The sequence below is a fragment of the Mycoavidus sp. HKI genome, assembly GCF_020023735.2.
Taxonomy (GTDB): Bacteria; Pseudomonadota; Gammaproteobacteria; order Burkholderiales; family Burkholderiaceae; genus Mycoavidus.
In genome coordinates, this window is record NZ_CP076444.2 from 1,308,556 (window position 1) to 1,366,226 (window position 57,671).

General features: G+C 47.2%; 57 protein-coding genes, 1 tRNA gene and 4 pseudogenes (2 of these 62 only partly in view). 45 read left to right on the forward strand and 17 right to left on the reverse strand.

Annotated elements, in window-relative coordinates:
* The 23 genes and pseudogenes from KMZ15_RS05090 to KMZ15_RS05200 form a co-directional block, all read left to right on the forward strand.
* Positions 1-647, forward strand: partial view of a TerL protein gene (locus KMZ15_RS05090; RefSeq protein ID WP_223691230.1) — the end only. The gene continues 949 nt to the left of window position 1, outside the view; 647 of the gene's 1,596 nt are visible here — the last part of the coding sequence; its start codon lies beyond the left edge, outside the window; it ends in the stop codon at positions 645-647.
* 7 nt (positions 648-654) lie between these two features.
* Complete coding sequence (locus KMZ15_RS05095) at positions 655-2,142, forward strand: DUF1073 domain-containing protein (protein ID WP_223691232.1); 1,488 nt, start codon at positions 655-657, stop codon at positions 2,140-2,142.
* Positions 2,126-2,992 (forward strand): phage minor head protein, encoded by an 867-nt coding sequence (locus tag KMZ15_RS05100; protein WP_223691234.1) that lies wholly within the window; start codon positions 2,126-2,128, stop codon positions 2,990-2,992. Before KMZ15_RS05095 ends, KMZ15_RS05100 begins: the two co-directional genes overlap by 17 nt.
* A complete protein-coding gene (locus KMZ15_RS05105) occupies positions 2,989-4,251 on the forward strand; it encodes a DUF2213 domain-containing protein (protein WP_223691236.1) in 1,263 nt (420 codons plus the stop codon). The genes KMZ15_RS05100 and KMZ15_RS05105 overlap by 4 nt, the downstream gene beginning before the upstream one ends.
* Positions 4,252-4,254: 3 nt before the next feature.
* Complete coding sequence (locus KMZ15_RS05110; protein ID WP_223691239.1) at positions 4,255-4,755, forward strand: hypothetical protein; 501 nt, start codon at positions 4,255-4,257, stop codon at positions 4,753-4,755.
* A 10-nt stretch (positions 4,756-4,765) separates the two neighbouring features.
* Positions 4,766-5,863 (forward strand): major capsid family protein, encoded by a 1,098-nt coding sequence (locus KMZ15_RS05115; protein WP_223691241.1) that lies wholly within the window; start codon positions 4,766-4,768, stop codon positions 5,861-5,863.
* An 11-nt stretch (positions 5,864-5,874) separates the two neighbouring features.
* The gene (locus tag KMZ15_RS05120; RefSeq protein WP_223691243.1) at positions 5,875-6,258 is read left to right on the forward strand and encodes a hypothetical protein; all 384 of its coding nucleotides are present in this window, start codon (positions 5,875-5,877) and stop codon (positions 6,256-6,258) included.
* The gene (locus KMZ15_RS05125) at positions 6,258-6,701 is read left to right on the forward strand and encodes a DUF4054 domain-containing protein (protein ID WP_223691245.1); all 444 of its coding nucleotides are present in this window, start codon (positions 6,258-6,260) and stop codon (positions 6,699-6,701) included. The genes KMZ15_RS05120 and KMZ15_RS05125 overlap by 1 nt, the downstream gene beginning before the upstream one ends.
* 44 nt (positions 6,702-6,745) lie before the next feature.
* Positions 6,746-7,243: a hypothetical protein gene (locus KMZ15_RS05130; RefSeq protein WP_223691247.1), complete on the forward strand. Its 498-nt coding sequence runs from the start codon at positions 6,746-6,748 to the stop codon at positions 7,241-7,243.
* Positions 7,240-7,602 carry a hypothetical protein gene (locus tag KMZ15_RS05135; RefSeq protein WP_223691249.1) on the forward strand — a complete coding sequence of 121 codons (363 nt, stop codon included), beginning with the start codon at positions 7,240-7,242 and terminating at the stop codon, positions 7,600-7,602. The genes KMZ15_RS05130 and KMZ15_RS05135 overlap by 4 nt, the downstream gene beginning before the upstream one ends.
* Positions 7,603-7,763: 161 nt before the next feature.
* A complete protein-coding gene (locus tag KMZ15_RS05140) occupies positions 7,764-8,930 on the forward strand; it encodes a hypothetical protein (RefSeq protein ID WP_223691251.1) in 1,167 nt (388 codons plus the stop codon).
* Between the two features lie 101 nt (positions 8,931-9,031).
* Positions 9,032-9,292: a hypothetical protein gene (locus tag KMZ15_RS05145; protein ID WP_223691253.1), complete on the forward strand. Its 261-nt coding sequence runs from the start codon at positions 9,032-9,034 to the stop codon at positions 9,290-9,292.
* 250 nt (positions 9,293-9,542) lie between these two features.
* Positions 9,543-10,867, forward strand: a pseudogene (locus KMZ15_RS05150) (IS4 family transposase).
* A 143-nt stretch (positions 10,868-11,010) separates the two neighbouring features.
* Positions 11,011-11,421 carry a hypothetical protein gene (locus KMZ15_RS05155; RefSeq protein ID WP_223691256.1) on the forward strand — a complete coding sequence of 137 codons (411 nt, stop codon included), beginning with the start codon at positions 11,011-11,013 and terminating at the stop codon, positions 11,419-11,421.
* Positions 11,422-11,431: 10 nt separating this feature from the next.
* A complete protein-coding gene (locus KMZ15_RS05160) occupies positions 11,432-12,934 on the forward strand; it encodes a DUF3383 domain-containing protein (protein WP_223691258.1) in 1,503 nt (500 codons plus the stop codon).
* A gap of 14 nt (positions 12,935-12,948) precedes the next feature.
* Positions 12,949-13,395 carry a hypothetical protein gene (locus tag KMZ15_RS05165; protein WP_223691260.1) on the forward strand — a complete coding sequence of 149 codons (447 nt, stop codon included), beginning with the start codon at positions 12,949-12,951 and terminating at the stop codon, positions 13,393-13,395.
* On the forward strand, positions 13,392-13,853 hold the full coding sequence (locus tag KMZ15_RS05170; RefSeq protein WP_223691262.1) for a hypothetical protein: 462 nt from the start codon (positions 13,392-13,394) through the stop codon (positions 13,851-13,853). Before KMZ15_RS05165 ends, KMZ15_RS05170 begins: the two co-directional genes overlap by 4 nt.
* Positions 13,854-13,938: 85 nt before the next feature.
* Positions 13,939-15,606: a hypothetical protein gene (locus KMZ15_RS05175; protein ID WP_223691264.1), complete on the forward strand. Its 1,668-nt coding sequence runs from the start codon at positions 13,939-13,941 to the stop codon at positions 15,604-15,606.
* Positions 15,603-16,127 (forward strand): phage baseplate protein, encoded by a 525-nt coding sequence (locus KMZ15_RS05180; protein ID WP_223691266.1) that lies wholly within the window; start codon positions 15,603-15,605, stop codon positions 16,125-16,127. The genes KMZ15_RS05175 and KMZ15_RS05180 overlap by 4 nt, the downstream gene beginning before the upstream one ends.
* A gap of 98 nt (positions 16,128-16,225) precedes the next feature.
* Positions 16,226-18,256, forward strand: coding sequence for a class I SAM-dependent DNA methyltransferase (locus tag KMZ15_RS05185; protein ID WP_223691267.1), 2,031 nt, complete (start codon positions 16,226-16,228; stop codon positions 18,254-18,256).
* Entirely contained in the window at positions 18,253-18,909 is a 657-nt protein-coding gene (locus tag KMZ15_RS05190) for a hypothetical protein (RefSeq protein WP_223691268.1), read from the forward strand. Before KMZ15_RS05185 ends, KMZ15_RS05190 begins: the two co-directional genes overlap by 4 nt.
* A gap of 55 nt (positions 18,910-18,964) precedes the next feature.
* On the forward strand, positions 18,965-19,276 hold the full coding sequence (locus KMZ15_RS05195; protein WP_223691269.1) for a hypothetical protein: 312 nt from the start codon (positions 18,965-18,967) through the stop codon (positions 19,274-19,276).
* Entirely contained in the window at positions 19,269-20,099 is an 831-nt protein-coding gene (locus KMZ15_RS05200) for a hypothetical protein (RefSeq protein ID WP_223691275.1), read from the forward strand. Before KMZ15_RS05195 ends, KMZ15_RS05200 begins: the two co-directional genes overlap by 8 nt.
* A gap of 22 nt (positions 20,100-20,121) precedes the next feature.
* Here KMZ15_RS05200 and KMZ15_RS05205 read toward each other — a convergent pair whose 3' ends face one another.
* Both KMZ15_RS05205 and KMZ15_RS05210 read right to left on the reverse strand, forming a co-directional pair.
* The gene (locus KMZ15_RS05205; protein ID WP_223691277.1) at positions 20,122-20,406 is read right to left on the reverse strand and encodes a type II toxin-antitoxin system RelE/ParE family toxin; all 285 of its coding nucleotides are present in this window, start codon (positions 20,404-20,406) and stop codon (positions 20,122-20,124) included.
* A 2-nt stretch (positions 20,407-20,408) separates the two neighbouring features.
* Positions 20,409-20,681 (reverse strand): antitoxin of toxin-antitoxin stability system, encoded by a 273-nt coding sequence (locus tag KMZ15_RS05210; RefSeq protein ID WP_223691279.1) that lies wholly within the window; start codon positions 20,679-20,681, stop codon positions 20,409-20,411.
* Positions 20,682-20,860: 179 nt separating this feature from the next.
* On the opposite strand from KMZ15_RS05210, the gene KMZ15_RS05215 reads away from it, so the two are divergent.
* The 11 genes from KMZ15_RS05215 to KMZ15_RS05265 all read left to right on the forward strand — a co-directional run bounded on the left by KMZ15_RS05215 (position 20,861) and on the right by KMZ15_RS05265 (position 29,238).
* Positions 20,861-21,535, forward strand: a complete 675-nt coding sequence (locus KMZ15_RS05215) for a Gp138 family membrane-puncturing spike protein (RefSeq protein WP_223691281.1) — start codon at positions 20,861-20,863, stop codon at positions 21,533-21,535.
* Positions 21,532-21,879, forward strand: a complete 348-nt coding sequence (locus tag KMZ15_RS05220) for a hypothetical protein (RefSeq protein WP_223691282.1) — start codon at positions 21,532-21,534, stop codon at positions 21,877-21,879. Before KMZ15_RS05215 ends, KMZ15_RS05220 begins: the two co-directional genes overlap by 4 nt.
* Positions 21,872-23,071: a baseplate J/gp47 family protein gene (locus KMZ15_RS05225; RefSeq protein WP_223691283.1), complete on the forward strand. Its 1,200-nt coding sequence runs from the start codon at positions 21,872-21,874 to the stop codon at positions 23,069-23,071. Before KMZ15_RS05220 ends, KMZ15_RS05225 begins: the two co-directional genes overlap by 8 nt.
* Positions 23,068-23,724 carry a DUF2612 domain-containing protein gene (locus tag KMZ15_RS05230; RefSeq protein WP_223691285.1) on the forward strand — a complete coding sequence of 219 codons (657 nt, stop codon included), beginning with the start codon at positions 23,068-23,070 and terminating at the stop codon, positions 23,722-23,724. Before KMZ15_RS05225 ends, KMZ15_RS05230 begins: the two co-directional genes overlap by 4 nt.
* Positions 23,725-23,880: 156 nt before the next feature.
* Positions 23,881-25,407, forward strand: a complete 1,527-nt coding sequence (locus tag KMZ15_RS05235; protein WP_223691287.1) for a hypothetical protein — start codon at positions 23,881-23,883, stop codon at positions 25,405-25,407.
* A gap of 89 nt (positions 25,408-25,496) precedes the next feature.
* Positions 25,497-26,390, forward strand: a complete 894-nt coding sequence (locus KMZ15_RS05240; RefSeq protein ID WP_223691289.1) for a hypothetical protein — start codon at positions 25,497-25,499, stop codon at positions 26,388-26,390.
* A 21-nt stretch (positions 26,391-26,411) separates the two neighbouring features.
* Complete coding sequence (locus KMZ15_RS05245; protein WP_223691291.1) at positions 26,412-26,606, forward strand: hypothetical protein; 195 nt, start codon at positions 26,412-26,414, stop codon at positions 26,604-26,606.
* A gap of 157 nt (positions 26,607-26,763) precedes the next feature.
* On the forward strand, positions 26,764-27,843 hold the full coding sequence (locus KMZ15_RS05250) for a phage tail protein (RefSeq protein ID WP_223691293.1): 1,080 nt from the start codon (positions 26,764-26,766) through the stop codon (positions 27,841-27,843).
* A gap of 65 nt (positions 27,844-27,908) precedes the next feature.
* Complete coding sequence (locus tag KMZ15_RS05255) at positions 27,909-28,334, forward strand: glycoside hydrolase family protein (protein WP_223691298.1); 426 nt, start codon at positions 27,909-27,911, stop codon at positions 28,332-28,334.
* Positions 28,335-28,409: 75 nt separating this feature from the next.
* Positions 28,410-28,706, forward strand: a complete 297-nt coding sequence (locus KMZ15_RS05260; protein WP_223691300.1) for a phage holin family protein — start codon at positions 28,410-28,412, stop codon at positions 28,704-28,706.
* A gap of 37 nt (positions 28,707-28,743) precedes the next feature.
* Positions 28,744-29,238, forward strand: a complete 495-nt coding sequence (locus KMZ15_RS05265; RefSeq protein WP_223691302.1) for a hypothetical protein — start codon at positions 28,744-28,746, stop codon at positions 29,236-29,238.
* Positions 29,239-29,417: 179 nt separating this feature from the next.
* Here KMZ15_RS05265 and KMZ15_RS05270 read toward each other — a convergent pair whose 3' ends face one another.
* The 4 genes from KMZ15_RS05270 to KMZ15_RS05285 form a co-directional block, all read right to left on the reverse strand.
* The gene (locus KMZ15_RS05270; protein WP_223691312.1) at positions 29,418-30,446 is read right to left on the reverse strand and encodes a WD40 repeat domain-containing protein; all 1,029 of its coding nucleotides are present in this window, start codon (positions 30,444-30,446) and stop codon (positions 29,418-29,420) included.
* A 66-nt stretch (positions 30,447-30,512) separates the two neighbouring features.
* Positions 30,513-31,472, reverse strand: a complete 960-nt coding sequence (locus tag KMZ15_RS05275) for a LysR family transcriptional regulator (protein ID WP_223691314.1) — start codon at positions 31,470-31,472, stop codon at positions 30,513-30,515.
* A 364-nt stretch (positions 31,473-31,836) separates the two neighbouring features.
* Positions 31,837-32,964 carry an ABC transporter substrate-binding protein gene (locus KMZ15_RS05280; protein ID WP_223691317.1) on the reverse strand — a complete coding sequence of 376 codons (1,128 nt, stop codon included), beginning with the start codon at positions 32,962-32,964 and terminating at the stop codon, positions 31,837-31,839.
* Complete coding sequence (locus tag KMZ15_RS05285) at positions 32,954-33,913, reverse strand: LysR family transcriptional regulator (protein WP_223691319.1); 960 nt, start codon at positions 33,911-33,913, stop codon at positions 32,954-32,956. Before KMZ15_RS05285 ends, KMZ15_RS05280 begins: the two co-directional genes overlap by 11 nt.
* Positions 33,914-34,649: 736 nt before the next feature.
* On the opposite strand from KMZ15_RS05285, the gene KMZ15_RS05290 reads away from it, so the two are divergent.
* The 5 genes and pseudogenes from KMZ15_RS05290 (at position 34,650) to KMZ15_RS05310 (ending at position 39,639) form a co-directional block, all read left to right on the forward strand.
* Complete coding sequence (locus KMZ15_RS05290; RefSeq protein WP_258134735.1) at positions 34,650-35,867, forward strand: 2-hydroxycarboxylate transporter family protein; 1,218 nt, start codon at positions 34,650-34,652, stop codon at positions 35,865-35,867.
* 22 nt (positions 35,868-35,889) lie between these two features.
* A pseudogene (locus tag KMZ15_RS05295) lies at positions 35,890-37,216 on the forward strand (IS4 family transposase).
* 73 nt (positions 37,217-37,289) lie between these two features.
* Positions 37,290-37,706 carry a hypothetical protein gene (locus tag KMZ15_RS05300; RefSeq protein ID WP_223691324.1) on the forward strand — a complete coding sequence of 139 codons (417 nt, stop codon included), beginning with the start codon at positions 37,290-37,292 and terminating at the stop codon, positions 37,704-37,706.
* Between the two features lie 448 nt (positions 37,707-38,154).
* Entirely contained in the window at positions 38,155-38,940 is a 786-nt protein-coding gene (locus tag KMZ15_RS05305; protein WP_223691326.1) for a hypothetical protein, read from the forward strand.
* A 60-nt stretch (positions 38,941-39,000) separates the two neighbouring features.
* Positions 39,001-39,639, forward strand: coding sequence for a hypothetical protein (locus KMZ15_RS05310; RefSeq protein ID WP_223691328.1), 639 nt, complete (start codon positions 39,001-39,003; stop codon positions 39,637-39,639).
* 882 nt (positions 39,640-40,521) lie between these two features.
* Here KMZ15_RS05310 and KMZ15_RS05315 read toward each other — a convergent pair.
* The 3 genes from KMZ15_RS05315 to KMZ15_RS05325 all read right to left on the reverse strand — a co-directional run bounded on the left by KMZ15_RS05315 (position 40,522) and on the right by KMZ15_RS05325 (position 42,282).
* A complete protein-coding gene (locus tag KMZ15_RS05315) occupies positions 40,522-41,514 on the reverse strand; it encodes a WD40 repeat domain-containing protein (RefSeq protein ID WP_223691337.1) in 993 nt (330 codons plus the stop codon).
* A 44-nt stretch (positions 41,515-41,558) separates the two neighbouring features.
* Positions 41,559-41,984 carry a hypothetical protein gene (locus KMZ15_RS05320; RefSeq protein WP_223691340.1) on the reverse strand — a complete coding sequence of 142 codons (426 nt, stop codon included), beginning with the start codon at positions 41,982-41,984 and terminating at the stop codon, positions 41,559-41,561.
* A 118-nt stretch (positions 41,985-42,102) separates the two neighbouring features.
* Positions 42,103-42,282: a hypothetical protein gene (locus tag KMZ15_RS05325; protein ID WP_223691343.1), complete on the reverse strand. Its 180-nt coding sequence runs from the start codon at positions 42,280-42,282 to the stop codon at positions 42,103-42,105.
* 328 nt (positions 42,283-42,610) lie between these two features.
* On the opposite strand from KMZ15_RS05325, the gene KMZ15_RS05330 reads away from it, so the two are divergent.
* The gene (locus tag KMZ15_RS05330) at positions 42,611-42,904 is read left to right on the forward strand and encodes a hypothetical protein (protein ID WP_223691346.1); all 294 of its coding nucleotides are present in this window, start codon (positions 42,611-42,613) and stop codon (positions 42,902-42,904) included.
* A 48-nt stretch (positions 42,905-42,952) separates the two neighbouring features.
* A complete protein-coding gene (locus KMZ15_RS05335; RefSeq protein ID WP_223691348.1) occupies positions 42,953-43,663 on the forward strand; it encodes a hypothetical protein in 711 nt (236 codons plus the stop codon).
* 252 nt (positions 43,664-43,915) lie between these two features.
* On the opposite strand, the pseudogene KMZ15_RS05340 reads toward KMZ15_RS05335, so the two are convergent.
* Positions 43,916-44,044 (reverse strand): annotated as a pseudogene (locus KMZ15_RS05340) (ATP-binding protein); the annotation flags it as partial.
* 932 nt (positions 44,045-44,976) lie between these two features.
* Complete coding sequence (locus tag KMZ15_RS05345) at positions 44,977-46,650, reverse strand: WD40 repeat domain-containing protein (protein WP_223691356.1); 1,674 nt, start codon at positions 46,648-46,650, stop codon at positions 44,977-44,979.
* 607 nt (positions 46,651-47,257) lie between these two features.
* On the opposite strand from KMZ15_RS05345, the gene KMZ15_RS05350 reads away from it, so the two are divergent.
* On the forward strand, positions 47,258-48,613 hold the full coding sequence (locus KMZ15_RS05350) for an IS4 family transposase (RefSeq protein WP_223691358.1): 1,356 nt from the start codon (positions 47,258-47,260) through the stop codon (positions 48,611-48,613).
* A 550-nt stretch (positions 48,614-49,163) separates the two neighbouring features.
* On the opposite strand, the gene KMZ15_RS05355 is transcribed toward KMZ15_RS05350, so the two are convergent.
* Positions 49,164-50,189, reverse strand: a complete 1,026-nt coding sequence (locus KMZ15_RS05355; RefSeq protein ID WP_223691360.1) for a glycerophosphodiester phosphodiesterase family protein — start codon at positions 50,187-50,189, stop codon at positions 49,164-49,166.
* Between the two features lie 104 nt (positions 50,190-50,293).
* Here KMZ15_RS05355 and KMZ15_RS05360 point away from each other — a divergent pair.
* Positions 50,294-50,563 (forward strand): annotated as a pseudogene (locus KMZ15_RS05360) (hypothetical protein); the annotation flags it as partial.
* A gap of 188 nt (positions 50,564-50,751) precedes the next feature.
* On the opposite strand, the gene acpP reads toward KMZ15_RS05360, so the two are convergent.
* On the reverse strand, positions 50,752-51,000 hold the full coding sequence (acpP, locus tag KMZ15_RS05365; protein ID WP_223691362.1) for an acyl carrier protein: 249 nt from the start codon (positions 50,998-51,000) through the stop codon (positions 50,752-50,754).
* Between the two features lie 726 nt (positions 51,001-51,726).
* A tRNA-Ser gene (locus KMZ15_RS05370) sits at positions 51,727-51,819 on the reverse strand.
* A gap of 256 nt (positions 51,820-52,075) precedes the next feature.
* Here KMZ15_RS05370 and KMZ15_RS05375 point away from each other — a divergent pair.
* Positions 52,076-52,630 (forward strand): hypothetical protein, encoded by a 555-nt coding sequence (locus KMZ15_RS05375; RefSeq protein WP_223691364.1) that lies wholly within the window; start codon positions 52,076-52,078, stop codon positions 52,628-52,630.
* Positions 52,631-52,773: 143 nt separating this feature from the next.
* Here the strand turns inward: KMZ15_RS05375 and KMZ15_RS05380 are convergent, their stop codons facing one another.
* Positions 52,774-54,036 carry an aspartate kinase gene (locus tag KMZ15_RS05380; RefSeq protein WP_223691366.1) on the reverse strand — a complete coding sequence of 421 codons (1,263 nt, stop codon included), beginning with the start codon at positions 54,034-54,036 and terminating at the stop codon, positions 52,774-52,776.
* A gap of 306 nt (positions 54,037-54,342) precedes the next feature.
* Between KMZ15_RS05380 and KMZ15_RS05385 the strand changes: the two genes are divergently transcribed.
* Entirely contained in the window at positions 54,343-55,275 is a 933-nt protein-coding gene (locus KMZ15_RS05385; protein WP_223691368.1) for a DMT family transporter, read from the forward strand.
* Here KMZ15_RS05385 and tilS read toward each other — a convergent pair.
* Both tilS and KMZ15_RS05395 read right to left on the reverse strand, forming a co-directional pair.
* Entirely contained in the window at positions 55,247-56,830 is a 1,584-nt protein-coding gene (gene tilS / locus KMZ15_RS05390) for a tRNA lysidine(34) synthetase TilS (RefSeq protein WP_223691371.1), read from the reverse strand. The genes KMZ15_RS05385 and tilS overlap by 29 nt on opposite strands.
* Positions 56,784-57,671, reverse strand: the 3' portion of a protein-coding gene (locus KMZ15_RS05395) for an acetyl-CoA carboxylase carboxyltransferase subunit alpha (RefSeq protein WP_223691379.1). It continues 96 nt past the right edge of the window; the window shows 888 of its 984 coding nt (coding positions 97-984); its start codon lies beyond the right edge, outside the window; the stop codon is at positions 56,784-56,786. The genes tilS and KMZ15_RS05395 overlap by 47 nt, the downstream gene beginning before the upstream one ends.

Sequence of the window (57,671 nt, forward strand, 5' to 3'; positions counted from 1 at the left end):
GCCGTCGCGGCGCGCTGGATATCGCCGATGAAGGTATAGATTTAAACGCATTTTGCGGCGCACAAGGGATATGGGTTGACTATCTCGAAGCCTGGTCCGGTGAAGGTTCCGATATTTATAAAACGGTCGAAAAGGCTTTTGCACTATGCGATACACAGGGCTACGGCTCCTTTTATTACGATGCAGACGGCTTAGGAGCTGGTGTACGCGGTGATGCACGTGTACTCAATGAGCGGCGCAAGCAAAGCGGAGCACGTGAAATTGAAGTCTTATCGTTTCGCGGTTCAGGCGGTGTCGTGAACCCCGATAAAGAAATGGTGCATGGCCGCACGAATCAGGATTTTTTTGCTAATCGCAAAGCCCAAGCTTGGTGGGCCTTACGTACTCGGTTTCAAAAAACGCATCGAGCCATCACGGATCACCTTCCCTTTGAAGCAGACGAAATTATTTCATTGTCGAGCGCATTGCCGGTATTGGCGCGCCTTACCAGCGAGCTTTCGCAACCCACTTATACGATTAACACGGTAGGCAAAATTCTTATTGATAAAACACCAGAAGGCACCCGCTCTCCCAATCTGGCAGATGCCCTGATGATGTGCTTTGCCCCACCCGAAAGAAAATCCCGCGGTTTTTTCGATTTGAATTAAGGTTGCTATGTTTGATTGGCTGCGCCGCAAAACGACATTACTTCAAGCCCCCGAGATCAAGAAATCCGGGGGCTTTTTTACGACTGACCACGATCTACGCATACGCCAAAGCGTGCTGTGGTCGCATGTACAGGCCTCAGTATTTCAGCGCACCGCGGTTGATTTTGCCGCGTCTGGCGTGGGGATGGATGCAAACGATATGGCTGACAGCGTCAAGCAGGTGTACGCGCTGCGACAGCAGAATATGCCTGCGGCGCAGGTTGGCTGGTATGCCTCGCAAAGCTTTATTGGTTATCAACTTTGTGCACTGATTGCGCAGCATTGGCTGGTAGATAAAGCGTGCGGGATGCCCGCTAAAGATGCCATTCGTAACGGTTACACGGTCACTGTCAATAACGGAACAGGCATCGATACGGAAGTAATGGATGCGATCCGTAAGGAAGATAAACGGTTTCGCATGAATCATCATATGCGTGAATTGGTGCGTATGGGCCGGGTATTTGGGATTCGCATTGCGATGTTCATTGTTCAATCAACGGACCCTGAGTATTACGCCAAACCGTTCAACCCTGATGGCGTGACGCCTGGTAGCTACAAGGGTATTCGGCAGATTGACCCCTATTGGGTGATGCCAGAGTTGAATTCGGCAGCCGTCACAGACCCAACGAGCCTCCATTTTTACGAACCTACGTATTGGCGCATAAATGGTAAGCCCATTCACCATTCGCATTTAATTATTTTCCGTACAGGGGAAGTCCCCGACGTGCTAAAGCCTACGTATCACTACGGTGGCGTGTCGGTGCCGCAAAAGATTTTTGAACGCGTGTATGCATCCGAGCGCACCGCCAATGAAGCCCCCCTGCTTGCCCTCTCTAAGCGTAGCACCGTGGTCCATACGGATGTCGAGCAAGCGATTGCTAACCCGGCGAAATTTGAGCAGCGCATAGCGAACTGGGCGCACTACCGCGATAACCACGGAGTCAAAGTTGCGGGTAAGGAAGAGCAAATTGAACAGTTTGATACGGCTTTGGCAGATTTAGACGCAGTCATCATGACGCAGTATCAGCTGGTAGCCGCGGCGGCAAACGTTCCTGCAACTAAGCTATTTGGCACGTCTCCGAAAGGGTTTAATGCTACAGGCGAGTTTGAGGAATCGAGTTATCACGAAGAGTTAGAAAGCATTCAAGCGCATGATTTAACCCCGCTTTTAGATCGCCATCATTTACTCGTTATTCGCTCTGAGATTGCGCCCCGATTTGCGATCAAACCTTTTGAGACGGCGGTCTCATGGAATCCACTCGATTCTATGACGACCAAAGAACACGCCGAAGTCAATAAGCTTAAAGCAGAAACCGGCGCGGTTTTGGTGCAATCCGGTGCCATTGATGGGATCGACGAGCGCCGCCGTATTACACAAGACCCGGATAGCGGATATACGGGCATCGAAGAAGCCATGCCCGACGAGCTAGACAACCCAGATGATGATGGCGCGTAAATTACTCCCCCGCAAAAAATCAGTACGGGCAAACCCTTTTCAGCCCATCTTGCTACGTGGTCAGCCTCTACGGGTAAGCGCCGGTCTACAAGCGCGTTATCAGCAAGAATTGGATGCACTGGTGACCACCATGACGGCTAGCACCTACAAAGAATTGGTCGCATTATTCCTAAGCCCATCTGCGCAGGAATTTTTTGCGCAAGATGCCGGTATATCGAGCCAAGCACGCCTTCTAACGAAGGCATTAACACGCCATATACGTAAGCATTTCACGCTACGCGCTAAACAACTGGTTAAGCACATGATGACTGAAGCCGATAAGGTCAGTAGCGCCAGTGTAAGCAATAGTTTACGGGAGTTATCGGGCGGTGTATCGCTGAAAACAAACGCCATCCCGCCAAGCTATCAAGCAATCCTTGAAAGTTCGGTAACAGAAAACGTAAATCTCATCAAATCGATAGCAACACGCTATCTCGATAAGGTGAAAGAGGCCGCCATGCGCTCCATCACAAGCGGCAACGGACTAGAAGATTTGATTCCGTTTTTGCAGGCGCAAGAAGGCACCACACGGCGGCGCGCACGAAATATTGCGCTGGATCAAACCCGCAAAGCCTACAACGGATTTAACCGAGCTCGTTGCGTAGGCGCTGGCGTGACGCATGGCGAATGGATCCATAGCGGCGGCGGTTTGCACCCGCGAGAAAAACATCAAGACTTTTCCGGCCACGTATTCGATTTAACACAAGGCGCGCCGATTGGCCCAAATGACACCTATGTACAGCCAGGAGAGGAACCCAATTGCAAATGTGCTTTTGCTCCAATCCTTCAATTTACCGGGGGTAGCGCATGACACACCGCGCCATTGATACCAATGGATGGGTAGAAATTCGTGATAACCCGCTTTCAAAGGTTGGCGTGTTTCCATATCTTGGCCGATCTATAGGCGCACCTGAGCCAGACCGGGTCTACATGGTCTACCGCCCTGAAGAAGAATTATCTCACTCAGACTGTATTCAGTCATTCCGGCTACTGCCGTGGGTCGATGAGCACGCCATGCTAGGCAATGAGGAATCCGGCTTTACCGCTCCCGAAACAAAAGGCATTCACGGCGTCATCGGTGAAGACGTGTACTACAAAAACGGCGTACTCAAAGGCAATCTCAAAGTTTTTTCCGAATCTCTCGCATCGCTTATCAATAGCGGCAAACGAGAGCTATCAGCCGGTTATCGCTGTCAGTACGAATTCACGACAGGCCAATACAACGGACAACATTACGATGCGATCCAACGAGCAATTAGAGGCAATCACCTTGCATCGGTTAAGGAGGGACGCATGGGGCCAGATGTGGCCGTTTTAGACCATATGACATTTACATTCGATGCAAAGGAGCTATGTATGCCAGATGATGAGAAAAACCCAGAAGGAAAAGATGAAGACGTGTCTTTAGCTGATGCAGTCAAGCAATTAATTCCGATTCTGCAAGCGCTAGTAAGTCGTACCCCTGCCACCGACGACGAGGACAACCCACCAGACCAGAATCAAACGCCGGTTGAAGATGATGATACGCCCCCCTTGATGGAGGATGAAGAAGAAACCGAAGACGAGAAAGAAAATGATGACGACAAAACCGCGCAAGCGATGGACGCCGCAATCCAAGCATTGTGGGCCGCGTCAAAATCTGCGCCCAAAGCCATGCGTAAAAACATGGATAGCGCGATTACGGGATTGCGCAAGGTCTGTGCTCACACCCAGTCAAATCAAAGTAATCGAATCGTCTCTACCATTGATGCAGCTGATATTAAAGCGCTACGGGTACGACTTGAACAATTGGAACGCAAAGAAAGTGAAGCCCATAAACGTGTTGAACTGGCTAACCGCCTCTCTGCGCACATTGGTGCGTTCGATCATGCCGACAAAACGTTAGATCAAATCGCGCGCTATGGCGTCTCAAAGCTGGGTATCCCCTGCGCTAAAGGGCAGGAAATTATCGCAATCGATAGTTTTTTATGGGATCGAAAACCACCGCAACCCGGAACGGGATTGGATAGCGTAATGAATAAAAATCTTTCAGTCGTGAAAGAGCTCGAGAACTATCTACAAGGAGCCTAAACCATGCCTTTTCAAAATACGGTACGTGCTGAGATGACATTGGGCGTGCCAGGTGAGCTATTTACGAGCGGCCCGATGCGGGTTGCACCGTGGACATTAGTTTCTGACAAGCCTAATGTGATTGGTTACGCCTACACACTCGTTAGTGAAAGGGTGGCGCAAGTGGGCGGTACAGGCCCATTCGTAGGGATTTTGATTCATCCTAAGCATTACGCTTCTTGCGGCACCTCTGAGGGCATTCTAGCGCCTACCTTGGAGTTACGAAATAACAGCAGAGGTGAGTTGCTCACAATGGGGGAAATTGTCGTGAGCCTGATCCCCCCGGCGGATATTGGCTATGTCGTCATTTATGACACGACCACGGGTGCTTTGTCCGCTATCGCAAAAGATAAGGAAATACCAGAGGGAAGTGCTGAGGTGCCGAACACAGTTATCTCTGGCTATGTGCCCACCTCTTACAAGCCCGCTGCTCCGGAATTAACCGTGATCACATTGACTAACTGAGATATCGAATATGCAAAGCCAAGAACATTCATATATCGGCCCGCGTGCGGTACGACAACTCGAACTGTCTAATGTGGACGGATATCAGGCGCTATCTAGGATCGGGATTGGCATGGATGATGCCATTGTGTATAGCATGATGGATGCTATGCCCGACGCTTCGCCGATGCCTGGTTTGACTACGCCGAGTATTACAACGCCCGCGCAATTCTTGCAAAACTGGTTGCCGGGTTTTGTCCGAGTTATCACGCAAGCGCGCAACATTGATGAGTGCGTGGGCATCCTAACGGCTGGTTCTTGGGAAGATGAGGAAATTGTTCAAGGTGTGATGGAACTCACCGGCACAGCCCGACCATATGGCGACTATACCAACGTCCCTTTATCGTCGTGGAATGTCAACTTTGAGCAGCGTACTGTCGTGCGATTTGAAAAAGGAATGCGCACCGTCCCTCTTGAAGAAAAGCGCGCCTCCAAAATGGGCGTCGATAGCCCCGCAAGCAAACGCGCAGCAGCAGCGGACGCACTGGAAATAGCCAGAAACCGGATCGGATTTTTGGGCTACAACGCGGGGCAAAATATCACGTATGGTCTATTAAATGATCCCAGTCTACCGCCCTATAGCACGTTACCAAAGAGCAAGGGTGCCAACGGCTCAACAAAATGGAGAGATAAATCTTTCTCAGAAATTACCGCAGACATTCGTACGATGGTTTCCGATCTGCGTAGTCAGTCAGGCGGGAACATCAAACCAAAAGTGATACCCCTTACGCTCGTCTTGGGTGAGTTGGCGGTCGATTATCTATCTGTTACTGAGTTGGGTAATTCCGTACAGGAATGGTTAACAAAGACCTATCCGACAATGCGCGTTGTATCGTGTCCAGAATTCGATGCTGCCCACGGTGGCGATAACGTAGCGTATCTCTATGCAGAAAGCGTGAATGATCTATCTACGGACGGAGGTCACACTTTTGTGCAGGTCGTACCGGCAAAATTTGAGTTACTCGGTATCCAGAAACTCGCAAAAGGGCATGAAGAGGCTTACTCCAATGCAACCGCCGGGGTCATGTGCAAGCGGCCTTATGCGGTGGTGCGACGCTTTGGAATTTAAAGGAGATTACGATGCCTTATGTTTACTCGACTCTGACGGCCAGCACCGATTATCGTGTATGGATGCCAAGCAAAAATGAATTGCCCACTGCGGGCCGCTCCATTGTTATTAATGGTGGAACAGGTATTGCCACTAAAGGCGCTACGAGCAAAGACCTAATTACGCCGTATGGAATAGTAACCAAAGTAACCGATGAAGAGTTGGCACTTCTAGAAGCGGATAAAGCTTTCCAACTGCATGTTGAACGGGGCTTTATTCGCGTCGAACGTATCAAAACCGATCCTGAAAAAGTCGCCGCCAACATGGCGAGCAGAGACGGCTCATCGCCACTGGTGCCGCAGGACTTTGCAGAGAATGAGCAACCCAAGACTAAAACCAAAACCAAGGGTGAGTGATGATGGGTGGGATCATCCAATTTGATGTGAGTGCGTTTCGTTTGTCCTTTCCGGCGTTCGCAAACATGGAAACCTATCCTGATGCATCGCTCTTAGCAAGTTGGGATGCAGCAACCTGTTACGTTAGCCCGCAAAACTACGGCTATCTACAGGGAGAGAGCCGTGCACGAGCACTCAATCTGATGACAGCGCATCTAGTGGCTTTGGCCGACATCGTCAAAGCGGGCCAGATGCCAAGCATGGTATCCGCATCTACCGTAGACAAAGTAGCCGTCACCCTGACGCCGCCCCCCGTTAAATCGCAATGGCAGTGGTGGTTATCTCTCACCCCCTATGGGCAGCAGCTCTTAGCATTGCTGTCAGCCAGTGCTGCTGGTGGTTTCTATATTGGCGGGTTGCCTGAGGGCTCAGGGTTTCGCCGGGTTCATGGAATATATCCCTGACACTTCCCCTTTTTTATCAAAAGACATTTTGAAGAGTACGCCCGATGACCAAAGTGAAACGCACGCTCGGTCCTGGTGGCGCTCGTCTCTATAACGCGCTCAAGCAGATTGATAGCAAAGTCGCAAAGGTCGGGTGGTTTGAATCCTCGAAATACGAAAACGGCACGCCGGTAGCCTATGTGGCGGCGATACATGAATATGGCGTGCCGGAGAAAAACATCCCAACGCGTGCCACGATGCGCCCGACACTGCAAGCGCAGCGCGCACCGTGGGTTAGCCTCGCACAGGCCGGATTGACAGGGGTGTTTCGTGGCACAGAGACTGCTTCTACCGCAATGGAAAAGATAGGCGCTAAAGCTGCTGGGGATATCCGAAAGGCCATTTCGCAGCTCCATACGCCGCCTTTAAAGGTTAAAACGGTTAAAGCGCGTTTGCGCGGCAAAAAGCAGGGGCGCGTAGTCTCGCTCACGATAGCGAAGCCCTTAGTGGATTCCGGCGTGCTTCTGAATACGCTTACCCACCTAGTCGAAAACAAATCATGACGCCCGGCGCGAATGTGCTCAGCCTTGCGTTATCGGTTATCGGCAAGCAATGCATCAAATATTACTGTTTCATCGGACGCGAGACGAACGAGATCGGTATTGATCTTAATCGCTATGCGCCGCCCGAAACCCTATACGCCAGTGTGCAAGCAGTAGATCGCAATGTGTATCCATACCTGGGGCTGGATTTTCAGAAAAGGTATATCCGCGTCTATGCCTGTAAGCCATTACAAGACATTGGTAGAGACCGTTCTAGTGATCAAATCGAATTTGCTAACCAGCGTTATCAAGTGCTCTCGGATGCGGATTGGTATCACATAGACGGGTGGGATGGTGCGCTTTGCGTACAGATACATTAACCGAGCTGAAATTGACTTTGTAGGTAAATTATCAGGTGTTTATTGTATGCAGGAGTTTGATATTTATTGGTAAACAGTGCTAATGAATAAAGAGAAGACTTTTCGGAGGGCGGTAATTTTATTCGCCCTATTAGGTGCCAAAAAGGCAAAAGGGGGCGGCTTTGAGTCCATCCACTAATGCCGCGTGCTCCTCAAGTACCAGCACACCTATTTATATTAGTACGGTTGGCCCGTATACCGGAAAAGGCAAGCAACGTGCTGACCCTGCCTATGAACAGAAAATAACGGATGAAAGGGGCCTATGCATAGTAGACGATAGTCGTTCTGCATTGACCAATCCGAGCGCACCAGATTACGCTATTAGCACGCACTTCGCATTTACAGAAAACCAGAGCACCCATAAAATTTTGAGTACGTGTGAGCGCATAATTTGCGCCACAGATAAGCACTATACGAAAATAGCCGATCCAAAAGGTGGGTTAAATAAGCTCAAAGAAATTTGCGAGAATGAGCGCGAGACGATAGTTAAATTAGAAATAAAGGCCCCGATAGACCCTGTTACCCATATTGGCCTCGAGACTGCGAAAGAAACACATAGTGCATTCTTGCAGGAACGGGTTAACGAGGCACTGCGCATTGTAGATAGCATATGCCAAATTATCCAAACGCTGGTGGCGCATCCTAAAGAATCGATTAGTGCTCAAGATATTAGTTCCCTAGAGCCATTGATAGAAAACATCGTAGTTGAGATAGCCAAGCTACAAAAAAGCTTACCCAGCCCTGCGAAAGCATTTTTAGGCGTGTTATTTGTTGCGGGGCTAGTCGCCCCTTTTATGGGCTTAATTTGGTATATTCTGGGAACTCTAGGATTGTTCTCTATGACGGCTGTGCTACCCCAGGCGCTTGCAACTTCTGCCTGGGTAGTAGGGGTTATTTTCGGCCTCATAATAAAGTGGCCTGATTACAAAAATGCGTGTGCAGAAAGAGCTTCTTCCAGTACACGGCAATTAATACAGTGCCACGAGACAATACGTTCTGCTCATAAGGAATTTAAAAAGAAAATGGACTCTGTAAAACTGGACAAATTGGACAAAGGTATAGAAAACACATTCCGCGCTAGCTCTATCGCTTTTGCTGAAACAAGCGCTATGCGGAATGAAGTTAGTGAGAAGCTTGATCGCTTACTAGCCTCTCGCTCTGAGTCAGCCAGCCCTGATTTAGCAGCAGAAAATGCAAGGCTGCGGGAACAGTTGGCTCAGAAAGACGCAACTATAGCCAATCTAGCAGCCGCTATAAGTAATATGAATAATGTAAATAAATTAGGATAAAAGTAGTTTTCTTAATTGCAGAAAGAGCTTCTTCCAGTACACGGCAATTAATACAGTGCCACGAGACAATACGTTCTGCTCATAAGGAATTTAAAAAGAAAATGGACTCTGTAAAACTGGACAAATTGGACAAAGGTATAGAAAACACATTCCGCGCTAGCTCTATCGCTTTTGCTGAAACAAGCGCTATGCGGAATGAAGTTAGTGAGAAGCTTGATCGCTTACTAGCCTCTCGCTCTGAGTCAGCCAGCCCTGATTTAGCAGCAGAAAATGCAAGGCTTAGAGAAGAAAATAAACAATTAAGAGAATACAACATGCAATTAATGGCCGCTGCTATGAACAATATAAATAAGAACGCATAAAAGTAGTTTTCTTAATTGCAGTACCGAGAAGCCCATAAAAAATTCTTTTTCTTTAAAGACTTTTTATGGGTATTTTTTTGAAATAAAAATATCTAGCTGAAATGAACAAGGCCCTCTGAGAGGGCTTTTTTAATGGACGGCTTTTGGATGGCTATGCAATAAAAGGTATGACCGATAACCCATGTCCTTACACACAACTATAAACAGCCAAGTACAATAAACCTTTAAAAGAAAGAGATGACAGGCAGAGATGAGCTGGGCAGCGAAAGAATTTAAGACAGTAGATTTAGGTGACAAGCGGTTAAACAAGAGGCTGATGTTGCTTGCAGAGCGTCTTGGGGAAAAGCCGACGGCGAGTCTGCCTGGGGCATGTAAAGGGTGGGCGGAAACCCAGGGGCGTATCGATTTTTATCTCAAGAGGATATAGGTTGGGAGTCTATTTTAGAGCCGCACTGGTCCTGTTCGCGTGCGCGCTTACAAGAGCAGCGTACCGTTTTGTGCATCCAAGACACCACGGAACTGAACTTCAACGGACAATCGATAGAAGGCTTGGGTCCCCTGTGTTACGAAGCGCAACGAGGTATGTACCTGCACCCGACGTATGCGGTATCGTTGGAGCGTGAACCGTTAGGCGTATTAGATGCGTGGATGTGGGCACGTGCATCCAAAGAAGACGTAGAGAATCGGTCTGGGATCAAGGAAAGTATACGCTGGATCGAAGGGTATAGCCGACTGGCAGAACTCTCAGCCGAGTTACCCGAGACACGTTTGGTGTATATGGCAGACCGTGAATCCGACATGCTAGAACTGATATGCAAAGCCTCCGAACTGGGGAATCCGGTGGATTGGTTAATTCGCTCGTGTCACAACCGGGTGCTACCAGATGGTGCTCGCCTGTGGGAGGCAGTCGGTGCGCAGGCAGCGGTAGGCGAATTGCATTTTATGATGCCCTCACGGCATGGCCAAAAGGCTCGAGCGGTACGTCAGCAAGTCAGAATGAAACGCGTTGTCCTTGATGATAGAAAGGGCTCCCCGTTAGAAGTGACCTGCGTAATAGCCCAAGAAGTGGAGGTACCGTCTGGCTGTAAGCCTGTGGAGTGGCGCTTGCTCACTAATCGCGTGGTACTTGATTTCGACGCAGCAGTGGAGTTGATTGACTGGTATCGGGCTCGCTGGGAGATTGAGATGTTCTTCCACGTTCTCAAAAACGGCTGTCGCGTCGAGGCGCTGCAACTAGGGGCTATCGAAAAGTTAGAGAGGGCGCTGGCGGTCTATATGGTGGTGGCTTGGCGAATCGCTCGCTTGATGAGACTAGGCCGTACTTGCCCTGATCTGGAAGCAGAACTGCTGTTTGAGCCAGAGGAATGGCAAGCCGCGTATCTTCTCATGAAAAAACCTGTGCCAAAAAAGACGCCTCGACTCAATGAAGTAGTGCGGCTTATTGCGATGTTGGGTGGATTCTTAGGCCGAAAAGGGGATGGCGAGCCCGGCGTAAAAACCATCTGGCAAGGATTACAGCAGGTTACTGCCTTTGCTCAGGGTCTACGCTGGGCGCGCCAAAACCAGATATTTTGAGTTGTGTATAAGGATATGCCGATAACCAACTCTTTCGCATCCTGCTGCCGTTGATTCGGGATGGGCTGCGCGCAGAAGGCGTTATTAATGTCGCTATCAAGCAGCAATACCAGCCAACGCAACAAGGACTATCAAGTAGCCCAATGATTTTACTGCATAAGCTCGGCGATTACCGCTATGGCTACCCTCAGCGTAAAAGCATATGGGATCAAGACGCCAAAGCGTTTATTCATCTTGAGGCTGTCCTAATAGAGACTACGTTTCAGCTCAATGCACTGGCCCCTCAAAATCCTGATCAACCTTATTTGCCAACTGCTTCAGACTTATTAAATCTGGTTGCCATCATCTTACAAAGCGACGCAACCCGCCAAACATTGCAAGCACACAAAATAGGTATTTACCGTGTGCAAGACCTACGCCAGATTTACTTTGTCGACGACCGAGACCAGTTCGCGGCCAGTCCCTCTTTTGATTTTACGTTGACCCATTCGCGCACGCTTAAAAGTAGCGTGCCGATGGTGCAAACGTTTGAATCTAATCTGTATCGCACTTAAGGAAATAGTTATGGCGATTCCCTTTTCTAAATATGTAGACATTACTTCTGGCGTAGGGGCGGCAACTGGTGTACGGCGGCGCGACCTGATCGGGCGATTTTTTACCACGAATACATTGCTACCACCTAAATCCATTATCGAATTTGATAGTGCAGACGGTGTGAGGGAGTATTTCGGTACGCTTTCCGAGGAATATCTTCGGGCTATGTTTTATTTCAGTTGGATATCAAAAAATATCACGAGTCCTCAGAAAATCAGTTTTGCGCGTTGGGTGAATACGGAAACGCCACCTATGATTTTTGGGGCCGCCATCACCACCACTTTAGCCGCATTTAAAGAAGTCAAAGCGGGGGCGCTTACGCTCACACTCGGAGCAGATACCCACATTGTTAAAAATCTATCGTTTGAAAACATCATTAGCCATAGCGATGTGGCCGCCGTCGTACAAGCTGGCATTCGCGAGGCAGGCACTGGCCCGTTATGGGCGGATGCTGTTGTGGCTTTCGATGCGGTGAACAGTCGATTTAATTTCACGACAACGAACGCATCCGCTAACGCAAAAATCGCCATTTCAGAAGGAACGATTAACCACATGCTCGGCTGGAACGAGCACGCCATCTTTGCGGACGGTGCCTTGGTTGAAAGCGTAAGCGAGGTATTGACTATCTCAACAGACAAATCTAACAACTTTGGCTCTTTCGCGTTCATGCCTACGCTATCAAAAGATGAGATTGTCGAGGCGGCAACATGGAACGCTGCGCAGAACGTGATGTACCAGTTTCAAGCAAGCGTCCTATCAAAAGATGCCTTTGATTATTACGAAGCACTAAAGAACTATGCCGGAACGGGTTTAACGCTTGCAGGGGCCGCTCATGAATACCCCGAGCAACTTCCCATGATGATTCTAGCGGCAACGGATTACAGCCGCCGCAACGCGACGCAAAGTTATATGTTTCAGTCGGCAGCGCTCACGCCTAGCGTGACAGAACCCACAGATTCGGCCCGTCTAGATGCCTTACGTATCAATTATTACGGTCGCACACAAAAAGGCGGTCAGATGCTGGACCTTTATCAACGTGGCGTGTTGATGGGCGGTGCAAGCGCGCCAACAGATATGAATGCCTACGCCAATGAACAATGGCTCAATGATGCGGCTGGTAGCGCGATTATGGAATTGTTGATGTCGCTTGCGAACGTGTCAGCCAATGCCCAAGGACGCGGACAACTGATTGCGACATTGCAAAGTGTCATTAATCAAGCGCTGATCAATGGCACGATTAGCGTAAGCGAAGATTTAAAACCCTTAAAACCCACACAGCAACTGTATATCACCAGGATGACCGGCAATGATAACGCCTGGCAACAAGTACAAACTATTGGTTATTGGCTCGATTGTGTAATGGAGCCTGTTGTTACTGAAGATAGCCGCACTGAATACAAAGCCGTTTACACCCTCATCTATAGCAAAAACGACGCTATCCGCAAAGTGGAAGGCGCGCATGTGCTGATCTAATTTAAGGAGTGACGATGAATAATATCTCTGGCTTTGGTCTGAGTGTACAGGTCCTTGCAACAGTGACTTTTCCAATCGGCTTTACGGTGACCGAATTTGCAGACGATGGCGATCCGTTCGATATTCCCAGCATCCAAATTAAAGATACGGCGATGGGCCTGAATGGACATTTAATTGCCTGGTCCAAACCCAGTCCCATTTCTATCACGCTCAACCTGCTTGCGAATAGCGACGGCGATAAAAATATGGCGAGATTGCTTGAAAGGAACCGCGCAGGTAGCGGAAAAATAATCACGCGGGATGTGATTACGATGGTGGCGACCTATCCAGATCAGAGCACGATGACTTTTACGAATGGCGTCATAACTGGCGGCATGACAGCAAACAGCGTAGCCAGCGCCGGGAGGATGAAAAGCAAACCCTACACTTTTGTATTTGAAAACCGCATAGGAACCCTATGAGCACCCTACTTGAACCCAAAGAAATCACGATAAAGACCATGGCAGGCGAAGATCGCACGTATATTTTGTCAAAATTCCCCGCCATCGCAGGCCGTGAGATCGTATCGCAATACCCGATTAGCGCAGTCCCTAAACTCGGAGATTACAAAATCAACGAAGCCCTTATGCTCAAGATTATGGGCTTTGTCGCGGTGCCAGCCGATAACGGTCCGTTGTGTTTATCGACTCATGCACTCGTGAACAATCATGTACCCGACTACGAAACATTGATGAAAATCGAGTTCCATATGATGGATTACAACACCTCTTTTTTGTCAATAGGAAAGATCTCAAATTTCTTGGGCGGTGTCGAGGGCAAGGCGGCAGCGTGGATTACCAAAACGTTGATGGGTTGGTTGGGGCAATACTTTCCGAAGGACGCGCCACCCTCCATGAACTCCGAACCCTCTACACCTTAGAAGACGCTTTGATTCTATGGGAGAGCATCGCCATTCCGCGATATAACGAATGGCTCGCGGTAGAAGCACTCAAAAGGACCACGCAATGAGCATCCTAGAAACGTTCTATATTCTCTTTGAGGCGGACGCCCAGGCCGTTAAAAAAGGCGCGCAAGAGGCCGAAACCGCAACCGACAAACTGGAAAGGAAAATCCAGCACGCCAATCTGGCTACGACGCAACTAGGCAAATCCTTTCAATCTTTGATCGGCGTGGCAACAAGCGCACTAGCAGGTGTGCTGTCAGTAGGTGCATTGGTTTCTGGTGTCGCCCATGCGGTGGCAAACGCGAGCGAAATCAGCAAAAGCGCTAACGCGCTAAAGGTAGAGTTCGATACGCTGCAGGCATGGAGCGAGGCAGCCAGACGGGCGGGAGGGAGCGGCACCGTATTTAGGCAGTCGCTTATCGACCTTAACGAAAAACTCCATGACTTTGCTAAAACAGGCAAAGGGGAGATCGGCCCATTACTGCAACAACTCGGCGTGCATTTCCGTAATGTGAATGGCACCCTCAAAACCACGCCGCAGTTACTGCTCGATATCGCCCAATCCTTTGAGCCGCTCAGCAAAATAGAGTCTACGGAATTGGGTAAGAAAATGGGGCTAGATGCCGCAACCATTACCCTATTACAAAAAGGCCAACGCGCCATTGAAGATCAAATTAAGCAACATAAAGCGTTAGGCGTACTTAACAAAGCCGATGCGCAAATCACCAAACAATATACCGAGCAACTAGAAAAGAACAAAGTGGCATTAGATAACCTGGGGCAGGTGTTTAGATATCTATTCACGACGATGGCCGTTACTGTTATGCCTGCTCTAACGTGGCTGCTTAAGCAATTCGAAGCCCTCACAAGCTATCTCGCGCAGCACCAGGACTTGGTAAAGGGATTTTTTATTGGACTGGCTGCGGTGCTCACCACCCTATATTTACCCGCCGTTCTGAAAGCCGCCTCCGCTACGTTGGCGCTTGTAGGCCCCTATCTCTTACTAAGTGCCGCGATTGCCGCAGTAGGCGCTGTATTTGCACTGGCCTACGAAGATGTGATGCATTTCCTGGATGGCCATGATTCCCTGATCGGAGAATTCACCAAACGTTGGTCGTTATTGGGCGAAGTCGTGCGTACAGTGGCGCATGTTTTCTTGTTCTTATTCGAGCTGGTAAAAGCAGGGCTAACTTTGATCGTAGACCTTATCCATAAACCAGAGAAAGCACTCGAGCGTTTCTCCGCAACCGTACAGGCTACATTTAATACACTGCTTAATAAGATACCCGCGCTCACATCGAGCATAGGCGCGATAGGGGGTGTATTCACTCAGGTAGGGAATATCGTACAGTCGGTGTGGGGTGGTATCACCGCCGCCATCGATAGGGCTATTGGCACCGCCTCGCAAGGCGTGAAGGTTATTGGCCACGCAATAGATAAGGTCAAATCTTTTTTTGGTATCAGCCAGGCTGCGAATGCGCAAAACGGCAGTTTTATGGCCGGTCAGCAGGCACTGGCGCTCACTTCAATCCCTCTCTCCGCGCAGACCTCGAACAGCATCATGCAGGCAAACCGCAACGTGAGCAAAAACACCAGCGTACAGACGGGACCGATCACTATTCATACGCAAGCATCTGATGGTGCGGCTATCAAACAGGAACTCAGCAAAGGATTAGAGCGCGAACTGAGTACGACATTACACCATTTTGATGATGGGGTTGTCGCGTGATTGCCGGATTCTTCCCCACGGCTGCTATCGATGTAGTCGGCTTGTTCGATGATAGCTTTGCGCAGTGTTTTGTTGATGCGAGGCCGATAAAAGCCACGGTTAAAGAGGCATCCAAGACGATGGAGCACCCGATTGAATCGGGCGCAACAATTACCGATCACCGTATTATTTTGCCGGTCGAAATTGAGCTATCGATGATGCTGCCCTCTACCGCATATCGAAACACCTATGCACAAATCCGAGAAGCCTATCTAAATGGACAGGTTTTCAGCGTGCAAACCAAGGCGGGCCGCTATCCCAATATGTTGATCGCGGACATGCCGCACGAGGAAGACCCGGATATTTTCGACTCAATCATGCTCTCACTTAGGCTGAAAGAAGTTTTATTAGTAAAAGCACAATACGAAGACTTGCCCCCTCAAAAGGTGAGAAATAAATCCCATGCCTCGACCGTGCAACGTGGCGAGCAATCGGGAAAACCCATAAAAAAACAATCGACGCTTCACAGCCTTTTATTTTAATGGGCTATATGCCTTCTAAGGTTGTGGCCTCAGCTACGTATTTAAATGACGAAATTTTTTTGTGCAAGATTTTGAGCAAAACTTGGTTGGAGAACTAAATGGCAAGAACAGCAAATTCAGCTGCCTCACTAGCAAATTTCATCTGGAAAAACGCAGAAGATCTTTGGGGGGATTTTAAACGCGCCGATTTTGGCAAGATCATCTTGCCGTTTACGCTTCTTCGCCGTCTTGAATGCGTTTTAGAGCCGACGCGAGGAGCGGTCTACGACAAGTACGCCAGCCTCAAAGATGAAGCGCTTGACTTAAATTTGATCTTACCTCAAACCACGGGCTACCCTTTCTACAATACCTCTAAGCACACGTTGAACAATCTCGGCAGCACGCAGACCTGCCAGCACCTCCAGGACTATATCGCCCATTTCTCGGACAACGCCCGGATTATTTTTGAGCAGTTCGACTTCTCCAATACCATCATCCGGCTAGAAAAAGCCGGGATTCTATTCAAAATTTGCCAGAACTTCGCCAATATTGATCTTCATCCAGAAGTGGTGCTAGATCGGGCTATGAGTAACCTCTACGAATACCTTATCAGCTATGTTGGCGTGGCAGTGAATGAGGGGGCCGAAGACTTCATGACTCCCCGCGATCTGGTGCATCTGGCGACTGCGATGCTACTTGACCCGGATAACGCTTTGTTCGAATCTAGTCCTGGCCTGATTCGTACTCTATATGACCCAACTTGCGGCACAGGTGGCTTCTTAACCGATGCAATGAACCATGTTGCAGATTACAGCAATCCCTTCAAAATGCCGCCTATTCTCATTCCACATGGACAAGAACTCGAACCAGAAACCCATGCAGTTTGTTTGACTAATATGCTATTGCGCAGACTGAAATCTGACCCTGGGCGGGATTTATCGAAAAACATCAAATTTGGCAGTACGCTTTCCAACGATCAATTTGCCAACGTACGCTTCCATTACTGTCTCTCTAACCCGCCATTTGGTAAAAAGTGGGGGAAAGATCAAGCGGCAATCACCCGCGAGCACAAAGAAAAAGGCTATGACGGTCGCTTTGGCCCTGGCCTGCCACGCACTAATGACGGGGCGATGCTGTTTCTGATGCATGTAGTTAGCAAGCTGGAATTACCCAAAAACGGTGGTGGCCGTGCTGCCATTATTTTGTCCGGCTCTCCGCTCTTCAACGGCGGGGCGGGTTCTGGCGAATCCGAAATTCGCCGCTGGCTTCTGGAAAATGATTTAGTAGAAGCCATTGTGGCTTTACCATCGGACATTTTTTTCCGCACAAGCATCAGCACTTACCTTTGGATTTTGTCCAACAAAAAACCTACCAACCGCCAACACAAAGTGCAGTTGATCAATGTCGCCGACCTTTGGGTTTCCACCAAAAACGAAGGTAAAAAACGCCGGATTATCAATGACGATCAACGTCGTCAGATTGTCGACCTGTACGCCGCTGCCGAAAATAGCGAGCGCTCTCGGATAGTTGATTACCCAATCTTTGGTTATCGCCGCATTAAAGTACTGCGTCCGCTCCGAATGTCTTTACACATTAATGGGCCCAATCTAAACAAACTGAAGGAAAATAAGGCATGGCAAACACTGTCAGCCGAACATAAAGCAATCTGGGAAATCGCCTTGCAAAAGCACGTTGGCTCGGTGCATCCCTTTGCCTGGATAGACACCTTCACGATTGAAACGATGCAATCGGCTCTAGCCGTTGGTCAGATCATTAAGATAGATAAGACATTCGTCAAAGCGCTAATCAGTGCCTTCAGCCAGCACGACCCGAATGGGGAGCCGGTGCGAGATGACAACGGGGAGATAGTGGCCGATCCGGAACTGACAGATTACGAAAACGTGCCGATAACCGAAAGTATCCAAGGCTACTTTGCGCGTGAAGTGCTGCCGCATCTACCGGGTGCTTACATTGATGAGACGTTTTGCGACCACAAAGACAAGGGAATTGGCCGTGTCGGCTACGAGATCAACTTCAACCGCTTCTTCTACCAGTACCAGCCACCGTGCAAGCTGCATGATATTGACGCCGAATTGAAGCACGTTGAAGCAGAGATTGCAGCATTACTGGCGGAGGTGGCAAGCGAATGAGCCAGTACAAACCGTATCCCGCGTACAAGGATTCAGGCGTTAAGTGGATTGGGCAGGTGCCAGAGCATTGGGAAATAAAGCCATTCTTCGTATTGGTGTCCGAACTTAACAGAAAGAATACAGGTTTAATTGAAACTCATATCCTGTCGTTGAGCTTTGGTCGGATCATCAAGAAGCCAGAAAACAGGAATATGGGACTGATACCAGAATCCTACGAAACGTATCAAATTGTAGAGCCTGGTGAGATTATGTTCAGGTTTACTGATTTACAGAATGACAAAAGAAGCTTGCGTTCTGCCGAAGTTACACAGAGAGGGATAATTACCTCTGCATATATGGCCGTTAAACCTCATGGCCTTGGGTCAACTTACTTGGCATGGCTAATGCGGTCATATGACCTTTTTAAAGTATTTTATGCAATGGGCGGAGGATTAAGGCAATCATTGAAGTTCGAAGATGTGAAAAGATTGCCTGTACTCGTTCCCTCACCCGAAGAGCAGATAAATATCACTAACGCAATTAATGAGGAAACTGCTCGCATTGATTCACTTATAGAAAAAACTGAGCAAAGCATCGCCCTACTCAAAGAACGCCGTTCTGCCTTTATTACCGCAGCAGTGACTGGTCAAATCGACCTTAGAAAGTCAGCATGAGCTGCCCTGCCCAATCGCAAATATCTCAATGACTTAATCAAGCTGCCAATCTACGATGATTCAAATTCCACTCGATGCGATTCCAAATCAATCGCTATCCATTCGGTTAGAGGATCGCCGCTACGAGATCACGATACAGGCGACGGCGGGTGTAATGGCCGCCACCATTACCCGCGATGAAATTGTGCTTGTACAAGGCCTGCGATGTCATCCTAGGGCGCTGCTGTTACCAAGCTATAAGGAAGGTGACAGTGGAAATTTCATATTTGACACTGAGAACGGCGAATATCCAGACTATACAAAATTTGAGAGTACCCACGCTTTGTTATATGTGAGCCGTGCAGAGTTGAAAGCCGTCCATGAATGAACTCGATCCGCGCATTGTTCGTATTGGCATCGAGGTCAACGGTAAGTTAACGACCTATGACAACCTAACGATTAGCGCCAGCGGTACTAAATTCGCGAATGCGTTGCAAAATGAGGCCGATATTCGGGTAGCGAACTTATCAAAACCAGACCGTGAATATCTGCTTACAGAGACCAGTCCATTTAACAGAAATCGCACCCCCAAGCGCATCATGCTTTATGCAGGCCGCCGTTCTACAGGCTTATCGCTGGTGTTTATCGGTGATATTTCAAGCTGCATACCGTCGCAGCCACCCGATATCACACTGATATTTAAAGCTTCGACTGGACAGTTTCAAAAGGGCAACATCATCGTCCGCAGCCAAGCGGCAAAAGTCCCGCTTTTCACCATTGCACAACAGATTGCAGACGATCTTGGGCTGGCATTGCGTTTTGAAGCGATAGATAAGCATATCGCTAACTATGCTTTTACGGGCTGCGCGCTTAAGCAAATCGAGCGGTTAGGCGAAGTGGGCGGCGTGAACGCTTTCGTGGATGACCAAACATTAGTCGTAAAAAATAGCCATACCCCATTACGCAGCGAAGCACGTCTAATAAGCGAGTTCACAGGGATGATTGGCATTCCCGAACTCACTGAATACGGCGTCAAAGTGAAATATCTTTTAGATACGACAACGCATCTAGGCGGCGCATTGACCATTGAGAGCAAACTCAACCCCGCTGCATCGGGCCATTACGTCATCTTTAAATTGCATTTTGAGATTGCGAATCGCGATACGCCGTTTTATTGGATTGCTGAGGCGAAACGTATAGATTCGCGTTGACTAGGGCGGCAATTCTTCTCCCTCATTTATGCGCAGGCGGCCAATGGCGGGCCGTATGGACCAATGCCAATATCCATATTGTTTCACCCACAATTTCATACACAAGACGATAGCTATCATGTGGGATGAGTTCACGAGTACCGATTATCTTACCCAGTTGGCCGAGCATTGGGTACTGAGCTAAATTACTAGCCGCCTCACTGAACCGTTCATCCATCTTAACTGCTGCCCGCGGGTTATCGACTGCAATGTAATCCCAAATTTCTCTACGGTCCTGTTGCGCCTCTGGCGTCCAAAAAAGTTTCATGTCTAGTTTGTTGCACGCGTGCGGCGTAAGGCAAATTCGGCTTCAACCTCTTCATTGGAGCGACCTTGTCCATCCCGCATCGACGCCCGGCCCACTTCGACCTTTTGCCGCAGGAATGCATCATATTCCCGCGCTTCGCACTGACGTTGAATAAATTCGCGCATTAGATCACGCAGCACTTGCGATGCTGGCCGGTGGGCGGCATCGGCTTCAGCAGTAAACGCGGCACGCAACTCTGGCTCTAGTTTCATCGTGAAAACGGCTTGCTTCGACATGATCGGAACTCCTCTGTAACTTTGTACTAACAAAGTATATACGTTTTCATTACTAATTGCGCATTTATGACGCAGCATAAGCTCGAGTTCGGTCTTACAAAAATGTAGAGCAAGATATTAATGAAGGTTAGCCAAGCTGACGCAGGGATATTCAGATTTATACATAGAGGAATACATGCATGAATGAACATGCCATACCAAGCCATGATCCCGCAAATGCAGGCGGATTAGCGGGTACTTTGCGCGAAGTGTTTAAAAAATTCATGCAAGGTGTCGATGATATGTTGCCGGCGAAGATCGTAACGTACGACCGCAAGCGTAACGTCGCCACCGTGCAGCCCCAAATTAGGGTATTGACGACGGAGAACGGGACCGTATCGCGCCCATTGCTTGTAAGCGTACCTGTTTTGGCCCTGGGTGGCGGTGATTTTTTGTTAAGTTTTCCCCTCAAACCAGGGGACACTGGCTCGATTAAAGCCAATGATCGAGATATTTCCCTTTATCTGCAATCCGGCGCAGAAGCAGGACCCAACACACAACGCTTGCATTCATTTTCAGATGGTTTGTTCATCCCCCATGTGATGTGTCATTACACGCTGGCTGAGGAAGACGCCACTAATGCGGTGCTACAAAGCACGAATGGCGCAGTACGTATTTCTCTTTCATCAGACAAGATCAAAATAACTGCACCGACTATTGAGTTGCAGGCAGCAGAGGTGAATTGCACTGGCAATTTCACTACGTCTGGCCGTGTGATTGGACGCGGCGGCGTGACCTTTGGAGACACGCCTGCTGAGAGTCACTGCCATAACGGCGTTCGTAGCGGCATTGACATAAGCGGGGGGCCAGTTTGAAAAGCCTTGCAACTAATCAACGTAATGACCTCTATATCGGTGCTGATGGCATGTTGGCGGTAGTACGTGGAATCGAAGCCATCAAACAAAACTGTCAGCACGCGATGCAGGCCCAATTGGGCGAAATGGTGCTTGCCTTAGATCGGGGGATGCCTCTGTGTGAAGTCGTCTGGCACCACACCAATCTAGCGCAATTTGAATCGACTGCTCGCCAAACACTGCGCGCAGTTGATGAGGTGATCGATATTCCAACCTTTGAAGTGGCTATTGTTAACGACACATTGCGCTATCACGCAACCATTAAAACCGTTTTCGGCCTGACCGATCTGGCGAACTATGGCTAAGCCTTATGATTATTTGACACGTACCGGCGTAATTGTGCCGGATACCTCTACCGTATTAGAAACCATACAAAACGAATGGCGCAGCGTATTCGGCAATGATTTGTCCGTTGAGGCAGAAACGCCGCAAGGGGTGTTAATGACTGCGGATACGCTGGGGCGTAATGCCGTTATTCGCAACAATGCCGCCCTGGCCAACCAGATAAACCCCAACCAAGCAGGCGGGGTATTTCTAGATGCCATATGCGCATTAACTGGACTAGAGCGCGCTAAAAAGACTCATTCGACCATTGCAAATGTAAACGTTACAGGTGTTCCGCATACCTTGATTCGCAAAGGCGCGCGAGCGCGCACGCAAGCCGGAGATTTATTTAAAACTATTCGAGAAACTCGGCTATCTCAAGATGGAACGGGAAAGGTAGATTTTAGTTCCGTTGAATATGGCCCGATTGCAGCGTCGGCAGGCACGCTGGTGCATATTGTCGATAACGTGCTTGGCTGGGAAACCGTCTATAACCGAGAGAATGCAAGCCTTGGTCAAACTGAACAATCCGACGAAAGTTTACGTATGCAGCGTAAGCGCACGCTTGCTTTGCAAGGTATTGCACTTTCGGAAGCCATCACCTCTTCGCTGTCTGTCATAGAGGGCGTGCGAAGTCTGCAATTTCGAGAAAATGTCGATAGTACAGCTCAAAGGATAGATGGTTTGTTGCTCAAACCTCACTCAATCTGGGTATGCATCGATGGAGGAACGGATACCGATATTGCACAAGCACTGTTGAAACATAAGAGCGCGGGCGCGGGTTGGAATGGCGCGGTGGCTCTCCAAGCTATCAACGCCGCTTCAGGGCAGGCATACAGCGTGTTATTTGATCGGCCAACCCCTCGCTATTTTCTAGTATGTGTAACAGTACATACTGACGCGTCCATTACCGACCCACAAAATGCCGTGCGTCAGGCAATTACGACCTATTCCGAAAACCAGCTCGAAAATGACAAGGGTTTTAGATTGGGTACGAGTGTCTCCCCATTTGAGCTTGCTGCTGCGGTTAACCGTGGTGTGCCAGGTATTTATGTACAGAAATTAGAAGTTTCTAACCTTGAGCCGGTTGAATACGTAACAACTGAAATTGCGCTCAACATTTGGGAAAAGGCATTTATCACGCCTTCGGCTATTCAAGTGGTCGTACTATGAAAATCCAATCGTTCGATTTTTCCATCGATCTATTGCAGGCGCTGCTATGGCAATACAACGATGCCGATAATCTACAGGGCCTGCTTGAGCATAAACAAGCGTGGTACGCGCAAAACCATACGGAATTCTGGGAAAACTGGATACGGGATATTTTTGATTTACGTACCGCAAACGATTTTGGGCTTTCGATTTGGTCTGCCTTACTGGGTGTACCGTTGAGCGTCACGGTAGACCCGACCCAGTCAGGCACACCCGTATTTGGTTTTGGTGCTGTTAATAAAAATTTCGGGCATGGCAGTTTCGGAAGTCAATCTTCCTCAACGGTCAAACTGACGCTAGAACAAAAACGTACCGTATTACGGCTGCGCTACTTTCAGCTCGTCTCACGCGGTACGATCCCTGAAATTAACCAATTTATGAAAGTGCTATTGGGCGATCAAGGGCCGGTCTACGTGTTGGATACGCACGATATGAGCTACGTTATTTATGTATTCACGTATCAGCCGAGCTCGGGGCTGACATTCGTGCTCGATCATTACGACCTATTACCACGCCCAGCAGGGGTAGGCGTGCGCCGAATTATTACCACTCGGCCTTCATTTGGTTTTGGTATGCAGAACAAAAATTTTGAGCATGGAACATTTTTAAGATAAGCGCTATGCAACGGTACCCATGATTTAGATACCCCTCCCTGAACAAAATATTCAGGCCAATATCGGGTGTACGAACCTTACTTACAGAGTATAGGATCGGACTGAGTCATAAGATTTGCGTTCGCCGTGCTTCTAGAGAAAAGGGAGTTTTGCATAATGATGCGTATTAATACGGCATGTACTATTGCGCATCCCCCTATTGAAGCAAAGACGATATCTGAAAAAAAAGCGGCTTCCTATGAGGAAAACCCCGTCAGTGCAGGTAGTAGCGCATCCTCGATAGGCAGTAGAAATAATACGTATAGCGAAGGAACGCTTATCGAGCGTGCAGAATTAGACCATCTAGAATATGAGGTAGTCGAAGGGGCCGTAGATTTATTTTCTTTTCCAGAGCCTACGAATGAAGAGGCATCAAAAATTGCATTTGATCTTAATGGTATCAATGTACTTTTTGACACTGAATTGGATATTCATGCGCATGACATATTACGCGATACACTGAGCGATGCTTTTAAGCGGTTTGAAAAATGCAATAAAGCGGTTCATACTTCTTGGGCCAAAAACCAGTTTCTTTCTGCCGATGAAAGCACTGCTCTTAAAGCGGAGATGGAACAGGCGAGCAAGCTATTAATTGCTCTTCATCAGATTTGCAAGGATGTGCACCACATAAAGAATGAAATAGACTGGATTACAGAACCCGTCCTCACTGCTTTATCCGGTGAGACAGAAAATCAAGAAATGGTCCTGTTGCCCGAAGAATTTACTACGATTTTATTAGAGCAAGTTCACGATAGTATTTCTGTGCATGTCCTTAATATCTGGGTGGTGCAAGACCTGATAGAAAAGCACTTAGAGCAGACTGAAAGATTTCTCGCTCTTGACGAAAACACCCCGCCCAAGCCAGGTCTATTAGAGCGGGCTTCCTTTATATTAACGGCGATACCGGGTTTATTAGGGGGGTTGGGTACGGTAATAGCGTATGTTTTGGGAGCAAAATCCGTATTGGCTTTTCTTCCTTTAGCCGCGGGGGGAATAGGCTCCTGCATCGTTTTATTGTATCTGGTTTTAAATTTATCAAAATTTGCGCCTACTGAAAAAATTACGCAGCTTACAGAAGAGCGAATAGAACTGAACAAAAACGTCTTTAGACCCGTATTAGATTTATTGAAAAAGGCAAAAAAAATGAATAGTGGTGGGAGTGGAAGAATTCCTGATGTGGCAAATAAGCCTGCAACTTTTGCAGCAATGTATCAATTTAATAAACCGATCCAAGATAATACTGCAGCTATTCTTGAAGGTAATGCAGAGTTACAGACATCATTAGGTGAGTTGATTGGCGAAGTAAAAAAGAATAATTTAGAACTTCAAGATTTAAAGCGCTCGGTAGCTCCTTTCCTAAGAGAACGTAAAACCTCGACCACTTCCTTAAACTCCAACTCTTCCAACGACTCCCAAGCCACCACCCTAGTAGGTTCCACGTCCAGCTCACATCCAAATACGCCTCCTAACCCAGAACAAGCGAAAAAGATTGAAGAGTTGGAGGAGATCATTAAGCGGCAAGATCAGAAGATTAGTGGATTAGAAACCACCCTTACTCATGTAAATAAGGGGCAGGAAGAAACTAATAATTTACTTCGCCAACTTCTTGCACAAAAAACTAAAGCAGTAACACAAGATATATAAAAAGTTAAATAAAAATAATTATTCAATAAGCCTCATTGAAAAAGCCCTCTAGGAGGGCTTTTTTTTGGGGGGCAAAGTTGGGAGGAGCAATGCAACAAAAATTCTTCATAAAACCATTTGCAGCGGCAGGCGACCGCGAAAGCGTGCCAAACAACACCCAAATTACCGGCGACGTGAGCTATGAACAAGGCTATGGGTACGATTATCAACGCGACCAAGCGATCGATCCGCTCGCTAAACCCATTGAGCGCAGCAAGCTCAACGCGATATTGCACGATATGACTCAGGCGCTACAGCAATATCAGGTAGACGGTACGCCTGAATGGATTACGAAAACGGATAACGAGGGCAAAGCCTATCCCTATGCAAAATGCGCACGGGTGCGCTATCGAACAAAAGATACCGACCCTTGGGAAATATACGAATCTTTGATCGATAACAACACCGCAACACCCAGCAATACGAAGAAATGGGCGCGTAGGGTGTCTGAGGTCGCCTCTCAAGAGCAAGCCCTTGCAGGAACCGACAACAGCACGATCATGACACCGTTACGGGTGGCGCAGGCCTATGCAACGCAACAATTTGTGACGTCAAATTATGCACGCACGGATTATGTGGATACCCACTATCTGAAACTGGAAGAGGCAGATACACGCTACCTGAATCCTCAGCAAGGCGATAGCCGGTATGTGCGTCGAGAAGAGCGGACTTTTCCAGAGCTCAAGCCGAATTATCAAGTGCTACCGAATGGCCTGATTTTGCAATGGAATAATGCGGTACTAGATGCGCATGGCAGTGAACTTTGGTTCCCACTGAGTTTTCCAAATGCAGTATTCACGGTTCAGCTTAGCCTTATTGACACAACACCTGCGTCTAGCCTTTATTACAGTATTCGAGATCAAACTAAATTTTTTGCAGCCGCTGTTACTCACGAGGGCAATTACTATCCCGGGAATATCAGCTGGTTTGCGATTGGCCATTAAAAATAAGCAGGAGATCAGGCAATGACACTGTATTACTCAGCAACAACCGGCGGCTTTTACGATAGCGACGTACACGTTACGCTACCTGCTGATAGGGTTGAGATCACGCCTCAGACACATCAAACCTTAATCACTGCTAATGCGCAAGGCGCACGTATTGCTGCCGATGCGCACGGCTATCCACAAGCGATCTTCCCCACTTTAGATAAAGCATGAGCCACGCTCCAAGAGGCAGCATTCATCAGCTTCGCTGAAATGACTTAATTTTAATTAAAAGGGGGACATGCCTAATACAAGGAAAATGAAACGGCATAAGAAAGAAAAGAAGGATGTATTTATTTTTTTATGGCGTTACACATTTTCGGAGTGCAGTATGCAACAAAAATTCTTTACTAAACCCTTTGCCATACTCGGTGATCGGGAAGCCGTCCCCAACGACACCCAAATTACAGGCGATGTGAGCTATGAACAAGGGTATGGCTATGATTATCAGCGCGACCAAGCAATCGACCCACTCGCCAAACCCATCGAACGCACGAAGCTTAACGCCATATTGCACGACATTACCGACGTATTGCAGCAATATCAAGCGTGTGGCACGCCTGAATGGGTGAGTGCAGCCGATAATGACGGCGAATCTTTCCCCTATGCGCAAGGCGCACGCGTACGCTATCGCACAAACGAAACAGAGCCCTGGAACCTGTACGAATCTTTAGGGGATCACAACACCACTGCACCCAGCGACCCTGAAAAATGGATGCGTGTCGTGTCAGCGATTGCTTCCGTAGAGCAAGCTGTAGACGGCACCGATAACCACTCCATTATGACGCCGCTCCGCGTTGCACAAGTCATAGATGTCTCTATTGCCTTCGCAATTGCCTCAGAAAGAGAAGCCGTTGAAGGCATAGACAACAAAACCATTATGACACCGCTACGCGTTAAACAAGCGATAGCCACATCATCACACCATGTTGGACAAATTGTGTTTGAAGCGCGCACCAACGCACGCGTAGGCTATCTCAAATGCGATGGAGCGGAAATTGACCGAAAGACCTATTCCAACCTCTGGGAATATACTTTGGCGAGCGGCGCACTAGTCGATGAAGCAGAATGGCACAAAGACAAATATGGCTGTTTTTCATCCGGCGATGGAGTCAGTACCTTTCGCATTCCAGACTTGCGAGGTGAATTTATTCGGTGTTGGGACGATGGGCGCGGGATAGATCAAGGGCGGCATATTGGCAGTTGGCAATCTGACATGACTCGAGTACCTTACCGGGGGCCAGGACACGGTGGTGGTGGAGCGTTCACGGGCAGTTGGCAAACTGAAGCCACTGAATCACATAACCATAACGCGCCTAAGGAAGAAGCGGGTACACCTAACCCTGGCGGTACTGCCGAGAACGAAACCCGCCCACGCAATATTGCGCTACTGGCCATGATTCGATATTAGCCTATGCAAGCATGAACCCAGCCTCAAGCTGGGTTTTTTTGTTGACTACCTAACCTTAAAAAAATATGGCCGAAACCTTTGACAAGGCGGCGCTTACATTAGAGCTGAAACGTGATGAAGGACAGCGCCTCAAGCCTTATCTGGATACCGTCGGAAAAATGACGATTGGCGTAGGACGCAATTTGAGTGATATCGGTATTTCTTATAGCGAATGCACCACTCTTTTAGAAAACGATATAGAAAGAACGCTGACGTGGCTCGATCACGCTCTCCCCTGGTGGAGGACTTTAGATGCGGTACGGCAGCGCGTCTTAATCAATATGGCCTTCAATCTGGGCGGGAAACTCCTTACTTTCGTTGACACATTAACCGCGATGCAAGGCGCTGATTATGCGGCAGCGGCTAACGGTATGCTTGCCTCGAAATGGGCAAAACAAGTTGGCCAACGAGCGCAACGCCTGGCAAAAATGATACACACCGGAAAAGCATGAGGGGAAAGTGAGATACAGAACGAGGCAATGATGGCTGACCGTGTACCGACCGCATATGTTTTTTATGAGAAAAATATGGATCTTCAAGAACAAAATCGAACGATAGTAACCCTGGCCGCAATAGGTGCCGCTATCGCAATTGGAAAATTGCTCACAGGTGGCGAGAAAATCACCGCTCGGCTTATTATTGGACGCATCATTGTAGGGGCGGGGCTGAGCATCGCTGCTAGCTCGGTCCTGATGCTATTCCCTGAATTGCCCTTAATGGCAATCACTGGCCTAGGCGCAGCTTTGGGGATTCTTGGACAATCTTATCTCGAGTTGATCGTACAGCGCTGGTTTAACAAACATCCGAATCAAGATGTGGATTGATTGGATAACACCACGGCCCCGATTATTGGGCCTTGCAATGGCTGCATTCAGCCTAGGTGTGTGGTGTGCGGGTTCTTTTTATTATGGGCCGCGTATTCAAAAAGAACACTCAGCATTGGTGCACTATAAAGCGCAGCTTGCTATAGCGCACGCCAAACTTACACAAGCGCAGTACAAACTCGCTACTCGCATTGAGATTCAATACCGCGACCGCATCAAAATTATCAAAGAAAAAGGCGACACACTTATTAAGGAAATACCCGTCTATGTTACGCAAGCGGATGCTACCCATTTTGGCGTTAACGTTGGCTTCGTGCGCCACTACAACGCCGCTTTTACCGATGAATCTGCCAGACCTGCCGCCCAGTCTGACCGAGAACCCGCCCACATTTCGCTTACTGAGATTGCAGCAATCAATGCCTACAACGCTAGCGCCTGCTTGCAGTGGCGCGAGCAAGCGCTTGGATTGAAAGATTTTTATAGGCAGTTGCAGCGTTATAGCAAATACAGTGACTCGCCCAGCGGGAGTTAACGAGCGTTTTCTCCTGAATACTTTACATTCAGCTTTAAGAGTAGCCCAAAAGCAATGTACTTTATCTAAATGTGTGGAAAGCCTGCCAATTCGGGTGAAAACCCCAAAAAAGTAAGGGTAGTGAACTTTGGGGGTTATATTAAAAGGGCAGGCTATTTTAGCCGATTAGAGACCTTAGACTAGGCATAGTCAGTCATGTTTGTCACTTTTTGAGATGCATGATTATATGCCTCAGCCTCGAGCTTATCGATTGCACATTGATTGAGCATGTGATCATCTCCTCCTGACGCTAATACTTTTCCTGATGCTGAAAAATTGACATTTAGCACAAATTCGCTATGCCCTGTAAACATAGCAATCTCTTTTCCAGTTGCTACATCCCATAGCTTCACCGCTTTATCATCACTTCCCGATGCCAATATTGCTTGTAATGGCGAAAAACATACGCTATTTACCTCATCACTATGCCCTTCAAGAGTAAAAATTTCTTTTCCAGTTACTATATTCCATAGTTTCACTGTCGTATCTAGACTTGCTGATGCCACTACTTTTTCTGATGGTGAAATATTTACGCTATTCACTCTACCTCTATGCCCTTCAAGCGTAAAAATCTCTTTTTTAGTTTCTATATTCCACAGTTTCACCGTTTTATCCCAGCTTGCCGATGCTAATACTTTTCCTGATGGCGAAAAATGTATACTGCTCACGAAATCGCTATGTCCTTTAAGCGTACAAATCTCTTCTCTCGTTTTTACATTCCATAGCTTGATAGTTTTATCATCACTTCCCGACGCTAATATTTCTCCTGATGGCGAAAAATGCACGCTCATCACTCTGTCGCTATGGCCTGTTAGCGTACAAATCTCTGTTCCATTTTCTATGTTCCATAGTTTGACCGTACCATCATCACCTCCCGATGCTAATATTTTTCCTGATGGCGAAAAATGCACACTATTCACGTAATTATTATGTCCGGTAAACGTGTTTACTAATTTTAAGGTCGCGGTTTCGTACAGCTTAACTTCGTTGCCCCTTGTGCTAACAGCTAGCCAGCAACCATTTGGAGAATAACTAGAGCCAGTAACATCGCTGCCTACTTTTATAATAGATGACCTTTCAGAGTTAATAGCAGCTGATAAAGAAGAAATTGGAAATTCTTGCTTTGCAACAGGGGATTGAATAGCCGAGCTGGAGATAGGATTTAACATAGAATGTCCTTAGGTTGAACAACGAATTTTGATCTACAAAGTCTTAGATTATTGCGAGGTAGATTTTTACTCTGCATTTGATGCTCCGAGTGGAATTGACGAATTATTATCCACCTCTGGCGAGAAAGTAAAAACGGATAATCTTGCTTTGAGTAATCTAAGTAAGTGATCCGTGGCCGGAAAAATGGGGTTGCCACGCTTGGTAAGTAAAGCCATCTTGCTAGATTGAAAAGCCGGGTGAGTCACTTCCAGCGCAATAAGCGTCCCTGCCTCAATTTCTTCACGTGCAGAAAAAGCGGACATAAACACGGCACCAGGGCTAGTAGACGCAAATATTTTACGGGCTGTTGTTGAGTTACTTACAAATGATGAAGAACAAAGTTGAACGCTTTCTGATTGCGCTACCGCTTGTATCTTTTGTCGTAATATTCCCGAAGCGGGCAGCGAAACTGGATAGCTTACTGCCTCCGAGAAAGTGACTTTGCGCTTACCCGCCAACGGATGGTTTTTGCCTACTAGAAGATATAAAGGGAAAGGCACATGCGCATAATGTTGAATATCCGGGGATTCTTGGAAAACATCGGCTATCCCTATATCAGCAGTATCGCTCAGTATTTGGTCGATTATCTTTGTGGTTTCAAATATTTCTTCAATCTGTAGATGCACGCCGGGATATCGAAGACGAAATTCATCAAATATATCCATAAAGACATGCACAAAGATAGCCGGTATAGCAAGATGAATATTACTTTCCCGTATATCGCCTAGCTCTTGTAAACCAACCTCAAAGGCCATCCGTGCATCGCAGCTCTGGCGGTAATATTCAAGCAATAACTCAGCTACATAAGTTGGCGCTACTCCATCCTGGCGATACTCGAATAATTTGTATCCTATCTCTTTTTCTAAAATCTTTATCTGGTGCTTAATAACGGATGCGCTTGTACTCATACTTTCCGCGGCTTTACAAATTTCTCTATGTGTAAATACGGCATTGAAGTAACGCAATCGCTGCTGGTTAATGATCACTGTCCCCGCTCCTAAAGTAAATCCACTTTATTTTCAAGAAAAATTATAGTGCTAATTTGAAAATGCAGAATTTTCTTATTTATTTTTTAATATCTGCTTGATAAGCAATAAAAAATATATTTTAAAGATTGGGAACCTAATCATTGGTTAAATGCATATTTACTCCAGAAACGCTATCATTAATAATTTAATAGCTAGTTGCTCTTGAAAAAGAAATATAAATTCACCAGAAATTTCACCTATTTATCAATTTTGGCGAATCAATGGAGTGGGTTTCAATTTTTAGAGTAGTCACGCAGGCTTATCCAGAAAATACGAATCGCTTCTCCATCTTATTTGTGCAAATCGTGATTCCAACATGTAGTTAGCTTACCATCCACTGACTAAAGCGTTCGATAATGGCACTATGCTTATCTGCCCAATACAAGCCACTACTAGGTATCCCTTTTTTTAAATTGTCTGGATACGTTGAGAGTGACTTTACATATTTTGGATCAATTCGGTTTCTTTCTAAGACATCTTTTTCCAACGCACTAGGCTGTGTAGGGCTAATCCCATAGGGTATAAGCCGCGCCTGTCGCTCTGGGTCAGTGGCAAATCGGATAAATTGGCGGCAGGCATCCACATTAGGAGTCCCCTTCAAAATCGTCCAATTATCATATCCATAGATATGTTGGTCCCATGAAAATGCAACCGGTGCACCGGCATCAATAGCAGATAGTGTTGAAATGATAAAAGCAGGCATTAAATCTACTTCGCCAGTTTTTAATAGCTGTTCGGCGTGCGGCGTATTCTGCCACCAGACGGAGATATGCGGTTTGATTCTATCGAGGCTATCAAACGCACGCTCAAGCTTGCAAGGGTAGATTTCAGTTGGAAGCACACCATCTGCTAGCAAAGCTTCTTCAATGGTATCAAAAGGGATTTGACGTAGACCACGGCGGCCTGGGAAACGTTCCACATCCCAAAAATCTTTCCATGTCTTGGGGGTTGGGCGTCCTTTAAAAGCATCCGTTCGATACGCGAGCACAATAGAGTAAACGTTCATACCAACGCTATAGTCTGACAAAAGGTGCGGCATAATGGTTTTAACGACATCATCGTTCCCCAGTCTATGAGCTTCTAAATAACCCTGTTGCCCCAGTACTGGAATAGCCCTATTACCCAGGCACGCCATATTCCACTTGTACTCTCCTGTATCGACCATCGTTTTAATTTCTGCAACAGGCTCCACATTCGACGGAATGCCGATCACCTTAATACCCGTTTCTTTTCTAAAGGGTTCAAAGAGTATTTCTGTATACGCATAATGACTCTTGCCCCCCGAAGTACGAATCACAATTTGATCTGCGGATTCTGTAGTCATTTTCCTTGAAGGCGCGCTCTTCCGGGAGGTGATGATATAGGGCGCAGCAATCGCCGCTGCACCTGCGGCAATGAGGGCCTTAATGGCATTACGGCGACTATTGCGAGGTGGAGTTTTACTCTGCATTTGATGCTCCGAATGGAATTGACGAATTACTATCCATCTCTGGCGAGAGAGTAAAAACGGATAATCTTGCTTTGAGCAATCTAAGTAATTGATTCATGGCTGGCAAAACGGGTTTGCCACGCCGGGTAATTAAAGCCATCTTGCTAGATTGAAAATCCGGGTGGTCCACTTCCAACGCGATAAGCTTACCTGCCTTAATTTCCTCTCGTGCGGAAAAAGCGGACATAAACACGGCACCCGAGCCAGTAGACGCAAATGTTTTACGGACTGTGGTTGAATTACTCACAAACGATGAAGGGCAAAGTTGGAGTTTTTCTGATCGCGCTATCGCTTGCACTGTTTCTAGTATCATCCCCGAAGCGGGAAGTGAAACTGGATAACTTATCGCTTCCGCAAAAGTTACCTTCCGTTTACCAGCTAACGGATGATGCTTACTGACTAACAGATATAGCGGTAAAAGCACGCTTGCATAAAATTGAATATCCAGAGTTTCTGGGCAAACATCGGCTATCCCTATATCAACAGTATCGCTAAGTATGTGGTCGATTATCTTTGTGGTTTCAAATATTTCTTCAATCTGTAGATGCACGCCGGGATATCGAAGACGAAATTCATCAAATATATCCATAAAGACATGCACAAAGATAGCCGGTATAGCAAGACTCACACTACCTCGTCGCATATCGCGCAACTCCTGTAAGCTAGCCTCAAAGGCTTTCAGCGCCTCGCAGTTCCTGCGATAATATTCAGACAATAACTCAGCTACATAAGTGGGCTTCATTTCACGCGGGCAGCGATCGAATAATGGGTATCCTATCTCTTTTTCTAAAATCTGTATCTGGCGCGTAACAACGGATGCGTGTGCACTCTCACTCACCGCGGCTTTAGAAATTTGTCTATGGATAAATACGGCATTGAAGTAAAGCAATCGCTGCTGATTGATGATCACTGTCCCCGCTCCTAAAGTAATTCCACCTTATTTTCAAAAAAATTATAGAGCTAATTTGAAAGTGCAGAGTTTGTTTATTTATTTTTTAAACATGCTCAATAAGCAATGGAAAGTATACTTTGAAGCTAGAAACTTAATAACTGGTTAAATATACAGTGTCATAAAAGCAACGCTTCGATAGAATATGATTCATATTTTATATAAGAAATGGTTTATATATCCACATAACTCTTATTTCACCTTAGTTAAGAAGCCTCTACATAACTCTGTAGCGGTGCCCTGGCTCCTCTTCGATCTTTCCCTCAGCAACGCTGTCTCAATCCTGGTTCATTCGATTCTTTGCCCAATGAGCAAAGATAAACCTTGAGATTACTATTTTTTACATATTCTTTGCCGTCCATACTAGCGCTCAAATCATATATGAGGGATCTACGGAGCTCTCAACGCAAGATGATTTACATGGAGTGCCTTTAGTGGATAACGCTCAAAAAATCACTTAGGGGCCTCCTTTTGGCAGCGAGTGTGAAATGAATAACTCAAATTATGGAGATGTAGGCAAATGAATACTTCATCGGCTGATAGTGGTGTTTTGGTACATAAAAAGTGGCGATATTTTCGACGGCAACATAAAACGAGTATGTTTCATCTCGCATTTATTTGTACCCGATTGCAAAAGCTGATGCACAGGCACATCGGCATTATTCCGTTACCGCTGTATTGCGTTATTCTTTTTTGCTTGAGCATTCTTTTAGCCTTTGGAAAAATCTCCAGTGATATCTCCATCATGGTGGCGATACTCACTACCTTAGGCTTTACATGTGCCGAATTGGGGGCGCGTATTCCGCTCCTACGTCTGATTGGTGGGCCGGTTATCGTTACGACCTTCCTTCCCTCCTGCTTGGTGTATTACAAACTTTTACCGGGTGAATTGGTTAGATCAATTAATGATTTTTGGCAGTCAACCAATATCCTGTATCTCTTTATCGCCTCTGTAGTGGTTGGCAGTATTCTTAGTATGGACCGCAGAACACTTGTTGCGGGGATGGCTAAAATTTTTGTCCCTCTTGCTGTCGGCTCAGTTGCCGCCGCTATCGTTGGCACGCTGACCGGGATGGCTTTTGGGTTAGGCGCTCACCATACTTTTTTCTATCTTGTCGTTCCCGTTATGGCGGGGGGTATTGGAGAAGGGGCAATTCCTCTCACGCTTGGCTATGCGGATATTCTTAACTTGCCACAAAAGCAGTTATTCGCCCAAGTTATACCCGCTATCGTGCTCGGGAATTTGATAGCGATTATCTGTGCCAGTTTGCTTCATCAATTCGGTAAGCGCCATGCCAGCTATAGTGGCAAAGGCCGCTTATCTGCTGCTGACGAGGGTATATCCACAAACCCTAGCGACGCTTCTTCTGTCACGGTTGAACATCTCGCCGCCGCGGGCATGATCGCGATTTGTTTATATATGTTGGGAATACTTGTACATAAGCTGATTGGCTTGCCCGCACCCGTAGCGATGCTCTTTCTTGCGGTACTCGCCAAGCTAACTTACGCCATTTCACCCAAGCTGGAGGGCGGCGCTCGTATCGTTTATCGTTTTTTCTCGACGGTGGTTACTTATCCTTTGCTCTTTGCAATCGGGATCACCATTACGCCGTGGAACGACTTACTAGCTGGCTTCACCTTAGCCAATATCGCCACCATTACGGCGACGGTTTGCACATTAACCACCGTGGGATTTTTTGTAGGCAAATGGGTGGGTTTATATCCGATTGAAAGCGCAATCATTAATGCCTGCCACAGCGGTATGGGCGGTATTGGTGACGTAGCGATACTGTCTGCAGCCTACCGCCTAGAACTGATGCCATTTGCACAGATAGCAACTCGCCTAGGGGGAGCACTGACTATTACTCATGTCCTTACACACAACTATAAACAGCCAAGTACAATAAACCTTTAAAAGAAAGAGATGACAGGCAGAGATGAGCTGGGCAGCGAAAGAATTTAAGACAGTAGATTTAGGTGACAAGCGGTTAAACAAGAGGCTGATGTTGCTTGCAGAGCGTCTTGGGGAAAAGCCGACGGCGAGTCTGCCTGGGGCATGTAAAGGGTGGGCGGAAACCCAGGGGGCGTATCGATTTTTATCTCAAGAGGATATAGGTTGGGAGTCTATTTTAGAGCCGCACTGGTCCTGTTCGCGTGCGCGCTTACAAGAGCAGCGTACCGTTTTGTGCATCCAAGACACCACGGAACTGAACTTCAACGGACAATCGATAGAAGGCTTGGGTCCCCTGTGTTACGAAGCGCAACGAGGTATGTACCTGCACCCGACGTATGCGGTATCGTTGGAGCGTGAACCGTTAGGCGTATTAGATGCGTGGATGTGGGCACGTGCATCCAAAGAAGACGTAGAGAATCGGTCTGGGATCAAGGAAAGTATACGCTGGATCGAAGGGTATAGCCGACTGGCAGAACTCTCAGCCGAGTTACCCCGAGACACGTTTGGTGTATATGGCAGACCGTGAATCCGACATGCTAGAACTGATATGCAAAGCCTCCGAACTGGGGAATCCGGTGGATTGGTTAATTCGCTCGTGTCACAACCGGGTGCTACCAGATGGTGCTCGCCTGTGGGAGGCAGTCGGTGCGCAGGCAGCGGTAGGCGAATTGCATTTTATGATGCCCTCACGGCATGGCCAAAAGGCTCGAGCGGTACGTCAGCAAGTCAGAATGAAACGCGTTGTCCTTGATGATAGAAAGGGCTCCCCGTTAGAAGTGACCTGCGTAATAGCCCAAGAAGTGGAGGTACCGTCTGGCTGTAAGCCTGTGGAGTGGCGCTTGCTCACTAATCGCGTGGTACTTGATTTCGACGCAGCAGTGGAGTTGATTGACTGGTATCGGGCTCGCTGGGAGATTGAGATGTTCTTCCACGTTCTCAAAAACGGCTGTCGCGTCGAGGCGCTGCAACTAGGGGCTATCGAAAAGTTAGAGAGGGCGCTGGCGGTCTATATGGTGGTGGCTTGGCGAATCGCTCGCTTGATGAGACTAGGCCGTACTTGCCCTGATCTGGAAGCAGAACTGCTGTTTGAGCCAGAGGAATGGCAAGCCGCGTATCTTCTCATGAAAAAACCTGTGCCAAAAAAGACGCCTCGACTCAATGAAGTAGTGCGGCTTATTGCGATGTTGGGTGGATTCTTAGGCCGAAAAGGGGATGGCGAGCCCGGCGTAAAAACCATCTGGCAAGGATTACAGCAGGTTACTGCCTTTGCTCAGGGTCTACGCTGGGCGCGCCAAAACCAGATATTTTGAGTTGTGTATAAGGATATGACTATTACTGCGGCAATCATTTTACTAGGCATCATTTCATAAAATTTTTATTTAAATGACGATGAGACCTATTTTTCTTTCCATAATATTATGTATTTTTCCTTTTATGGGCTGTGGTGGAGATAATCCTATCCATGAAGAACAGGCGCTCATATCTGGAAAAAATAAAAATGCGAAAAAATCCTTAGCGGAGCTTGCAGATGAATTAAGCAAAGTGAGCGTAAAAGATTATGGCCGTGCTGCGCATGATAGCGCAGTAGACTTAGCAGAGATCGCACGTAACTTAGAAAAAATTATGCCAGAGCCAATTGGGGGAATCGCAAGTAGAACCTTATTGCTGGTGGAGCGTTTAATAATATTAATCAATTCTTATCCAAATTTAAAAAATAATAGTTATATTTTAAATGACATTTCAAGAGAGACGGAAGAATTGAAAGAAGAAATGAGTGAGAGTATAGATGAAAGTCTATAAAATTAGAAAATAGATTAAATTAAACTTTTTAAGTTATTAATGAAATCGAGAAGATCTCTATAAAATTAAAATATATTTTACGATACTCTGACTACAAAGGCTTGTATTGCTCAAAGTCTATTAAAATCTCGCTTTTCTATTTGCTGCTATTTCTAAGCAATCTGCTTTTTCCAAAAAAAAACATTCCTCACTACGACTCGTAAAACATGGGTAAAAGCAAAGTTTACGTAGCCCATTGTCAACACCGTTCCTCTATCAATTTTTAAATTTCTTGATTTTGCTCTCTTCATCGACTAGCTTACATTAGCAAGCATCTCGTGAATAATAATTATCTTATATTGTTTATAAACCATCTTAACCAGTATAAACAATTAAAATCCGCGAGCCGCTATCCGTTAGGAAATTTAAATTGGGGATTTGTTTGTTTTTATAGTCCAAGGAGAAAGTAATGGGTGCTGTAGAAAGTGTTCTTCGTGAAGTAGAGAAAACGACGATAAGACCATTAGGACAAGTCGCGCAGGGTGTCGAGAGAGTGACGATAAGACCCTTAGGACAGGTCGCGCGGGGTGTCGAGAAAGTGACGATAAGACCTGTAGGAGAAATTGCCCGTGAACTGGAGAAAGTGACAATAAGACCTCTAGGGGGGATTGCACGCGGCGTAGAGACAGTGACGATAAGACCTTTAGGGGCAATTGCGCATGAATTGGAAAAAGCGCTAGCCAGACCTTTGGGGAGCATTGCAAGTAAAACTGTATTGCTATTGGAACGCCTAATAGATGCAGTTGAGCAAGAATCGTCTATGGAGACGAACACAGACATGCACGCCAGGCGAGAAAATTTAAACAGAATGGCAGAAGACGTGGTGCAAGTAGAGAGAGAGATAAACGAGGCAGTATTAGCAACGCCAGCGACTGACGAAGATCGTTTAAGGGTTTTCGGTGAATGTAGCAGAGTAAATAGCGAGATTGGGCATAACATCGGGCGACTGCAAAATAACGTAGCGCTTGCTCAAACTAACGCAGAACTTTTTCAAGTTAACTCGGGACTTGTTCAAACTAACGAAGAACTTGCATCTGAAAATCACTCTCTTAGAGACCAGTTAAATTTTATGCAAGCTAGACTTCGGGAGGCTTTAGTAGACGAAAATAATATTGGTCAGACAGACGTTATTTATGAGGATGAGGATGAGAGTGAGGATGAGGATGATTTAGCTCCTCCGGAATATTTTCCATAAATCAATTTATTTTTTATAATAAAGTGATTTTTTAATGAATAAATTTCAATTTAAATAACAATGCGTCTTATTTTAATTTCAATAATATTATTTACTTCTCCTTTTGTAGGTTGTGGGAGTGATACTCATGAGAGTGATAACTCTAATTTTACAAAGCAGCCGCTTGCGATTGAAATAAATAAAGGATCGGTAAAATCTTTGGAAGATATTAGAAATGACCTAGCTAAAGTAAAAGCTGATTGTTTGGATATGGTATGCGATGGGACAGATTCTTTAGGAAATATTGCGCTTGATTTTGAAAAATCACTTATAAAACCGCTTGGGGAATTTGCAAGTAGATCTGTTCTTCTGGATAAAGCTTTAATAATGGTCCTTAAGCGTGGTTTTGATATAAAAGACGATGAAAATATTGTAGATAAAATATTTGATGATGCGCACCAACTAAAAATAGAAATAAATCAAGAAATATCGGTAACACCAGAGATTGAGGTAAATATTATAAATTTCCTAAATAAACTAAAAATAAATGTTGATGAGATTGTAAACAACGCAGAAAACCTTTATAAAACAAAAATAGATTCTATTAAAAACCGACATATTCTTCTTGAAAATAATGCTTACCTTACTCAGCGTAATTTTCAAATCTGTAAAGATAACGTCAATCTTGTGCGCGAGCAAAAAAACTTAGAGAAGATTTAGCTTTAGCAAAAGCTCAGAAACTAATGCAAGAACTTATAGATTCATTAAGTTAAATATAACTTTGTGATGACGTGACATTAAATCAACCAATCAATACACTGCTTATGAAGCCCTGTATTACTCTAAATTTCTAGAGACTGAGTGCCTACCTGTTTAGGCCAAAATTCCTTGATTGTCTACCTCTATCTTTCAACGAATTTCTCCTAAATTTCTTATCTCGCCCCAGCGACTACAAAACGCATTTTCCGCGTGCTCCAGGCTACGTGTGAACAGTACGACCAGGAACCGCTGATTGTCAGTGAGCATGATCAAGCGCCATAGCTTGGGACAAATCTTGGGACAAATGAGGGGAAACCAGGGAACTGTAAGGGTGTGAAGCCCCATAAAATCAAGGCATTAAACCCATAACATCCCCCGTATTCCCCTATGCTGCTGGTTCAAATCCCTCCCTTTCCGCCAATTCCCTGTTTTTATAAGGCTTTACAGCTTCAAACCTCCGCTTCTGCACCGGTTTTTTGCTTCGTAATGCGTTTTTTCTTCTGTTTCGTGGGCGGGTTTATCGCAACGATAAATACAAGAGGAAAATGTTTGGGCTGAGTCGGGACTGGAGATGATTTTTTTTGCCGTCTTGTGCCTTACTGTGGAGAACAGCAGAGCAAAACTAGGACAGAGAAATTTCTAGATGTTTTAGATGGGGAAACCAACTGACCTGTTGGCCTTCTGCGCCACTACAATGCGTCTTGTGCTACTACGGTGCTGCTGTTACCAGCGGACCTCGTTAAATCTGAACGATAAGCCCGCCGGAATCTCGATTGCTGAGGTTAATCCCTTTAACGCCAGTGTCTATTGCTAAACCCTTCTTTTCTACTCCGCTTGTACAATTTACGCTAATCCAGCTCCTCTCTGTTTTGACAGCCTTTGATTCACTTCGCTTAACCCTTCCACTCCTTCCATTAACGCTCCTCTCACCGTCAGAAAACTATGACCCGTACTCCAGCTCAAATGCGCCTTATAGTCCACTCCCTCTTTTTTTAATTCCCATTGCCGCACTGAATTATCAAAACCACCTATTCCTAAATAGTCTACTCCGCTGATCTCTTTCCAGGAGAGGCTTGCCACTGAACCACTATCCTCAATGAGGATCCGGCACTCACCCGTTTGGACATCCCATAGACGCACCGTATTGTCCCAACTCCCCGACGCTAGCTGCGAGCCACTGGGCGAATACACTACGCTATAAATTTCACCAGTATGGCCTTCTAAGGTCTGGACTGACCTGCCAATCGCCGCGCCCCACAAGCGAACTGTCTTGTCATTACTCCCAGACGCTAGCTGCGTGCCACTGGGCGAATACACTACGCTATTAACACCAGCAGTATGACCTTCTAAGGTCTGGACTGACTTGCCACTCGCCCCGTCCCATAATCGAATCGTTTTGTCACTACTCCCAGACGCTAGCTGCGAGCCACTTGGCGAATACACTACGCTAAAAACACTTCCAGTATGGCCTTCTAAGGTCTGGATTTTCTCCCAATTCAAGGTCGTATACACACTGATCTTACCGTTGTAGAGACCTACCGCATACCTTTTACCATCCGGTGAATACGCGCACGACCATACTGAGCTCTCTTCTTCGAAATACGACCATTCGCCAAACTGCACTCCAGCCATCTGCGCTCCACTTAAATTCGCGTCTCGCAGCCAGCTCATACAAAATTTCACTCCCCTTAAATCCGCTCCTTGAAATTGCGTATGGTCAAACACCCCATAGCTTAAATCTGCCCCAGGCACGCGTATACCGCTGAAATCTTTGTTATTCAATTGCACGCCAGCTTTCACTAATAATGCCAACGCGTTAGCTGCTATAGGCTGCACCTCTTCTGTTTTCGACCTTTCCACCCAGTCTAATAATTTCTGTTTTAGCTGTGCATCTTGTTGGACTCTTTCTTGTAAAAATCTAAATATCTCTGCATCGTTAACAAGACATACCAACTCAAAAGCGCTAATTTCTCTACAACCTGATCGAATTGCCCTGAGTCTGATAACTTTTCTAATTGGCTCAATGCAAATTTCTTTAACCCTTCATCTGAGCTTATGAGAGATCCTAGATATTGGGATTGAATCCTTTCTTTGATTAAGTGCAACTTTAAAATAGGCGAATCTATAGGTTCATCATTGCGAGTCACTTTGGTCAATGCTTTAAACAAAGCTTGCTGGCTCGAAAAATCCAGAAACTTTTCTATTTCTTCCCTGATTTCCAGGGGAAGCGAAAGAAAACCTGATTCTGTGGATTTTTGTGTTGCTAGATAATGCAGATTGGTAGAGCTCGAAATAGGGTTCAGCATAAATCTTGTTCAATTAAGTAAAAAAATTTCATAAGCCCTGACCCAGGGCTTATTCATGACTCATCCATGCGCGTCGCCGGATTTTACACAAATAAATAACGAATGCTGCCAGCCTCTCTCATTTCGTCGGCTCCACCTTATCGCCTCGGCGATTCCGCACATAATGTTCCGCCATCTTGATGCTCGTATGCCCCAACTGCTTTTGCTTTGCTTCGCAATGGGTTATTTCGTCTGCTTCGTTGGCGGGCTTATTGCAACGATCAATACAAGGAAGCATCACCCCGAGAGCCCGATTCATAGCAGGCTAACAATTGTTCGGGGCAGTCGATGCATCTAGTAAGTAGCTCACCGACAGCCAACCACCCAGCTAAAGACTTTATGCTGAGGCAGTCAGTATTGTCAGTACGTCAAGCGAGGCCATATTTTTTGAAATTTGCGCAATTTACGGCTATGATTCCTCTTAGCATAAAATTTCAGTAGGCAATGTCTTTATCTGCAAGAGATTTTTTTCATCGAAGGAGGTGCCGCGAGGTTGTAGCGAAATAAGAGAAAACATTTTTTCTAAAAATAAATCATGACTTAGATTTTTTATTAAAAATTTAAATGCTAAATTAAGAGGAGATTTAATGAAAGCAAATAACTTAGTCAATTCACATAATGAATGGGATGAATTAGAAGAAATTATTGTTGGTAGCGCTCGACTTGCTAGGGTCCCGGAAAAAGATAAAGGAATCATCGCAGCTTCTGTCGGCGGTGGCTATGATTATTTCGACCCTGATATTTCAGAATTTTTCCCTGAATATATCTTGCATGAGACTGAGGAGGATATTGATAACTTTACTTCTGAATTAAAAAAACTTAATATCAAAGTTAGGCGACCAGAAGATATTTCTATAAATAATTTTTCTACTCCTGACTAGCATTGCGATTCTTTTTTTCCATATTGCCCCCGAGATGTTTTATTGACAGTGGGTAATTCAATTATTGAAACACCTAATTTATTTAGATCCAGATATTTTGAGACTATCGCTTATAAAGAGACTCTGATTGAATTTATGCAATCGGGTGCCCGCTGGATTTCTGCCCCTAAGCCCAGGCTGCTAGACCACGGATACAACATACAGGACAAAGCGCAGCTGAGTCTAAATAATCATGAACCAGTATTTGATGCCGCCAATGTGATCCGTGCGGGTCGCGACTTGTTTTATTTAGTATCTGATTCCGGTAATAGACTCGGTATGCAGTGGCTACAAAATGCCGTAGGCCATGATTATACTGTCCACGAACTATCACCCAGCATATATTCTTCCGTTCATATTGATTCGACCCTCTCTTTTCTGCGCCCAGGCTTGTTGTTGGCTAATCCGGCACGTGTCAATGAAGATAATATTCCAGACATACTGAAGAAGTGGGAAATTATTTACGCACCGAAGATGACAGAATATAGTTATTCAGACATTAAGCCATCATCTTCAAAATGGTTGGGGATGAACTTGTTAATGCTTTCACCTACCCTCGCTGTGGTAGACAAGCATCAAACTGAACTCATTAAACTGCTAGAAAAACGAGGGATTGATGTACTACCTACCTTATTGCGTCACGGGCGGACATTAGGTGGTGGCTTTCATTGTATAACCCTAGATGTGCGCAGAAAGAGCAAGTTGGAAAGCTATTTCTGATCGCCCCCCTTTGCTGTGTGAAGTGCTGCTTAGAGGTAAGGACCACGTGGTTGCCGGATGCGAGTGCGCAATATAAAAACTGCACTTGTATCTGGTGACGGACATATTTTAAAGTTCATTGGATCAGCTGCCGAAGATACAATGGCTTCAGCTGTGCGATTTACAGACATCATTTCACTTTTTTGCAAGCGAATTTGAGATTGTCAAACAGCGTCCAAAATTTGCCAGTAAACAGCGCCGAAAAGTTTCCAGTTAAGGCACTAAATGAGAGGGGATATTTCGATGTTTGAAACGGTAAGATTGATTGCCAGTTTCAAGGATGTGGCAATGATGGGTAATCCGGTCCAACAAAGCGGCGGTCATTTTTGCATCCCCGAAGAGCTGACGGCTATACGCCAGCCGAAAATGGGCCACCTTGATCGTTTGCGCAACGCCCCCTAATTCGACATGCTCATGGCTCCAATCAAATTGGCAAGCGTCAGCAGGCTCAAATACGAGTGGCACAAAAACCTGTGTGACTCGCGGCCCTTGAGCCTTCAGTTTCCAATCCTTAACAAAGCGTTGCACGCTGTCATAAGCACCCTGGTACCCCACTTCCTGTAACCCTTCAAACAATCTACGGGCGGTACGACGACGGCTACGGGGAAACTTTGCTTCTTGTTCTAACCATTGCTCTAGTTGCCCTTCATAAGCCCCCAATTGGGGGCGTATTGGCTGTGCTCGCTCATATTTGGGCTCCTCTACCGTCTCCACATTTTTGCGCACTGTCGGGCGCGATAGACCCATCTCTCGCGCTATCGCGCTGATGCTCTGTTTTTGTACTTTGTATCGACGTCTTATCTCGTAAATCATATCCATGTAAAACACTCCAGTTACCCCGGCAAATTCGCCGGATCATTGCATAAATAGGGTGGAAACTTTTGGACGCTGTTTCCCCTCCTAAACTGGAAAGTTTTGCACGCTGATCAACAGAATGGAGCACGTGATCGCTTATCAGATCACGCTTATTGCTTTTTTTCAGATAAAAAGAGAAAACTGAGCAATTTGAAAAAATTATCGAAGATGAGCTAGAACCCACTCAAATTTTGACCTGGTCACTTCATACATCAAATTGAGTAGCTGTCAGATCAAATCGAGACTTCATCAAGCAAAAAACTACGATATTTCGCTCACTGCATCTGCCACAGTCAGCGCACTCAACATCAACATCTGCCAATAATGATGCAGGCAAGTACCTAGATTACACGCATTTTATCGGCAGTTGCTGCAAGCTCAGTATGGTTTACTCGTCTCCAACCGTCCGGATAAAAGAGCTATCTTGCGCCTCGCTGTCTGAGTAAGGCGGCGTTTTCAGAGCTTAAACCGCAGGCATTTTCGATCAATGCATCTTCTGCAGTTAGCGTACCTTCCTCCAGTTCTCTCCCACTCACAATATACGCACTGCGCCTAATATGCCACAGCCCCACCGTCTTATCATCACTTGCAGATGCTAGCCACTGGCTATCGCTTGAGAATGCGATGCTATTCACCCGAGATGTATGCCCAGTATACGTGCATGCAAGAGATCGACTGCCCGAGACATACCACAGCTTCACTGTATTAATTAAATCTGCAGATGCTAGCCACTGACCATCGTTTGAGAACGCGACACTACTCACACGCTCATTATGTCCAGTATATGTGTGCACAAGAGATAGATTATCCGAGACATGCCACAGATTCACTCCCTCAGCACTTCCAAACGCCACATATTGGCCATCGACTGAAAACGCGGGATCTCCCACCCAATCCTCAGTATATCTGTGCACGGGAGATCCATCGCCAGAGACATGCCACAGCAGTGCCGTCCGAGTATCACTAGCAGCTAACCATTGGCCATCGCTTGAGAACACGACACTATGCAGCCCCAAATGACCGTAATAGCCAGTATAGGCGCGCGCAAGAGATCGGTCACCCGAGACATGCCACAGTTGCACACTATTATCATAATTTACAACAGCTAAATATTGGCCATCGACTGAAAACGCGACACTCCCGAATCCACTATACGTGTGTGCGAGGGATCGATCGCCCAAGACATGCCACAGATTACCATCACCAGCAGCTAGCCACTGACCATCTCTTGAGAACGCAATACTACTATCCGAATACCTATGGCTAGTATACGTATGGACTTTCTGTAAGCTCTCTGTTTCATAGAGATAGATATATTGACTCTCCTTCACAGCCAACCAGTGCCCATCCAGTGAATAACAACAAGCCTTCACTTCATTTTCCATCTGTAGTGCGGGACTTTCAACCAACTCTAATCCCTGGAGATCGGCCCCCTCTAAATTGACTCTTCTTAGCTGAGCATGGTACCAATTTACATTTCTTAAATCCGCACCTTGAAATTGCGTATCATCAAACACCCCATGACTTAAATCTGCGCCGGGCACGCGTATTCCCCTGAAATCTCTATTCTTCAATTGCACGCCGGCTTTCACCAATAGCATCAGCGCATTAGCTGCCACAGTTTGTACTTCTTCTGTCTTAGAGCGCTCCACCCAACTCAATAGCTTTTGTTCTATTTCAGAATCGATTTCGTCGTATATATAGCCAAATAGCCCTAGGTCATTGACAAACCATAACAGTTCCAAAAGTGCAGATTTCTCTACCGCCTGATCGAGTTGATGCAAGACACATAACCTTGCCACTTCATTCCACGCAAAATCTTCCAAGCTCTTATCTGAGTGGATCAAAGCTTCTTGATATTTGGCTTGAATCCTATCTTTGATTAGGTGTAGCTTCAGAACGGGCGAATCTATGGGTTCGCTATTGCGAGTCACCGTAGTGAGCGCTTTAAACAAATCCTGCTGGCTTGAAAAATCCAGCAGATTTTCTATTGCTTCTCGAATTTCTAGGGTTAGCAGGAGAAACGATGGTTTTACGGTCTTTTGTGCCGCCGGATAATGCGTAATGGCAGAATTCGAGATGGAAGTGAGCATCAATATTCTCTTATTTATTTAAAAGCTTCATTCAAATGATCCCTGTCATCCTGGGCCCTTTTCAACCCACGATGTGGAACAACGAATTTTACATGTCTCATTCGACACAATTGAACAAAAACTCTTGAAGTGACTCGTAGTGCTCACAGACTTTTATGATGCGGCTTTCGTTCCAGACCCTAGTCGTGCTAAAGAAGTTATTCACCGCGAGAATGGGCTGGATAAGGTCATGTGTACGTGTTGGGCGGGGGGCCAGTAATGGACTCTTGCTACCCGACCCCACCATTTGGCAAGGCCTTACTGTCAGATCAGATCTGAACTAATACACTTCATTCACTGGCTACCGATCTTCTGCGCACCGTTGCTCTCCATCGTGAGGCACGTCAAAATACAAGCCCCGGCCAATCCTTTCGATCCCGCATGGGCACCTTACTTTAAACGACGCCAAACCAAAACTAATTCCGTAGCGCTACCCGGTACCACGCCATGGTGCTGAAGAATGGCTTGAGCCGTGTGCAGGGTGATCTGCACGCACGGTTCTTAGAGGCAGCCCTTTCAGGGTGTTTGAGCTATCCTAAATGAGGAGTATCAACGAATCGGAGAGAATATGCTAAGAAAACTGTTCGAGCAAGCGACGCAGAAGATGCCAATAAGCGTAATGACGCGGTTATTGATGGGGTCAATATTTGATACGGAGTGGATAGATGCTTTATTTGAAAAACACCGAGAAAGACAGTACTCGCGGGAATTATTATTTTCGACGGTAGTAGAAATGATGTCGATGGTGACGCTGGGCGTTTGTCATTCACTCCATAGCGCTTCGCAGACATATAAAGATAAATTGAATGTGTCGCTAAGCTCACTATATGACAAGATAAATCGGACTGAGCCGAAGCTATTGCAAGTATTGGTACGGGAGAGCGCTATGCGTTTGGCGCCCGTGCTTGCGCCGCTGAATTTGCCAGTTACCTTGCCAGGTTACCGGATGCGAGTGGTGGATGGTAACCACTTACCTTCGACCGAAAAGCGTTTAACAGCGCTAAAGACAAAGACAGGAGCAGCGTTACCAGGTCATACTTTAGTAGTTTACGACCTAGATCAAAGCCTGGTGACTGATATTGTACCCTGCGAAGATGCCTACACACCAGAGAGCACGATTCTTGAACCTTTGTTAGCCAGGGCTCAGCCTGGTGATGTATGGATAGCAGATCGGCACTTCTGCCTTAAGAAAGTGCTAATGGGTTGGCAGATCCAAAACGCCTGTTTCATCGTGCGTGAAGCGGCCCAATATCACCCGAGGCTGGCTCAAGAGAGTGAGCTGCATTATGTGGGTCGCTGCGACACAGGTGAGGTTTATGAGCAAACAATTAGCCTGCGCGATGAAGTCCAGACTTGGCGTCGGATTGACGTGCGTTTAGATCATCCTACTAGCTCGGGCGAAACCCGCCTTCGTATTTGGAGCAATCTGCCTGCTGAGGTGGGCGCGCAAAAAATTGCTGATCTTTACCGCCGACGCTGGCGTATTGAAGGAATGTTCCAGCGCCTGGAAGCCGATCTCAAAAGCGAAATTCGCACTTTGGGTCATCCACGCGCTGCTTTGTTGGGCTTTGCTACAGCAATATTAGCTTACAACATCCTGGCGCTACTCAAGCGAGTGATTGAGCAGGCTCATCAAGAACAACAAGTCGAGGTATCCACTTACTATATGGCCAATGAGGTGCGTATGGCCTATTACGGCATGATGAGTTTCTTGCCTCCTGAGGCTTGGAACAGCTGGATCAGACTATATCAAGGCCCGGCCTTAGGGCGGCTGTTGCTGCAGATTGCTCGCTACGTCGATCCACAACGTATTCGGGTTCGACAACGCGGCCCCAAAAAACCGAAAACTAAATCCTACACAGACTCCGTAACAGCACACAAGCATTTCTCTTCTGCTAGAGCTATTAGGGAAGCTGCTCTTTGAATCAACACCCTGAAAGGGCTGGTTCTTAGAGGAGGGCGAAGCAGCAATGCTTCGCTCTTACTCGACAAATTAGGACTGTTGCCCCGTTTGACAAAATTCTAATAGGCCATGATCTAGTACTGATTCACGACCTACTCATGTGAGTCGCCGGATTTTATACAAATAACGATGCTGCCAGCTTCTCTCATTTCGTCGGCTCCACTTTTTCACCCCGCCGATTACGCACATAGTGTTCCGTCATCTTGATGCTCGTATGCCCCAACTGCTTTTGCGCACGCCGTATATCCCCTGATAGTTCCGCCTTGCCTGTCCCCGCTTTCGCATAAATCGCTCCATATTCACTATCTTCGATATAGACACTGCGACCGTCTTCTCAATAGCCCTTGATCCGTAAACCCTGATTCGGCTGATCCGTATACCCAGGGCAATCGTGCTATAAAAACCTTGAGAATAATTAGCCTCTGAAAAGTCATAGAGACCGGCCTTATTAAAGTAAAAATTAATCCACTCAGTTATCTTGAGAAAATAAATATTGAGATTTCGTCTGTGGCTAGCGCATGACAATGGAGCTCTTTGAAGTTGCCTCGCACTGTAATGGCTTATGGCTTAAACCGACCTTGATCGCCGCCATCTTCCGCGGCGAGTCCGATAATACTGCGTCCAGGCCGAGACACGCTGCAGTTTGGTAGTCGAGCGCATTATTTACTGCAAACGCCAGGATTTTCACTGACGCCTGCTGATGACGGAAACAGGCAACTGTCGCAGGTGTCCACATCATCCCATTGACTTGCGAGATACCTTCGCCAAGAGTGAAATTTTCCGCCACCACCAGCTTTCGGTGCAATTCGAAACCAGTCCATACAGACGTAAGTGGTACGCTTTCGTAGCCTTCATTGAGTAAAATTTTTACTAGCCGGCTGCGCGTTGCATCGCGCGATTCGAATAACCGGGCTTGTGGATAGCTGTTGAAAGCCTGTTGATACGCGGCCTCGGTTGAATAAATTAATACATGCGGCCACGCGTTCTCGTCGCTCAGCACCTGCGCCACCGCACGCGCCTGTGGCTCAGCGGGTAGCGCTTTCATATCGAGCACTACTGGCATGCCAACTGGTAGCGAGCGCAAAGCGTCGCGTAGTGTCGGAATGCCAATCGGACGGTCGCAATATGGATATTGCCCATGCTCGTTCTTGAAACTCCATCCGACATTCATCCGTGCCAATTCGGCCGCTGTGTAATTTGCGACCGGGCCGGACGCATTTGTTAACGAGGCGAGATCGGTAGGGCGATATAGTATCGGCACACCATCTTTGCTCAACTGCACGGTGAGCCACATTCCATCGGCGCCGTGCGCAACTGCGAGCCTGATCGCTTCAAGCGTATTCTCCGGAGCATCGCCAGTGCCGCCGCGATGCGCAACAACCTGTGGTAGCGCGACAGAATTCACGTTCGGTGTAACCAGTCCATTCGCGTAGGCCACTAGCAAATAGAGGCTCGTCAACGCGAATACAAAATAAATACGACATTTTTTCAACAACCTGAGGCGAACTCTGTCTCCCCAGTCAAGCAATCTTTTCATAATTTCAAGGAGTCCATAATAAGTCAATCCAGAGTGCCGTATCCAGCGGCATTTCGCCAACAAATGATCGAATTGGTGAGAACTAGTAGAATGTGCGACTTATTATGTGTTTTGCGACCGGAGATCGGCCAACACAGCAAAGAAAGGTTGCGGGTTTGGTAACAGCTAAAGCCAAATGTGAGCAAAGGCACCTATTTTTTACTCGTTATTTCTTTAAGTACCGCCAGGGCATTCGGTTTCATCTGAACTGGCACCATGCTTTGATTGCCGACACGGTTCAGAAGGTGATTGATGGCGAGCTAAAGAATGTTGTCATTAATATGCCACCGTGCTCTTCTAAGACCGAGCTGGTAGCGATTAATTTGATCGCACGTCAAAATTCTGTTTCCATCTTTATGCTCACTCCATCGATATTTAGATGGATGCAAGTATAAATTCACTAGCTTTAAGCGACAAGCCTGGGGTTCATGGCGTTCTTACGAAAAAAGGCCACAGCACCCATGAAAGATGACACGGGTGCTGCGGCTACGCATACTGAAAGCGTAAGCTTTTCTGCATTTGTTTAATTGCCCGCAGCCTTTTCGTGGGCCCGAGCGTAGTCGATCGCATGTTGCACGGTCGTAATTTTTTCGGCTTCTTCATCGGGGATTTCAATCCCGAATTCATCTTCGAGAGCCATCACTAGCTCGACTGTATCGAGAGAATCAGCACCTAGATCATTTACAAAGCTCGCTTCGTTTTTAACTTCTGCTTCTGCTACACCCAATTGCTCAGCAACGATCGTCTTTACACGCTTTTCAAAATCGCTCATTCATACCTCCATAGTTATTTTAGAAACAGTCCGAAAATCTCCCAAAGAGCCCTTCTTTAAAGAAGTATAGAAGCGCGGGAACTGGAGATATACTTAAATACAGCCAGGACCCTGAGCACTACAAGGCCACAAAGAAAGACTCTGTGGCGGATTGTAGACCGATTCTCATAATAGGTGTATTCGCATTACGCGGTTGATTGTAAGCAATGGCATACGTGCTCCTACCTTAAACGGCAATTTGTCAAAGTGGAGAGGCACATTAACTCATTGATTTGAGCCCAGATTAGATGGGCGGCGTCTCTAGTTTCGCAAGCAATACGTGCGCGGGGGACAAAAGAGCACACTGGCGGATGAAATTCTAGATATTGCCTGCCGTCACACAAGATATTCAAACTGACAACAGGATAACGAGCGTACCCGGCACGAAGTCGTCAACCGCTCTAAACTGTATTAGTCACTGATTTACGCAGCGTAGCATTGCTAGATTTATGCTTATCCGAGAATGGAGATGACTAAAGAACAGCTTTGCATTTAGCGTCTGAGAGCGAATTTGTAGGCATCCTTACATACTTTCTCTACGGATACCTACAAGGTCTCTGTGTACGTGGATCCGATTGCGCTGTTTTTGATTGGAGCTTAAGGGGATAAATCCCCCGTTAAGCCCTTATTTTACAAGGCTTTTCGGTTAATTCGAAGGGGGATATTTTGGCTGCCGCCGAAGGTAACTGGCGGAGACGGAGGGATTCGAACCCTCGATGCGGATTTTGTCCACATGCTCCCTTAGCAGGGGAGTGCCTTCGACCTCTCGGCCACGTCTCCGAATCTTGTTCGCATTTGAAGATAAATGCGGCAAAACCGGGATGATAGCGGGTTCGGGTTTCGAGGTCAAATTTAACTGCATTTGATGGCCACTAGGTTAAGTCGAAAAAACCATCTCAACGCTAGGAAATGTACTATATTTTAAGGATTCGCTAGATATCAAAGCGGGGGAAATCAGATAAGTCCTGTAAATTTTACAAGTCAAGCATGCCGCTCTAATCAATGTAACTGTAAATTTAACGTAAGGTAATTTTTTATGTCGCTGATCGTCGCTGGACGTTTTGATACTTTCGCTGAGGCCCAGAAAGCCGCCCAAATCTTATTTGCACACGGATTTAAAGAAGAGGATGTGACACTTTTCTTTGTTAATCCTCCAGGTCAGCATGACCCCCTGGTAGGCAGTGGTGCTCAAGTTGCAGATCGCGGTTCAAAGTCCATTTCTAAAGGTGCAGGCATGGGGCTGGTATTGGGTGCGGCGCTTGGCGCAAGCATCGGTGCCATGCTCTGTGCGGTCTTTGGCTTTCCACTGCTGCTCACTCTCATTGCTGCCTTGGTGGGTGCTTATCTTGGGTCATTGATGGGCGCGATGGCCAAAACACTTACCTCTACGCAAGAGCGGACCTCTGCCAAAATACATCAATCTGGCGTGCTGGTTGCGATTCATGTGACGGTCAATAATCAAGCAGATGCCACTGCGGTATTGCGCCAGGCTAACGCAAAAGATATTGAACGAGCACATGGACGCTGGGAGAACGGACAATGGAGCAATTTTGATCCCTTAAAAACGCCTGTTCTACCCAAAAATCTTTAATTAGGTGCGCCTGGATTGCCATAACCGTTCCGCTCTGATCCTCGGCCTAGGCGAGGAAGGAGTGCGGAGCCGGTTATGGTCGGCCCATTGTTTTGTTAGCGAGTCTTAGTCGCCTATTGTCGCTTCGCGTGGGCGTACGCTACTTAAACTTTACTTTGCCCCTGCTCCAATTCAAACGCTTTATGCAGTGCGCGCACGGCCAGTTCCATATATTCCTCATCGATGAGCACTGAGATTTTGATTTCTGAAGTGGAGATCATTTGAATATTGATCCCTTCTTCCGAGAGGGTGCGAAACATCTTGCTGGCAATGCCAACATGCGAACGCATGCCAACCCCAACGACCGAGACTTTGGAGACTTTCGGGTCGCCCAGCACTTGTTGAGCGTTGACTTTGCCTTTGATGTGTTGATTCAGAATATCCATTGCGCGCGCATAGTCGCTGCGGCCAACGGTAAATGTAAAATCCGTTTTGCCTTCTACGCTCTGGTTTTGAATAATCATATCAACATCAATATTCGCATCGGCAATCGAGCCCAGTATTTGATAGGCAATACCCGGGGTGTCCGGGACGCCAACGACGACGATCCGACCTTCATCGCGCTGAAAGGCAATGCCGGAAATAAAAGCTTGTTCCATAGATTTATCTTCTTCAAAAGTAATCAGCGTACCCGAGTGCATTTCTTCCTCAAGGGGTATCAAAGGGTCAGTCAGGCTGGATAAAACACGTGTTTTAACCTGATATTTTCCAGCAAATTCAACTGAGCGAATTTGCAATACCTTCGACCCTAGGCTTGCCATTTCTAGCATTTCTTCAAATGTAATGCGCTCAAGGCGGCGCGCGCCCTCGACCACGCGCGGATCGGTGGTATAAACGCCATCCACATCGGTATAAATTAAACATTCATCCGCGTTGAGCGCAGCCGCTATCGCTACGGCTGAGGTATCTGTGCCGCCGCGCCCCAAAGTGGTGATATTGTGCGCGCTATCCACCCCTTGAAAACCGGCAATCATGACGATGCGACCGGCGTCAAGATCTTGCTGCACGCGTTTGCCGTCAATCTCAACAATCCGCGCCTTGGTATGAGTATTATCGGTTTTAATTGGCACCTGCCAGCCCGCGTAGCTACGCGCATCAAACCCTAATTCTTTGAGGGCGATGGCCAGTAAACCCACACTCACCTGTTCTCCAGTGGCGGCTACGATATCCAATTCGCGCGGATCAGGCTGGGGAGAAATTTCATGGGCGAGCTTAAGCAAACGATTGGTTTCGCCAGACATGGCTGAGGGGACTACAACAATCTGATAGCCAGCCTTATGCCATTTGGCGACGCGCAACGCAACATTTTTGATGCGCTCGACCGAACCCATCGAAGTGCCGCCATATTTATGTACAATTAGAGCCATAGGTATTTGCTGAAACAAAAGGATAACCAGCACGAGCGTATCGCGAGCGATGCATCTGCAGGCAAGCGTTGAAAACTACATGAAGCACGCTGAAAAAACAAGCTTATTGGGCAGAATATCGTATAACTGAATGAATTTTCACGCTGCCTTCACGAAACCACTGACGCCAATACGAATACTCCTGGCCGCACGCTGATTGAAGCATTACACAACCCACCCACCGAAAACCACCATCATGATTTCTTGCCTAGTCTCATACAATACTGTATATTTATACAGCATAAAAACTCGTGCTGGGGATCACACGTGAACTACAAATCATTTTTCTTTTTATTTTTCCTTTCGGCGCTCTGGGGCGCTTCGTTTCTTTTTATCAGCATGGGGGTTTCTACTTTCGGCCCGACTCCGTTGATGGCAGTACGTGTCACTATCGCCGCGCTCTTTTTGCTGGCAATTCTCTTATATAAGCATGGTGTCAACAGCTTACACACCCTACGTGCTAATCTCTGGCCATTGTGTGTAGTAGGCATGTTGAATGCCGCCTTGCCCTTCGTTCTATTTGCTTATGCCGAACTCACGATCTCTGCCGGGCTAACTGCCGTGATTATGGCGACAGCTCCCCTTTGGGGCGCGGTGGTTGCACGGGTATGGTTTAAAGAGCGCTTAGACTTATCCCGCACGATAGGCTTGATGATTGGTTTTACTGGGGTCGTGTTGCTGGTTTGGCACCACCTGCCTATCTCTGTAGATATACTTGAGGAAACGCCAGACACCTCGCCTATTCTACTGGCCGTCCTGGCTTCACTGGTGGCCTCAGCCATGTATGGCATCAGCGCTAACTATACGCGGCATTATTTAAGCACGCTAAAGCCCCTGGAGATCGCAACCGGCAGCATGATGTGCTCTGCCATGGCGCTGATTCCGATTGCCATTATTCAATGGCCAAGCGTCAGCGTACCCTGGCAGTCCTGGGCGGTTGTCGCCACCTTGGGCATTGCCTGCACGGCCATTGCGTTCATTGTGTATTTTCATCTGATTGCGACTACAGAGCCCACTTATGCCATTTCGGTGATGTTTTTAGTCCCTATTTTTGGCGTGTTGTGGGGCATGCTGTTTCTGGGAGAAAAAATATCCGTCGATATGATTGCTAGCGGCTCAGTCATTTTAGTCGGGGTACTATTCTCTACCGGGCTGGTGAGTCGTCTGTACGTTAGCCGGAAGAATTGGTTCCGGACTTAGGGTCGGGTTGCCATGCAAGATGCACTCGCTCGGCTTCTGCTAAATCACTTAATTGAGGAATCTCATAATTCAAACCGATATAGGGTACAAAAAGTAGCCTATCGCCCACGTAGATACAGGGTACATCACGCTGCCAGGCAGGGATGCCGGCTTCTTGGAAGAGATTTTTCAAAGTGCGGCGAGGGCCTGGCGCCAATTGACGCATCCGCTCGCCGCCTTGGCGCAGGCTGGCACGCAGCGGCGCTGAATGGAGTAACGCAGCGGGCACGCTGGCTAACTCATGGCTGTCATGGCTGTGGCTGGCGATAAAAAGTAAAGTACCACGCCAGCGGACCAGAGGCCACGCCGTTTGTCCAGACCAGTGCAGGGTTGCGTCTGACGGCTTCAATAGCACATTGGCGTCAGACGCTAATACGCCCGCTGCGCGAGACTGGTTTTGAGGCCGATCGGTTCGCTCCCACCACACTTTGTCACGATATACCCGCAACTGATACCCAGCATGCTCTAGCTGGATCGTAGCGTCTGCTCGCGCCGCGCACAATTGCTTGAGTAGATTATCAAGCCGAGCATTTGAGGGCGCCGGCAAACCAAGCAAACGCAGCCAGTAACGGATTACATTGGCCGTGCGTAAGGTGTGCTCTTGGTTTAGCGCAATCAGCGCGGAGTGTGATAACACATACGCGTTGGGCTGCACTGCAATACGCTGTAAATCGAGTTGTGCTAACTCATCTAATAAAGTTTGCGCATCTGCCGCATGCCGCGCGGCCCGTGCCAGCGCGGTCTGATAAGCCGGAAAATAGGCGCCAATCTGCGGCAAGACTGCGTGACGCAAGGCATTACGCGTATAACGCAAATCTGTATTCGATTCATCTTCAAGCCAACGCAAATTATAGTGCCTCGCGTAAGCTGTCAGTGCCGCGCGGGGTACATTGAGTAATGGCCGCATATAGCTTGGCCGGTTTGTCGCTTGAGCGCCTGGTGGCGCCTGAAGATTTGAGGCCGGGAGAGCAGGCGCTACTAACCCACTATCCGCTGATTTTTTCTGTTCTTTCAGCACGGGCATCGCAGCCAGTCCGGCGATCCCTGTGCCGCGTAACAATTGCAGCAAGACTGTCTCAGCTTGATCATCCGCATGATGACCCAGTAGCAAGAGCTGTGCCTGTTGCACCTGGCAAAGCTCGTCCAAAGCCGCATAACGTAGATCCCGCGCAGCGGCTTCAAGACCGCGGCCGGACTTCCTATTGATCTCGATCTGACGCGCGGCAAAACGCACGCCAAATTGCGCGGCCAATGCGTCACAGTGAGCTAGCCAGGCATCAGCATGCGGACTTAAGCCATGATGAATGTGCAGGGCCACACAGTGCTCAGCGCCGACACATGAAATTGCCGCATGGAGCAAGACAGTCGAGTCGAGGCCGCCGCTAAATGCAATCGCCAGTGTCTGATTGACATGCAGCGGCAGCAGTGCGGCCGAGAGCGCCTGCGCTACCGGCTTAATCTCAGCGGCTTTAACGCTGAGCAGAGCCGATGGTGGTGGTTTCCTTGAATTTGCCATAGCCCATTAAACGCTCAAGGCGCCGCTCGCGCAAGTCGACTAGGCTCATGCCCTGTAACTGGCGCAAGCTATCGACCAACGCCCGGCGCAAGAATGCCGCCATGGCTTTGGGATCGCGGTGCGCGCCCCCCAAAGGCTCATTGACAATTTTATCAATCAAACCCAAGGCCTTTAAACGATGGGCGGTGAGACTCAGCGCTTCGGCCGCATCCGGCGCTTTGGCCGCGCTTTTCCAAAGAATTGAAGCACAGCCTTCTGGAGAAATCACCGAATAAGTTGAAAATTGCAGCATTAAAACGCTATCCGCGACGGCAATCGCGAGCGCGCCGCCCGAGCCGCCCTCGCCAATGATGGTCACGATCAGCGGGGTTTTCAATTCAGCCATGACATAGAGATTGCGGCCAATGGCTTCGGATTGTCCCCGTTCTTCGGCGCCAATCCCAGGGTAGGCGCCAGGCGTATCCACAAAGGTAAAAATAGGGATGCCAAATTTCTCGGCAAGCCGCATCAAACGTTCGGCTTTGCGATAGCCCTCTGGTCTAGGCATACCAAAATTACGCAGAGCGCGCTCTTTAGTATCGCGCCCTTTTTGGTGACCAATTACCATGCAGGGCTGTCCATTAAAGCGCGCCAGACCACCAATAATAGACAGATCATCGGCAAACGAACGATCCCCGTGCAACTCATGAAAATCAGTGAAGACTTCCCTGACGTAATCAAGCGTATAGGGACGCTGCGCATGTCGAGCAATTTGCACCACCTGCCAAGGTGTCAACCGTGCATAGATATCTTTTGTAAGCTGCTGGCTTTTCTTTGACAGGCGCTCAATTTCCTCTGAAAT

Bases quoted from the DNA above. Each gene is read 5' to 3' on its own strand.
- KMZ15_RS05095 (WP_223691232.1), top strand. From the start codon at position 655: ATGTTTGATTGGCTGCGCCGCAAAACGACATTACTTCAAGCCCCCGAG.
- KMZ15_RS05100 (WP_223691234.1), top strand. From the start codon at position 2,126: ATGATGATGGCGCGTAAATTACTCCCCCGCAAAAAATCAGTACGGGCA.
- KMZ15_RS05105 (WP_223691236.1), top strand. From the start codon at position 2,989: ATGACACACCGCGCCATTGATACCAATGGATGGGTAGAAATTCGTGAT.
- KMZ15_RS05110 (WP_223691239.1), top strand. From the start codon at position 4,255: ATGCCTTTTCAAAATACGGTACGTGCTGAGATGACATTGGGCGTGCCA.
- KMZ15_RS05115 (WP_223691241.1), top strand. From the start codon at position 4,766: ATGCAAAGCCAAGAACATTCATATATCGGCCCGCGTGCGGTACGACAA.
- KMZ15_RS05120 (WP_223691243.1), top strand. From the start codon at position 5,875: ATGCCTTATGTTTACTCGACTCTGACGGCCAGCACCGATTATCGTGTA.
- KMZ15_RS05125 (WP_223691245.1), top strand. From the start codon at position 6,258: ATGATGGGTGGGATCATCCAATTTGATGTGAGTGCGTTTCGTTTGTCC.
- KMZ15_RS05130 (WP_223691247.1), top strand. From the start codon at position 6,746: ATGACCAAAGTGAAACGCACGCTCGGTCCTGGTGGCGCTCGTCTCTAT.
- KMZ15_RS05135 (WP_223691249.1), top strand. From the start codon at position 7,240: ATGACGCCCGGCGCGAATGTGCTCAGCCTTGCGTTATCGGTTATCGGC.
- KMZ15_RS05145 (WP_223691253.1), top strand. From the start codon at position 9,032: ATGGACTCTGTAAAACTGGACAAATTGGACAAAGGTATAGAAAACACA.
- KMZ15_RS05155 (WP_223691256.1), top strand. From the start codon at position 11,011: ATGATTTTACTGCATAAGCTCGGCGATTACCGCTATGGCTACCCTCAG.
- KMZ15_RS05160 (WP_223691258.1), top strand. From the start codon at position 11,432: ATGGCGATTCCCTTTTCTAAATATGTAGACATTACTTCTGGCGTAGGG.
- KMZ15_RS05165 (WP_223691260.1), top strand. From the start codon at position 12,949: ATGAATAATATCTCTGGCTTTGGTCTGAGTGTACAGGTCCTTGCAACA.
- KMZ15_RS05170 (WP_223691262.1), top strand. From the start codon at position 13,392: ATGAGCACCCTACTTGAACCCAAAGAAATCACGATAAAGACCATGGCA.
- KMZ15_RS05175 (WP_223691264.1), top strand. From the start codon at position 13,939: ATGAGCATCCTAGAAACGTTCTATATTCTCTTTGAGGCGGACGCCCAG.
- KMZ15_RS05185 (WP_223691267.1), top strand. From the start codon at position 16,226: ATGGCAAGAACAGCAAATTCAGCTGCCTCACTAGCAAATTTCATCTGG.
- KMZ15_RS05190 (WP_223691268.1), top strand. From the start codon at position 18,253: ATGAGCCAGTACAAACCGTATCCCGCGTACAAGGATTCAGGCGTTAAG.
- KMZ15_RS05195 (WP_223691269.1), top strand. From the start codon at position 18,965: ATGATTCAAATTCCACTCGATGCGATTCCAAATCAATCGCTATCCATT.
- KMZ15_RS05200 (WP_223691275.1), top strand. From the start codon at position 19,269: ATGAATGAACTCGATCCGCGCATTGTTCGTATTGGCATCGAGGTCAAC.
- KMZ15_RS05205 (WP_223691277.1), bottom strand. From the start codon at position 20,406: ATGAAACTTTTTTGGACGCCAGAGGCGCAACAGGACCGTAGAGAAATT.
- KMZ15_RS05210 (WP_223691279.1), bottom strand. From the start codon at position 20,681: ATGTCGAAGCAAGCCGTTTTCACGATGAAACTAGAGCCAGAGTTGCGT.
- KMZ15_RS05215 (WP_223691281.1), top strand. From the start codon at position 20,861: ATGAATGAACATGCCATACCAAGCCATGATCCCGCAAATGCAGGCGGA.
- KMZ15_RS05225 (WP_223691283.1), top strand. From the start codon at position 21,872: ATGGCTAAGCCTTATGATTATTTGACACGTACCGGCGTAATTGTGCCG.
- KMZ15_RS05230 (WP_223691285.1), top strand. From the start codon at position 23,068: ATGAAAATCCAATCGTTCGATTTTTCCATCGATCTATTGCAGGCGCTG.
- KMZ15_RS05235 (WP_223691287.1), top strand. From the start codon at position 23,881: ATGATGCGTATTAATACGGCATGTACTATTGCGCATCCCCCTATTGAA.
- KMZ15_RS05240 (WP_223691289.1), top strand. From the start codon at position 25,497: ATGCAACAAAAATTCTTCATAAAACCATTTGCAGCGGCAGGCGACCGC.
- KMZ15_RS05245 (WP_223691291.1), top strand. From the start codon at position 26,412: ATGACACTGTATTACTCAGCAACAACCGGCGGCTTTTACGATAGCGAC.
- KMZ15_RS05250 (WP_223691293.1), top strand. From the start codon at position 26,764: ATGCAACAAAAATTCTTTACTAAACCCTTTGCCATACTCGGTGATCGG.
- KMZ15_RS05255 (WP_223691298.1), top strand. From the start codon at position 27,909: ATGGCCGAAACCTTTGACAAGGCGGCGCTTACATTAGAGCTGAAACGT.
- KMZ15_RS05260 (WP_223691300.1), top strand. From the start codon at position 28,410: ATGGATCTTCAAGAACAAAATCGAACGATAGTAACCCTGGCCGCAATA.
- KMZ15_RS05265 (WP_223691302.1), top strand. From the start codon at position 28,744: ATGGCTGCATTCAGCCTAGGTGTGTGGTGTGCGGGTTCTTTTTATTAT.
- KMZ15_RS05270 (WP_223691312.1), bottom strand. From the start codon at position 30,446: ATGTTAAATCCTATCTCCAGCTCGGCTATTCAATCCCCTGTTGCAAAG.
- KMZ15_RS05280 (WP_223691317.1), bottom strand. From the start codon at position 32,964: ATGCAGAGTAAAACTCCACCTCGCAATAGTCGCCGTAATGCCATTAAG.
- KMZ15_RS05300 (WP_223691324.1), top strand. From the start codon at position 37,290: ATGACGATGAGACCTATTTTTCTTTCCATAATATTATGTATTTTTCCT.
- KMZ15_RS05305 (WP_223691326.1), top strand. From the start codon at position 38,155: ATGGGTGCTGTAGAAAGTGTTCTTCGTGAAGTAGAGAAAACGACGATA.
- KMZ15_RS05310 (WP_223691328.1), top strand. From the start codon at position 39,001: ATGCGTCTTATTTTAATTTCAATAATATTATTTACTTCTCCTTTTGTA.
- KMZ15_RS05320 (WP_223691340.1), bottom strand. From the start codon at position 41,984: ATGCTGAACCCTATTTCGAGCTCTACCAATCTGCATTATCTAGCAACA.
- KMZ15_RS05325 (WP_223691343.1), bottom strand. From the start codon at position 42,282: ATGAATCGGGCTCTCGGGGTGATGCTTCCTTGTATTGATCGTTGCAAT.
- KMZ15_RS05330 (WP_223691346.1), top strand. From the start codon at position 42,611: ATGAAAGCAAATAACTTAGTCAATTCACATAATGAATGGGATGAATTA.
- KMZ15_RS05345 (WP_223691356.1), bottom strand. From the start codon at position 46,650: ATGCTCACTTCCATCTCGAATTCTGCCATTACGCATTATCCGGCGGCA.
- KMZ15_RS05350 (WP_223691358.1), top strand. From the start codon at position 47,258: ATGCTAAGAAAACTGTTCGAGCAAGCGACGCAGAAGATGCCAATAAGC.
- KMZ15_RS05355 (WP_223691360.1), bottom strand. From the start codon at position 50,189: ATGAAAAGATTGCTTGACTGGGGAGACAGAGTTCGCCTCAGGTTGTTG.
- acpP (WP_223691362.1), bottom strand. From the start codon at position 51,000: ATGAGCGATTTTGAAAAGCGTGTAAAGACGATCGTTGCTGAGCAATTG.
- KMZ15_RS05375 (WP_223691364.1), top strand. From the start codon at position 52,076: ATGTCGCTGATCGTCGCTGGACGTTTTGATACTTTCGCTGAGGCCCAG.
- KMZ15_RS05380 (WP_223691366.1), bottom strand. From the start codon at position 54,036: ATGGCTCTAATTGTACATAAATATGGCGGCACTTCGATGGGTTCGGTC.
- tilS (WP_223691371.1), bottom strand. From the start codon at position 56,830: ATGGCAAATTCAAGGAAACCACCACCATCGGCTCTGCTCAGCGTTAAA.